This window comes from Flavobacterium sp. MFBS3-15 (assembly GCF_026107645.2).
Taxonomy (GTDB): domain Bacteria; phylum Bacteroidota; class Bacteroidia; order Flavobacteriales; family Flavobacteriaceae; genus Flavobacterium.
This window is the reverse complement of record NZ_JAPCHV010000008.1, coordinates 1-56005: the sequence shown is the minus strand read 5'-3', so window position 1 is coordinate 56005 and position 56005 is coordinate 1. Positions and strand designations below refer to the sequence as shown.

The window sequence follows — 56005 nt, the reverse complement described above, 5'->3', positions numbered from 1 at the left end:
TAGTATCTATAAGTAATTCTTGCTTTGGACAAATCATAAGGGCTCATCTCAAGTTTCACCTTGTCGCCCGGAAGCAACTTGATGTAGTGCATACGCATCTTTCCTGAAATATGAGCAATTACTATATGCCCGTTTTCTAATTCAACACGGAACATGGCATTAGACAATGCCTCTATTATTGATCCGTCCTGTTCTATTGCTGACTGTTTTGCCATAAAAATTGTTAAGCTACTGCTTTTCTATTCTTACCACTTTTCATCAAACCGTCGTAATGCCTGTTCAACAGATAAGAGTTTATTTGCTGAATGGTATCGATCGCAACCCCGACCATAATCAACAGTGATGTTCCGCCATAGAACAAAGCCCACTGCTGCTGAACCCCAAAGTTAAACACTACTGCCGGGAACACGGCAAGCAATGCTAAGAACAATGAGCCAGGGAATGTGATCAATGACATGATCCTGTCAAGGTAGTCTCCGGTCTCAACACCAGGCCTTACGCCCGGTATAAAACCACCACTCCTTTTTAGGTCATCTGCCATTTTGTTGGTAGGCACCGTTATCGCGGTGTAAAAGTAAGTAAAAATTATTATTAATAAAGCAAAAACCACATTATAGGTCAAACCGAACACATTCTGGAATTGCGAAGTCACGGTTTGAGCCGTATCCGACTTCGACAATCCTGCAAGTGCTGCCGGTATGAACATGATTGCCTGGGCAAAGATTATCGGCATAACCCCGGAAGCATTAAGCTTCAAAGGAATCCATTGCCTGTTGCCACCCGCCATATCCTGTTCAAAATCACCCGAGGTTGTACGCCTTGCATATTGTACAGGAATCTTTCTTACTGCCATGATCATAAGGATACATGCAATAATTACAAGAAGCCATACCACAATTTCAAGAACAAGCATCAAAGGGCCGCCGTTGTTTTCCGTTATCACAGAAGTAAACTCCTGGATGAAGGCCTGAGGCATCCTCGCAATGATACCTACAAGGATCAATAGCGAAATACCGTTACCAATACCTTTATCAGTTATCTTTTCACCAAGCCACATTGCAAAAATGGTACCGGTTGTAAGGATAACCACCGATGAGAACAGGAACGGGAACGAATCCGAAGGCAAAAGGAATGCCTGGGCCGGAAGTGTCCTGTACAGGTTATAGATATAACCCGGTCCCTGAACCAGCGTAATAAGTATTGTAAGCCAACGGGTAATCTGGTTTAGCTTTTTCCTGCCGCTTTCGCCTTCCTTCTGCAATTTTTGCAGGTAAGGTACTGCGATGCCCATAAGCTGCACCACGATCGAGGCAGAAATATAAGGCATGATACCCAATGCAAATACAGATGCCTGCGAGAACGCACCACCTGTAAATACATCGATTAGCCAGCCAATACCTCCCTTAGTCTGATCTGTCAAGCTGTTTAGCTGTGTAGCATCAATACCCGGCAGGGTTACGTGTGCACCAAAACGGTACACAAGCAACAATCCCAGAGTAACAAGAATCCTGTTCTTTAGTTCCTCTATTTTCCAGACATTGGCAAACGCTTCGAAAAATTTCTTCATAATGAAATTAAAGATTATAAAGTTACCGCTTCGCCACCGGCAGCCTCGATAGCCGCTTTAGCAGTTGCAGTAAATTTGTGAGCAGTTACTTTTAGTTTTGCCTTAAGCTCTCCTCTTCCTAAAATCTTTACCATTTCATTTTTTGTAGCAAGGCGGTTTTCAACCAGTACTGTAAAATCTACAGTATCAGTAGCAAATCCGTTGTCTACAAGAGCCTGAAGCGTGTCAAGGTTGACACCTGCATATTCCTTACGGTTGATGTTCTTGAAACCGAATTTAGGAACACGGCGCTGTAGCGGCATCTGGCCACCTTCAAAACCTACCTTCTTAGAGTAGCCCGAACGTGACTTGGCACCTTTGTGGCCACGTGCGGCAGTACCGCCTTTGCCCGAACCTTCGCCACGGCCTACCCTTTTATTCTGATTATGAACCGAACCTTCCGCAGGTTGTAAGTTACTTAAATCCATGAGTACTTATTTTGTTAGTTGATTTCCTCTACAGAAACCAAATGTTTAACTTTGTTTACCATTCCAAGGATAGCAGGAGTTGCATCGTGCTCAACAACCTGTCCAAGTTTACGAAGGCCTAATGACTCAAGCGTAAGCTTTTGTGTTTGCGGACAGTTGATTTTACTCTTAACTTGTTTTACTTTTATTTTTCCCATGATTTCCCTGAATTAACCTTTGAATACTTTTTCAAGTGAAACGCCCCTTTGTTTTGCAACGGTAGCAGCGCTCCTCATCTGAAGCAAAGCATCAAAAGTAGCTTTTACAACATTGTGAGGGTTAGATGAACCCTGTGATTTAGACAATACATCGTGAATACCTACTGATTCAAGTACTGAACGTACTGCACCACCGGCAATTACACCTGTACCGTGAGAAGCAGGCATCAATAGTACGCGTGCACCACCGAATTTGCCTTTTTGCTCATGTGGCACAGACTGGCCAGAAAGTGGAATCTTCACAAGGTTTTTCTTGGCATCCTCAACAGCTTTGGCGATAGCCTCAGACACGTCTTTAGATTTACCAAGGCCATGGCCTACTACACCGTTCTCATCACCTACCACTACGATAGCAGAGAAACCGAAAGCACGTCCACCCTTTGTAACTTTAGTAACACGGTTAACAGCTACCAAACGATCCTTTAGTTCAAGGCCGCTTGGTTTTACTAGCTCTACGTTTTTATAATTATGATACATAATTTCTTAGAATTTAAGTCCGGCTTCCCTTGCGCCTTCTGCTAATGATTTTACACGTCCGTGGTAAAGATATCCACCCCTGTCAAAAGTGATAGTATCGATACCGGCTTTAAGAGCCAGTTCTGCAATTGCTTTTCCAACAGCTGCAGCAGTCTCTATGTTAGTACCTTTTGCAATGCCTTTGTCCCTTGAAGACGCAGCTGCCAAAGTTACACCGTTTACATCATCTATGATTTGCGCATAGATCTCTTTATTGCTCCTGAATACAGAAAGCCTTGGCTGAGCAGCAGTTCCGCTAACAATCTTTCTGATCCTGAACTTAATCCTCTGTCTTCTTTCAGATTTATTTAATGACATAGTCTTTAATTTTTAAGATTATTAAGCTGATTTACCTGCTTTTCTCCTTAGTACTTCTCCAACGAACTTAACTCCTTTTCCTTTGTAAGGCTCCGGCTTGCGGAAAGAACGGATCTTGGCCGCTACCTGCCCTAAAAGTTGCTTATCGTATGAAGCTAGTTTGATAATAGGGTTCTTACCTTTTTCAGATACCGTTTCTACAGTTACTTCCGGCACAACTTCAAGAACGATGTTGTGTGAAAAGCCCAGAGCGATATCCAGCTTTTGTCCCTGGTTCGAAGCCCTGTAACCAACGCCTACCAGTTCAAGCTCTTTAGTAAACCCTTCAGACACACCAACAATCATATTGTTGATAAGCGCCCTGTACAATCCGTGCTTAGATCTTTCGTCCTTATGGTCCGAAGATCTTTCCACTATTACCTGGCCTTCTTCGATTTTAACAGACACGTCTGAAAAATCTTGTGTAAGCTGGCCTTTTTTTCCTTTTACCGTAACAACATTGCCGTTAACCTCTACAGTTACACCGGCAGGTATTGTAATTGGATTTTTACCTATTCTTGACATCGATAAATCTTTTTATTAGTATACGTAACAGATTACCTCACCACCAACATTAAGTTGTTTTGCCTGCTTTCCAGTCATAAGTCCTTTTGACGTAGAAACGATAGCAATACCCAATCCGTTAAGGATCCTTGGAAGGTTTGATGCACCTGCATACTTACGTAAACCCGGTTTACTAATCCTCTGGATATCTTTAATTACCGACTCTTTAGTCTCTTTATCGTACTTAAGAGCGATTTTGATAGTACCTTGTACGGCATTATCTTCAAATTTGTAACTAAGGATATATCCCTGGTCGAATAAAATTTTTGTGATTTCTTTCTTCATGTTAGAAGCAGGAACTTCAACCACTTTGTGGTTAGCCCTCACTGCATTTCTAACCCTTGTCAAAAAATCGGCAATTGGATCTGTGTACATATTTATTAATTTGCGGAAACGGTTTTCGGCCTGTTAAGGCCGAACCTGTATCCAATTTATAATTCTTTAATTACCAGCTGGCTTTTTTAACACCCGGGATCAATCCGTTGTTAGCCATTTCGCGGAAAGTAACACGCGAAATACCAAACTGGCGCATATAGCCCCTTGGCCTTCCTGTAAGCTTGCAACGATTGTGCTGGCGAACAGGTGAAGCGTTTTTTGGAAGCTTTTGCAGGCCTTCATAATCTCCGGCTTCAAGTAGAGCCTTCCTTTTTTCAGCATACTTTGCTACCAGTTTCGCCCTTTTTACCTCACGGGCTTTCATTGATTCTTTAGCCATAACTTAATTCTTTTTAAAAGGTAAACCTAGTTCTGTTAATAACGACTTCGCTTCCTTATCGGTTTCGGCCGAAGTTACAAAGGTAATATCTAATCCTGATATTTTGTTCACTTTGTCAATATCAATTTCAGGGAAAATGATTTGCTCAGTGATACCCAGGTTATAGTTACCCCTTCCGTCGAATCCTGTAGCCTTGATTCCGTTAAAGTCCCTTACGCGTGGAAGTGACGAAGTCACAAGCCTGTCAAGGAATTCATACATCCTTTCGCCACGCAGCGTTACTTTAGCACCAATTGGCATACCTTTCCTTAGTTTAAACGACGCAACGTCTTTCTTAGAAATGGTAGAAACAGCTTTCTGGCCTGTAATCTTTGTTAGTTCTTCCACTGCATAGTCGATAAGTTTTTTATCAGATACAGCGGCGCCAACACCACGGCTAAGAACGATTTTCTGAAGTTTTGGAACCATCATTACGTTCTTGTAACCGAACTCTTCTTTAAGTGCAGGGACAACCCTGTCCTTATATTCTTGTTTTAATCTTGGTATATAAGCCATCACTATAGTACTTGATTAGATTTTTTTGAAAATCTCACGTTCTTATCTCCTTCTTTCCTTACACCTGTTTTTGTAGCAACACCTTTAGCGTCTACAAGAACAAGGTTAGAAATGTGGATAGGAGCTTCTTTCTTAACGATGCCGCCCTGAGGGTTTTTAGCGCTTGGCTTAGTGTGCTTAGACACCATGTTCACGCCTTCAACGATCGCTTTGTTCTTGTCAACAAGTACACGAAGTACTTTGCCTTCAGATCCTTTGTGGTCACCGGCAATTACCCTTACGGTATCTCCTGATTTTATCTTTAGCTTTATCATTTTGTATAAATATTAAAGCACTTCAGGTGCCAATGATACAATTTTCATGAATTGCTTTTCACGAAGTTCCCTTGCTACAGGACCAAAAACACGTGTACCCCTCATCTCACCGGCAGCATTCAACAATACGCAAGCGTTATCGTCAAACCTGATGTATGAGCCGTCAGCACGACGCACTTCTTTTTTGGTACGTACAACAACTGCTGTAGAAACAGCACCTTTCTTAACGTTTCCGGTAGGCGTAGCATCTTTAATAGAAACTACGATCTTATCACCTACAGAAGCATAACGCCTCTTGGTGCCACCTAGAACACGGATTGTCAAAACTTCCTTTGCTCCCGTGTTATCTGCTACTTTTAGTCTGGATTCCTGTTGTACCATAATTACTTCGCTCTTTCAATTATTTCTACTAGCCTCCAACATTTGGTTTTACTCAAAGGACGTGTTTCCATGATCCTTACTGTATCACCAATGTTACAGTCGTTCTTTTCGTCGTGTGCAACAAATTTCTTTGTTTTCAATACGAACTTACCGTATAGAGGGTGCTTTACCCTTGTTGTTTGAGATACAACTATGGATTTTGCCATTTTGTTGCTGGTTACTACACCAATTCTCTCTTTTCTTAAGTTTCTTTTTTCCATCTTTTGGCAGAATACAATTATTGTAACTCTCTTTTAGTTAGCTCAGTGGCTACCCTTGCGATAGACCTTCTTACGGTCCTGATCTGTAGCGGGTTCTCGATTGGAGAAATAGCGTGAGCTGATTTTAGGTCGGCATATGTTTTCTGTAACTCACCAAGTTTGCTTTGCAACTCAGCAGCAGATAGATCTTTTATCTCTGATTGTTTCATAATAATATCGGATTATGCTTCAAAATCTCTGGCGATGATAAACTTGGTTTTCACAGGCAGCTTTTGGGCAGCAAGGCGAAGAGCCTCTTTTGCTACGGCCAATGGCACGCCTCCTACTTCAAACATTATCTTACCTGGTTTAACAACGGCTACCCAGTACTCAACAGCACCTTTACCTTTACCCATACGTACCTCTAGAGGCTTCTTTGTGATAGGCTTATCCGGGAAAATTTTTATCCACAATTGACCTTCCCTTTTCATGAAACGGGTTGCAGCGATACGTGCAGCCTCGATCTGGCGGGAAGTAATGAAAACTGAATCTAAAGATTTGATACCAAACATACCATTAGAAAGCTCATGACCCCTTTGGGAAATGCCCTTCATCTTACCTTTCTGTACCTTGCGGTATTTTGTTCTTTTAGGCTGTAACATTTTTCTTTAGTTTTTTAATTACTTTCTTTTGCGTTGGCCTGATTTATCACCACCCGGACGACCGCCTGGCCTTCCGCCTTGTGGCCTGTCCTGAGATCCTGAAGACTTAGACTGTTTTTTGTCCATGCCTACTAACGGAGAAAGATCTCTTTTGCCATAAACCTCACCTTTCATGATCCACACTTTGATTCCCATCCTACCGTAAGTAGTGTGGGCCTCAGCAAGTGAGTAATCGATGTCCGCCCTGAAAGTTGATAGAGGAATCCTACCTTCTTTGAACATTTCCGAACGTGCCATTTCAGCACCGTTCAAACGGCCTGAAATCATCACTTTTACACCTTCTGCGTTCATACGCATAGCAGCAGCGATAGCCATTTTGATAGCCCTCCTGTAAGAGATACGGCTTTCAATCTGACGGGCAATGCTTGTACCTACAAGGTAAGCATCAAGCTCCGGCCTTTTAATTTCAAAGATGTTGATCTGAACCTCTTTGTCAGTAATTTTCTTAAGTTCTTCTTTCAGCTTGTCTACTTCCTGACCGCCTTTCCCGATGATGATACCAGGACGGGCAGTAGTAATAGTAACGGTTACAAGCTTAAGGGTCCTCTCGATGATTACCTTAGACACACTGGCTTTAGATAAACGGGCATGGATGTATTTCCTGATTTTGTGATCTTCAGCAAGCTTGTCGCCGTAGTCATTTCCACCATACCAGTTAGAATCCCAACCCCTGATGATACCAAGGCGATTTCCTATTGGATTTGTCTTTTGTCCCATTTCTCTTAGTTGCTTTGTGTGTTATTATTCTTAGCTCCAAGCACGATGGTTACGTGGTTAGAACGTTTCCTTATCCTGTGGGCACGGCCCTGCGGTGCAGGACGAAGCCTTTTCAGCATCATTCCGCCGTCAACCCTGATTTCTTTTACGAAAAGGCCGGCGTCTTCAAGGCTTTCCTCAGCATTCTTTTGCTGCCAGTTGTTGATAGCTGATAGCAACAGTTTTTCAAGCTTGCGTGAAGCCTCTTTTGAACTGAACCTTAATATATTTAGCGCTGATTCTACCTTCTGGCCCCTTACAAGATCCGCAACAAGGCGCATTTTGCGTGGCGAAGTAGGGCAGTTATTCAGCTTAGCGAAAGCGATAGACTTGTTAGCCTCTTTCCTTGCTTCTGCGGTTTCTCTTTTACGAACTCCCATTGCTATTATTTTTTACCTTTATTTTTAGCACCGGCATGGCCCCTGAATGAGCGTGTCGGCGAAAATTCTCCTAATTTATGACCTACCATATTCTCTGTAACGTAAACCGGTACGAATTGACGACCGTTGTGTACTGCGATAGTCTGCCCAACAAAATCCGGGGTGATCATCGAAGCGCGAGACCATGTCTTCACAACTCCTTTGTTGCCCTTTTCGATATTTTCCTGAACTTTCTTTTCTAATTTATAGTGAACGAAAGGTCCTTTCTTTAATGAACGTGCCATATCTTACTTATTATTTCTTTCTACGTTCTACGATATACTTATTACTTGGGTTAACTTTAGAACGAGTCCTGTAACCTTTAGCCGGAAGACCTTTCCTAGAGCGTGGGTGACCTCCTGAAGAGCGTCCTTCACCACCACCCATCGGGTGATCTACAGGGTTCATCGCTACCGGCCTTGTCCTTGGCCTCCTGCCCAACCAACGAGTCCTACCCGCTTTACCGGATACGATCAGCTGGTGGTCAGAGTTGGAAACCGCTCCAATTGTAGCCATACAGGTAAGAAGGATCAACCTTGTCTCACCAGAAGGCATTTTGATGGTAGCATATTTTCCGTCCCTTGCCATAAGCTGCGCAAAAGTACCGGCGCTGCGTGCGATAACCGCACCCTGCCCAGGACGTAGCTCAATACAAGATATAACAGTTCCAAGAGGAATTTTGCTAAGAGGTAAAGCGTTGCCTATTTCCGGCTGAGCATCTGCTCCCGAAGTTACAACCTGGCCTACCTGAAGCCCGTTTTGTGCAATGATGTATGTTTTCTCACCATCAGCATAGAACAATAGAGATATAAATGCTGAACGGTTCGGATCGTACTCGATTGTCTTAACTGTAGCAGGGATACCCGCTTTAGTCCTTTTGAAATCGATCATACGATACCTTTGCTTGTGACCACCGCCTGTATAACGCATGGTCATTTTTCCTTGACTATTTCTACCGCCTGAGTTTTTTTTCGGTGCGATCAATGAACGCTCCGGCTTATCAGTTGTAATAGTGTCAAAGCTATTTACAACTCTAAAACGCTGACCCGGGGTAATAGGTTTTAATTTTCTAACTGACATTGTTATTAGATATTATTATAAAAATCTATTGTTTCGCCTTCCTGTACTTGTACGATAGCTTTTTTGTAAGCATTCGTCTTTCCTGAGATCAAGCCACTCTTAGTGTACTTAACCGATCTATCAGCCCTGTAGTTCATTGTGTTCACTTCAACAACACCAACTCCGTAAGCAGCCTCAACTGCATTCTTGATCTGGATTTTGTTCGCTTTTTTGTCAACAATGAAACCAAAACGGTTGAAAACTTCGCCGTCTTTGGTAATTTTTTCAGTGATGATAGGTTTAATTATGATACCCATGACCTTATTATTTGCTTAAATTTTCTTCAATTCCTTCCAAAGCACCCTCTAAAAGAACAAGCTTATTAGCGTTAAGTATCGCGTAAGTACTTAATTCTGAAGACGTTACAACACTTGAAGCCTTTAAATTGCGTGACGACAAATATACATTTTTATTTGTATCACCCAACACGATAAGGGATTTTTTGTTATCTAACCCTAAAGCTTTCAAAAAGTTAATGAAATTTTTAGTGCTTGGAGCGTCAAATTCGAAGTTCTCTACTACAGTCAGGTTCGACTCCTGAGCCTTCATTGTGAAAGCTGATTTCCTTGCAAGACGCTTAAGAGCTTTGTTCAGTTTGAAAGAGTAGCTCCTCGGCCTTGGGCCAAATACTGTACCCCCACCTTTGAACAATGGGTTCTTAACAGAGCCTGCACGGGCTGTACCTGTTCCTTTTTGCTTCTTGATTTTACGCGTACTACCGGTTACCTCAGCCCTTTCTTTGGCTTTGTGGGTACCCTGCCTCTGGTTAGCAAGATATTGCTTAACATCAAGGTATACGGCGTGCTTATTAGGCTCAATTGCGAATACTGAATCAGAAAGAGTAATCGTCCTGCCAGTTTCTTTTCCGTTGATATCTAATACTTTTACTTCCATTACTTCTGAATGATTACATAAGAGTTTTTGTGTCCCGGAATCGCACCTTTAATAACAAGAAGGTTCTTGTCCGCAACTACTTTTAAAACCTTAAGGTTTTGTACTGTTACATTTTCCCCGCCAGTCCTTCCGGCCATGCGCATACCCTTGAACACACGTGAAGGGTAAGACGATGCACCTACTGAACCCGGAGCCCTAAGACGGTTGTGCTGACCGTGAGTAGCCTGTCCAACACCACCAAAGCCGTGACGCTTAACAACACCCTGGAAACCTTTACCTTTTGATACACCCTGTACATCTACGAATTCACCTTCAGTGAAAACATCTACAGTTAAAACATCACCAAGTTTGTACTCAGTTTCGAAATGCTTGAATTCAACGACTTTCTTCTTAGCAACAGTACCCGCTTTCTTGAAATGGCCAAGATCCGCTTTTGTAGCATGCTTTTCTGTTTTGTCATCGAAACCAAGTTGTAACGCTTCATACCCGTCAACCTCATTGGTTCTGACTTGGGTAACTACGCATGGGCCAGCTTCGATAACGGTACAAGGGATGTTTTTCCCGTTCTCGTCGAAAATACTGGTCATGCCGATTTTTTTGCCAATTAACCCAGACATATTAAACTTTTATAAATTATTAATTCTGAGAACAGTACACACTGCTCCCTTTTGAGGGCGCAAAGTTAATCATCTTTTTCGTTTATGCAACACTAAACAAATAGTTTTTTCTAACTTTTTTGCACGTAACTCAAAGAAATTAAATTTATTAGGCCGAATAAGGGTTTCAACAGGCAAATACCGCCACCCACACGCATTTTCACACATGAAATCAATCTACATAAGCCAGTATGCAAATAAAAAGCCCTTCAGGAAGTATCCCATCACCACATTGGCCAACGCAGGGTCGTACGCCGCGGCGGATCTAACTATCCTGCGCCAGGGATGCCGCTCCCATTTCTCACGCAGAGCGCACCCCTGCTAGAGATATGCAGCCCAACCTGCAATGTTTGAAAACCTGACAGGATTACAAACAAAAAGCCCCGGCATTATGCCAGGGCTGTTTTATATCTCGTATGAATTATCACACTTTGATCTCTACTTCAACACCGCTAGGAAGCTCCAGTTTCATAAGAGCATCGATAGTTTTTGAAGATGAGCTGTAAATATCAAGAAGCCTTTTGTACGAGCTAACCTCGAACTGCTCCCTTGATTTCTTATTCACGTGCGGTGAACGTAGTACAGTGAAGATTTTCTTGTGTGTAGGAAGCGGAATAGGACCCGTTACCACAGCACCTGTACTTTTTACAGTCTTAACGATCTTCTCGGCAGATTTGTCTACCAGGCTGTGATCGTATGATTTTAGTTTTATTCTGATTTTCTGACTCATTTTCTTTCTAATTAAGCGTTACCTTTTGCTTTTTTAATAACCTCGTCCGCAATGTTGTTTGGCGTCTCAGCATAGTGAGAGAACTCCATTGTAGAAGTAGCACGTCCTGAAGATAGCGTCCTAAGTGTAGTTACGTAACCGAACATCTCAGAAAGAGGTACGCTTGCTTTCACTACTTTAGAACCTGCCCTGTCGTCCATGTTATTGATCTGTCCGCGACGACGGTTAAGGTCACCCACGATATCACCCATGTTCTCCTCCGGTGTAAGCACCTCAAGTTTCATGATCGGCTCAAGGATAACAGCTCCGGCAGCTTTAGCAGCCTCTTTGTAACCCATTTTGGCTGCAAGTTCAAACGAAAGCGCATCCGAGTCAACAGGGTGGAATGAACCGTCAAGAAGCGTTACTTTCATGCTGTCCATTTCATAACCCGCAAGAGGGCCCTGCTTCATAGCTTCTTTGAAACCTTTCTCAATAGCCGGGATGAATTCCTTAGGGATGTTACCACCTTTAACCTCGTTAACGAACTGAAGTCCCATTGGCACTTTTCCGTCAACTTCGTCTGCTGGCCCAAGGCGGAATACGATATCACCGAATTTACCACGACCACCGGATTGCTTTTTGTAAGTCTCCCTGTGCTGTGCTTCACGTGTGATAGCTTCTTTATACTCTACCTGAGGCTCACCTTGGTTAACCTCTACCTTAAACTCACGCTTAAGACGGTCTACAAGGATGTCAAGGTGAAGCTCACCCATACCTGAGATGATAGTTTGTCCTGAAGCATGGTCAGTCCTTACAGTAAACGTTGGATCTTCTTCGGCAAGTTTAGCCAAAGCCATACCCATCTTATCAACGTCAGCCTTAGTTTTAGGCTCAACAGCGATACCGATTACCGGATCAGGGAAGTTCATACTTTCAAGAACGATTGGGTTTTTCTCATCAGAAAGGGTATCACCTGTCTTAATGTCCTTAAAACCTACAGCTGCACCAATGTCACCTGCCTCGATATATTCGATTGGGTTTTGCTTGTTAGCGTGCATCTGGTAGATACGGGAGATACGCTCCTTATTGCCTGAACGGTTGTTAAGAACGTAAGAACCTGCATCAAGACGGCCTGAATAAGCCCTGAAGAACGCAAGACGCCCAACATAAGGGTCTGTAGCAATTTTGAACGCAAGCGCTGCAAACGGCTCAGTAACTGATGGCTTACGAAGGATCGGCTCGTCAGTATCAGGGTTTGTACCTTCGATAGCCTCTTTGTCAAGCGGAGAAGGAAGGAATTTACAAACCGCATCAAGCATGAACTGTACACCTTTATTTTTGAATGAAGAACCGCAAAGCATTGGGATGATAGCCATATCGATGGTTGCTTTCCTAAGTGCTTCGTTGATCTCATCTTCAGTGATCGAGTTTTCGTCTTCCATGAATTTCTCAAGAAGGTTCTCATCATAAGCAGCAACTTCTTCAATAAGCTGTGCCCTGTATTGATGAGCCTCATCTTTCATGTCAGCCGGGATATCTACGATGTCAAAAGTAGCACCCTGAGTTTCATCATGCCATACGATAGCCTGGTTCTTGATAAGGTCTACCACGCCCCTGAAGTCAGCCTCGTCACCGATCGGAAGCACGATTGGCACTGCGTTCGACTTAAGCATGTCTTTCACCTGCTGGCAAACAGCAAGGAAGTTAGATCCCTGGCGGTCCATTTTGTTCACAAAGCCCATACGCGGCACTTTGTAGTTATCAGCCAGCCTCCAGTTGGTTTCAGACTGTGGCTCAACACCGTCTACGGCGCTGAAAAGGAACACAAGTCCGTCAAGTACCCTTAGGGAACGGTTTACCTCAACGGTAAAGTCAACGTGCCCGGGAGTATCGATGATGTTGAAATGGTAATCTTTTGAGTCTCCGGTAAGCTTACCCTGCTCTGTCGGGAAGTTCCATGTACATGTAGTAGCAGCCGAAGTAATGGTAATACCCCTCTCCTGCTCCTGAGCCATCCAGTCCATGGTAGCAGCACCGTCGTGTACCTCACCTATCTTGTGGGATTTACCCGTGTAGAAAAGGATACGCTCGGTAGTTGTAGTCTTACCCGCATCAATGTGGGCAGCAATACCAATATTTCTCGTGTATTTTAAATCTCTTGCCATTATTTATAAGATGTGATGTTTCTTTTTCTTTATGAATTAAAACCTAAAGTGAGAGAATGCCTTGTTAGCTTCTGCCATCTTGTGAGTATCCATCCTCTTTTTAACAGCAGCTCCTTCTTCTTTGGCAGCAGCCAAGATTTCAGAAGCAAGCCTTTGAGCCATAGATTTCTCGTTTCTTCTCCTTGCATAAAGTATCATCCATTTCATCGCCATAGAGATCTTCCTGTCCGGACGGATCTGCATTGGTATCTGGAAGGTAGCTCCACCAACCCTGCGGCTACGTACTTCTACGTGCGGCATAACATTGTTGATAGCATCTTTCCATGTTTCAAGTGCTGATTTTTCAGCATCCTGCTTTTTCGTTTCCACGATTTCAATAGCATCATAGAACACTTTGAAAGCAGTTGATTTTTTACCGTCCCACATTAGGTTGTTCACAAAACGTGTAACAAGTTGGTCATTAAACTTTGGATCCGGTAAAAGAGGTCTTTTCTTGGCCTGTCTTTTTCTCATGTCTTTTCTTTAAAGCGTTCTTAAATTACTTTTTCTTTCCGGTTGCAGCTGGCGCCTGTCCTGGTTTTGGACGTTTTGCTCCATACTTCGACCTGCGTTGTGTCCTTCCGGCCACACCAGCGGTATCAAGCGCACCACGAACGATGTGGTACCTTACACCCGGCAAGTCTTTTACCCTTCCGCCTCTAACTAATACTATCGAGTGCTCTTGTAGGTTGTGTCCTTCTCCGGGAATGTACGCGTTCACCTCATTACCATTTGTCAAACGCACCCTCGCAACTTTACGCATTGCAGAGTTTGGTTTCTTTGGTGTAGTGGTGTACACACGTGTACAAACGCCCCTTCTTTGAGGACAGGAATCTAAAGCAGCCGATTTACTCTTCTTAGTTATCTGGGCTCTCCCTGTTCTTACTAATTGTTGAATTGTTGGCATAATTAAATCTAAAAATTTCTTATGTTTAAAAAACCCGCTTTTTACGGGGTTGCAAATGTAGGAATTAAAATTTACAAAACAAATTGTAATTCATTAATTTTCAAACAGGTCCTGCAACAAAACACCGGCACATATTTTTTCGTTTATTTTTGCGTTATTTTACACTAACAGACTACGGGTTGAAAAAACTGCTCCTTATATATATAACATGCTTTGGCTTTTTTTCGGTAAAAGCGCAAAACCTCCATCTCCGGATCGAGGGGCGCGATGCAATGGAAACAAAAGTGATCGACTCCATACCTTACAGTAAAACACATCAAAACGCAAAGTCGGTTTCCGATGAAGCAACGCTGCTCTCTGCTACCCTGCTAAAAAGAGGCTATCTGGAAAACCGCGAGATGGCCCGGATCAAAACTAACGACTCCACTTTTGTATATACTTTTTCAGTAGGCGAAAAAACACGACACCTATTTATATATACCGGCAAACTCTCGCCCGAAGAAAAAGAATTGCTAAATATCAGCACAGACACCCTGATGATGCAAGTGGAAGAAGTTGAATCCTTCATGGCAGGCAGCATAGCACTGCTGGAACGCAAAGGCTATTCATTAAGCACATTACAATTAAAGGACTATGAAAAAAAAGGCAGCACACTCACTGCGCGGCTGGAACTGAAAACAGAAAAACAGCGCACCTTCGACGACATTGTAATCGAGGGATACCCGAAATTTCCCGAAGGTATCCGCAGGAACATTGCACGGCAGTACAAAAAGAAAACCTTTAACCAGGAAAACCTTCAACGAATTTACAACGACTTTAACGCACTTCGATTTGTAACACAGGCGCGATACCCCGAGATACTTTTCAAAAAAGACTCTACCAAGGTATATGTATACCTGCAAAAGGCAAAACCCAACAGCTTCGACGGATTTATTGGCTTTTCCAACGACGACGAAAGCAAAATGATATTCAATGGTTACCTCGACCTCAACCTGAACAACATACTAAACTCAGGCGAAAAGTTCACACTTTTCTGGAAAAGCGACGGCAATAAGCAAACCACCTTCAATGTCGCTACTGAATTACCCTATATGTTCCGCAGCCCGTTAGGAATTAAAGCCGGCCTGCGCATCTTCAAGCAGGACAGCACGTTCCAAAACACCGTGACCGATGTAAACCTGGGCTACTATTTCAGTTACAACTCAAAAGCCTTTTTAGGATACCAACGCACACAGTCGGTCGACATACAAAACAGTAATACCGCTACACTCAGCGATTACAACAACCGGTTTTACACCGCGAGCTACGAGTACACAGGATTCAATATAGACGATTTCATTTTCCCGGAAAAAACGATACTGCTTTTAAAAGGAGGTACAGGAAAACGCGAAGGCAGTACGGGAAACAGCAGCCAGTATTTTATACAGGCCAACGCGGCTCACAATTTTTACCTAAACAAAAAAAACATCATCAGCCTGAAGAGCCATTCCTATTACTTAAAAAGCGACACTTACATAATAAATGAACTGTACCGCTTCGGAGGCATAAATTCCATACGGGGATTTAATGAGAACAGCCTGCAAGCCAATCTCTACACGGCCCTCATGGCCGAATATCGCTACATCCTTTCCCCCGGCCTTTATGCACACTCCATAACTGATTATGGCTATTTCAGGGATGAAGCCAATGACACTGATGACTACCTCACCGGACTTGGTTTTGGAATTGGTTTGTTTACCAAAAACGGATTATTCAACATTGTATACGCCAACGGAACAGCTAAAGGACAGCAAATCAGGCTGTCTAACTCTATCGTACATATTAGCTTTAAAGCAACGTTTTAACATTTATACTTACAATAAATCTTAAAAACTTATTAAAATTCAGAAATGTTTCTTAAATATTTTGCTTTTTAAATTACTTCGTCAGAAATTTGGGACACTAACTCAAATCTATTTCAATGAAGACAAAGCTGCATGTTTTGTTAACGCTGTTATTCGCGTTAACGATGCAAATTTCATTTGCACAGGAGAGGACAGTATCAGGTACTGTCACAGACGAGGCCGGAATGCCTATCCCGGGGGTAAGTATTTTAATTAAGGGCACGACAACCGGCACACAAACCGATTTTGACGGTAAATTCCAGATTCAGGCAACGCCTGAGCAAACACTGGTATTTAGCTACATCGGGATGGGCACCCGCGAAATGCCCGCCTCAGCAACCACTATCAATGTTACTCTCGAAGATCAGGCTACAGAGCTTGAAGGCGTAGTGGTAACCGCGGTAGGTATCCGCAGGGAAAAATCATCCATTGGTGCCGCAACCACCACACTCAAGTCGGATGAGATCCTTGAAGGCCAGCAGACCAACATTTCAGACGCTATTAAAGGTAAGGTCGCTGGTGTGGTTATCTCGAACAGTTCTACCGACCCGGGCGCGTCTTCAAGCGTTATGATCAGGGGTATCAAATCGCTCACCAAGAGTAACCAGCCTTTATATGTTGTAGATGGGGTTCCATTGTTTGAGAGATCCAATTCTTCCTCAAGCCTGAACAATGGCTACGATTTTGGTAATGCGGCATCGGACATTAACCCACAGGACATTGAATCCATGACCATCCTTAAAGGCGCTTCGGCCACAGTACTATATGGATCGAGGGCAGCCGGAGGGGTAATTCTGATTACAACCAAAAAGGGAAAAGAAGGCAGGCTAAATGTTGAATATACCAACGCTACATCGTTTACCCAAATTAACAGGACACCAAAATATCAATCAACTTTCGGACAGGGATGGGATGGTGTACATTACCTTGGCGAGAACGGCTCCTGGGGTCCGCGATTTGACGGATTGCCACGTGTTTGGGGTAATATAGTTAACAATAGCCAGCTACTAAAGCCTTACTCTTTCCAGAAAGACCAACTGGAGAACTTTTTTACCACAGGTACATCACGGGTCAATTCGGTATCAGTATCCGGCGGGCATGGCGAAAGTACTGTACGCCTTTCGTACACCAATACGCAGCAGGACGGTATTTACCCTACCGATGCCGACTCGTTTGAAAGAAATGTACTGAATCTTGCCGCGACCTCTAAGTTTAAAAATCTTAGCATAAGCGGATCGATGAGCTATGTCAGCAATTCCAATAGAAGCGTAGGTACGGGGCAGGGCGCTACAGCATACAACAACCTAATGCAAATTCCTACTGACATTCCTATTACGGAATTCGCAGACTACAACAATCCGTTTCACAATGTGAGCAATTATTACACTCCCTATGGTGTTACCAACCCGTACTTCTCTCTTAATGAGAATGGAGCACAAAACAGGCGTGAGCGCGTATACGGATCGTTTGAAGCGACATATACGGTAAACGACTGGTTCAACGCTACGTATCGCTTTGGTATGGACTTTTCGACAGATAGGGGCAAAATATGGACCTCAAGGATTGATGCTGCCCCGGGAAGCCCGAATGATGGTTCTTCTACAGAAAATCCGGGAAGTTATGCAGAAGTATATTCTCATGCCAAGATGCTGAATCATGACATAATTACAAACTTTGATTTCGAACTGACCGAAAAATTGAAACTTCAGACATCAGCAGGTTTCAACATACAATCCCAGCATTTTAATAGCCTTAGTGCATCGGTAGCAAGCCAGGACATCCCTAATTTCTTTAATTTGGCAAACAGCTCAGAAATACCTGCCGTTGGCACCAATATGTCACAGGATAAAATATACGGTTTGTACAATACTACTACGTTGTCCTATGACGATCAGTTATTCCTTACCGGAAACGTCAGAAACGACTGGTTCTCTACACTTCCTGAAGACAACAGGTCGCAACTGTATGCCGGTGGTAACTTAAGCTGGGTATTTAGCCGTACTTTCTCAGGAATTGACAAAGTATTAAACTATGGTAAATTGCGTGTAGGTTACGGATCGACCGGTACCGGTACTGACCCTTATCAGGTTTTTGCCGTAAATACCCCTACAAACGTCCTTATGGGCTTTGGAAATCTGACATTCCCAATTAACGGGATCAATGCTTACGGCATTGGCAACAGGATGGCAAACCTTGACCTGAGGCCGGAAATTAAAACAGAATTTGAGGTAGGTACAGAACTCTCCTTCTTCAATAACCTGGTAACAATTGACGCAACCTATTTTGATGCTAAGGTAAAAGACCAGATACTCGACCTGCCTTTGGCACCAAGTACAGGGTATACATCGCAACGTACTAATGTAGGTACACTTCGCACAAAAGGTTTTGAAGGCTTGATTAACATCAATTGGGTAAGGAACACAGACGGCTTCAGCTGGAGCTCCAGCCTTAACTACACCAAGGCAGAAACCATACTTGAAGAACTCGACCCACGTATCCAGAACGTAGAGCTTGGAGGCCTTACCACTATGCAATATCTTGCTGAAGAAGGAAAACCTGTAGGACTTATTAAAGGATATGTTCCGGAAAGGGATAACAACGGAAACATAGTAGTAGACGTAAACGGTGTACCTGTGGCCTCTCCAAACCAGGAAGTATATGGCGATACGCAATATGATTACACGATGGGCATCAGCAACACATTAAGCTGGAAAGGATTGTCACTTGACTTTACCTTTGATGTAAGGCAGGGTGGCCTTATGTTCTCAAGGACAGCTGACATTACAAGATTTACCGGTAACTCTATAACTACGATGTATAATGACAGGAATCCCTTCATCGTGCCGAACTCGGTAGTGAAAAATGTAGCCGGCGACGGTTCTGTAACTTACACACCTAATACTACCCCGGTAGATGTGGAACACATGGATGATTACTACCGTGCGGATGCCAATGCCCGCCAAACTGTTATAGACAAATCATTTGTAAAACTGCGCGAAGTTGTATTGAGCTATAAGTTCCCATCTAAATTACTGGAAAAAACACAGATCCAATCCCTTACATTCTCTGTAATCGGACGCAACCTGTTTCTTTGGACACCAAGCAGCAACCAGTACATTGACCCTGAAGCCTCAACATTTGGCAATGATCTTGCGGGCCAGTTTGGTGAATTTAGTGCGAATCCGTCAACAAGGAGTCTTGGCTTCAGCTTAAAAGCAACATTCTAATAAAATATCTATGAAAAATATAAATAAATTTCTGATAGTCTTCCTCACCGGGATGTTTGTAGTGTCATGTGATGAAAATCTCGACATCAATACCGATCCCAATTTCCCTGAAGAGATAAATGCCGGCCTTGCCTTAACTTCCGCAGAAGGTGCATTGGCATCTGTAGTGGGAGGGGAATTAATGAACCTTGGCGGATTTTACGCACAATACCATACGCAGTCACCAAGTGCGGGCCAATATGAAAATATCGACTCGTATAACCTCAATACCACGTATGCGAATACGCCATGGACAATACTTTATGCAGGCGTATTAAATGACCTTAAATATGTAACGGAGGAATCTACCGCTGATGGCGACACCGCTACATTACTTATGGCAGAGGTTCTTAGAGGATATACATTCCACTACCTTGTAGACCTTTTTGGAGATGTACCTTATACGGAAGCATTACAGGAAGGAAACATCACACCTGTAGTAACACCCGGAGAAGAGGTCTATGCTGACATCATTGCCAAAATCGACGCCGCTGTTTCTGCTTACGAAGCTAACCCTACCGAAGCACAGGTAGGTAATCAGGATGTAATCTTTGATAGTGATATGGATAAATGGATACAGTTTGCCAATACGCTAAAGCTAAGGATGTATTTGAGGATGGCTTATACGCCTCAGGCAAATCCTACAGCGGTAACTGCCCTGATTGCTGAAGGTAATTTCATAACAGAGGATGTGAGGTTTGACCTTTTTACCGCATCGGCTAACAAAAGAAATCCTTTTTATGAAGTATTTTTATCCCAAACAGGACTCGGCGACATTAACCATATAGCAAGCAATTCTATAACCGGGTTTTATAACCAAAATGGTGACCCAAGGCTGGAAGCCGCGTTCCGCCCCGGAACCGGGGGTATTTTTGCATCTATCGAACAAGGCACTGGAAATGACTTCAATAATACAGCGGTTGCTTATGCCCGTCCGAATATTGGCCCAACCACGCCCGTGTTTCTGATGACGGTATCCGAAAGTAATTTCCTCCAGGCAGAAGCCCTAATCCGTTATTCCGGTGGAGCGGGTGCAAAAGCTAAATATGACGCGGGTGTAACGGCTTCGTTTGCCACCTACTCTCAATATTTTGGCCTTACAGGCGAATCGGCGGACGATTATATAGGTGCCGGCGATGTATATGAATACCAACCGGGTGGAGCTGTAGAAGAAACGGTAAGGCAGGTGATCATCCAGAAATGGGCAGCACTGGCCTATGTAAATAACATCGAAGCGTATATTGAAGCCACAAGGACAAAGTTCCCTGAGGTTGTGACAACAGGTACAGAAGATTATGCTGAAGGCAACCGTATCCCTTCTGCAATATCAATACTGCCGGGTACTACAATACCGAGCATACTGTTTTATCCTGATGATGAAGTAACCAGAAACCCGAACATTACACAGCACTCAACACTGACAGAGAATGTGTGGTGGGATCAAAAACCAGAATAATCTTGGCAATCATGAAAAAAATATTAAGATATACAACCGCTGTTGCGCTCAGTACGATTGCAATAGCCATAACATCCTGCTCTCATGAAGAGCCTATCAGTTCATCGGTAACCTATTATGCCGTATTGGAAATGGCAGGTGACCGCATAACGGTACTTAACGAAGGAGAGACATTTAACGATCCGGGTGTAACAGGAACGATTGATGGTGAACAGGTAGAAGTTACCGTTGACGGCACAGTAGATACAAGTACTCCAGGAGTATATGACATCTATTATTCGTCGATTAACGAAGATGGCTTCCCTGCTGAAGTACGTAGAATCGTAATTGTACTGGAATCTGACCCAAGCAGCTTCAATCTTGAAGGCACTTTCTACAGGAATGGCAACCCAAATACGGTAACGAGGCTTGCCGACAGGGTGTATCAGGCAAGCAATGCCGGAGGGCTGGCATTAAGTGACGACAAGAATTTGCTCAATGTGACTTTCTACAATATCGATGACGAAACTCTTTACATACCTTACCAGGAAAATGTTTCACAAAGCGGTATTGACGTAGAAAGTATTTCGGGAGAAATAGTAAGCCAGGATAATTTTAAATGGGTGCTTTCGGCATCATCTTATTATGGAACTGCTGTTAGGAATTTTACCAGATAAAAAATTAAAATCATGATGAAATTAAAAAATAAAGTAGCTTTTATAGCCTTGACATTTGCCTTGCTAACCGCTGTTGCGGCATGCGAAGAAGACGGCTATGCTGATTATGATGCAGGCGGCACTGAAACCCAGACCATGAATGGTGAATGGTATATTACCATTATCGATGAGACATCGGGCGAGGTGCAGGTGGAAAATGCGCTGCATAAAACTTACGACAACAACGGACGTCTCTTTATTACAGACAGGCTGGGTACCGGTTTTACCGGCTGGTGGCTTGAAAGTGCCCTTGATGCGGATCTTTCTAACCTCACCTTTACAGCCACTGACGAAATGAACTTTGCCGATGAATCTTCTGTGACCATTACCGAAGGAAAAATCATCAAAAATGGCGGCCATTCTACTTCGGGTGTTGTTGTAGACAGCATCTATTTTAAAGCTGTGTTCGATTATGAGCCAACCCAGACCTTGATCTATGCCGGGCATAAGCGTACCGGTTTTGAAGAAGATGAGCATTAATAATTAATATTGCATTTTGAACCACCCCACCGGGGGTGGTTTTTTTATACCTTTACCGCATGGAAAAAGAACACCAGATATTCGGAATACGGGCTATTATTGAAGCCATAAACTCAGGCAAGGAAATTGACAAGGTTTTTGTCCAGAAGGATGCACAGGGCGACCTGATGCGCGATCTTATGAAAACGCTGAAAAAGCATAACATTAATTTCTCCTATGTCCCTGTAGAGAAGCTGAACCGCCTAACGCACAATAACCACCAGGGTGCCGTAGCCAGCATTGCGCCCATTGCGTTCCACAACCTGGAGGTATTGGTAGAAACTGTAATGGAGAGCGGCAGGACACCTTTGTTCCTTATATTGGATCAACTATCGGACGCGCGCAACTTTGGCGCCATCATCCGCACTGCGGAATGCACCGGGGTAGACGGCATCATCATACAGAAGCAGGGCTCGGCGCCTGTAAACGGCGATACGGTAAAAACATCGGCGGGGGCAGTGTTCAATGTACCTATCTGTAAGGTAGAGCACATCAAGGATGCCATTTTCCACCTTCAGGGTTCAGGCATCAGGACTGTTGCCGCTACTGAAAAGACCGAAGACAATATTTATGATATAAAACTCAACCAACCTATAGCCATCATCATGGGGTCGGAAGACAGGGGCATCAACCCTTCAGTACTTAAAATCGTTGACGAAAAGGCCAGACTGCCCATGTTCGGGTCTATCGGATCGCTTAACGTATCTGTAGCGTGTGGGGCTTTTTTGTATGAAGCGGTAAGGCAGAGGGGATAAATTCCAGATTGAGCTTTACGCATCATGCAAGGTCCTTAATCTATATCGTTCAATTTTAAATAAAAAACAGGGGCGGCCAATGGCCGCCCCTGTTGAATTACAACTACTAACTTAACCTATACTAGTTAACTATGATCTTAACTGTATATACTTTATTGGAATGTACCTTCAGGATATAGGTTCCTGTGGGCAGGCTTTGATTGATCAGTGAGAAATTATAATCCTCTACGTTTTTGGAGGTGTAGAACAGGTTGCCCGTCATGTCAAACATATCAATCTGGTCGATACGGTATTTCGATTTGATGAAGGTACGCTCTCCTGCTTTTGCCGGGTTAGGATACACGATCAGTGCGTCCTGCCCCTGCCACTCCTCATTACCGGCTGTATTATCCACCTGGAAACTGATCCTGTTGGAAACTTCATTATACGAATCGTCTGTAAAAATTACGATAAAGTATCCTCCCGGCTCCGTTGGAAGCTTGTCCTCCGGCAATGCCATCGTACCTTCCGGCTGCCCATCAAAATACGTATAGCTTACCAGCGGGTCAACATTAGGCTCATCGCCTTCGTGATAAATACCAATCCAGTCCTTAATAATGCCCGGTGCATCCGTCCATGTGGCGATGATATTCTCGTTCAGGTTATACACCGTTTTGTTGATGGCCAGTTGCGTGATCATTGTCCCTATCTGGAAAAAGGCCTTTTCGCCAACCGCATTGTAGCCGTCCTGCAGTAGGTACTGTGCATAGTAGTAGCCGTCTGCCAGACCGCTGTAGGTAAAGCTTCCCTGAGCAGAAGTAACATAATCCCAATCGGTTGAATTGACCTGTCCGGGCACATGCCCAACTTTATAAATCCCAATCCAGTCCTGCGCAAGGTGCGGTGCATCGATAAAGTTTACCGTAACTGTTTCCCCCGTTTGGTATGCCGGCTGGCTAGTAGTAAGTACTACATTCGGGCCGACATAAAAATAAATCCTGTCAGCAATCTCAGTGTAGCCGTCGTTTTCAAAAAGGGCGGCATAATACCATCCGGGCTGCGTAAGGCCGTTCGTAAAGGTATGGGTGCCGCTTACCTGTCCACCTGTGTACGCCCATAGCTGTGAAGGACTTGCTGATCCCGGAGTCTGGTCGTTGCGGTACAGGCCTATCCAATCGGTGCTGTTGCCCGGAGTATCTGAAAATGAAACGATAATCGGCGTATTAGGAAGATAAGCCAGCGTATCCAGCTGTATCAATGTATTAGCAAACGTACTGTTTATAATGTTGAATGATTTCACCTCGCTCCATTCGCTCCAGTTCAGGTTGCGGTCGCGGTGGCGTGCCTTTACAAAATACTGGCCGTTCGGCATATCGCCGGAAGCGAGCGTAAGTTTGGTAATATCCACATTCAGGTTGATGTTGGCCGTACTGTCCACCTGCGTCCCAACAGGGCCAAAAAGGTCTTCATAGTCACGGTACACGTCCTTTTCAATGATACTGAAATCCTGCGTCTTTCCAATCATGAATTGTGTAGAGTTCAGTTCCTGGCCGCTTTCAGTAGCGTAGGTCGTTGTCTCGAGGGTAAGCGGCAGCTCCACATCGTTACCGTTAAGCTGATTTGTTATCTGCGGCTGCGCAGGCGCTTCCAGGCCAAGGTATCTGTGGAATTCGTCCATCAGCTGGTTGTTCTTCCACTGGTACACACTACCTATAGAGTAGGCTTCCACATCAAACGTGCCGTTGTTCACATCAATATCGATGATTTGGTAAATCCAGTTGGAAATGGTTTTTTGCACATCGTCAAAATTCTGCTCTACGGCCATGCCCCAGTACTGGTCCCATGCCACACCACCGGAAATGATCTGGTAGGTTGGCGTATTCTTCAGCTGCCCCCTGTGGTACAGGTGGTGGTGAGCGCCTATGTGCAATATGTGTTTGGATGAAGCGGTAAGCAACGGCATGGCATTGTTGCGCACCCATGGTGAAATGTCACCCACATACTGCTCTGCCTGGTACGGCCTGTGGCCAAGAGAAATGATCCAGTCTACCGTGGCATCATTGTCTGCGGCTTCTACCACCTGGGCTACCCAGGCCAGTTGTGCCGCACTGGTATGCTCAGTGTCCATGGCGATGAACAGGGTGTTGCCCACCTGGTTGGCGTAGTAATTCTCGGTACCCGAAGATATGCCCTGATACGACATACCGTCGAGGATGTAGTGGTCGTAATAGGCCTGCATGGCAAGCGTACCATACGTCTCGTGGTTGCCCACCAATGTCTGTATCGGCAGGTAGCCCGAAAGCCCTTTGTTCTTTTTAAAGTGTACATTCTCATAATGGTCGAGCGTACCCACGTCTACCTGGTCGCCCACCATTACCGTAAGGGCAATGTTATCGGCGGGATCATTTTCTGAACCCCATTTTTCGGCAATTTTCCTTTTGGCAGCCGAAACCAGCGAGTCGAACCTCGGCTCGTTGCGCATTTGGTTGTCGCCGAGTACAAGGAAACGCAGGTGCCCATCGGCAGTAGCCGCCTGGCCCGGCAAAGGAAGTGTCTTGAAGCTGTAAACAGCCGAAGTGTCATTACCCGTCCTGATGCGATAATAGTACTTAGTGTTGGCAGTAAGCCCCGTTACCTGCACGGTGTGGTAAAAATAGTTGGCTGGATAGCCGGTGTCCGACATAACGGTGTTGGTACCGTTTACGATGTTAGTCAATGCATCTGCCGAAGTGCCATATTCTACAATCGATTCGGGGTTGGACGATGTCTTCCAATTGACATAAATAGAAGTTTGCGACGGTGCCTGCAGGTAAGGGAATAAAGTTTGGGCCTTTACACCTATACCACAAAGCACCATCAGGAATAAGTAGAACTTTTTCATGGATGTTGTGTGTTTTATTAATGGCACAAAAGTATCCCGAATGAAAAAGAAGACGATTAAGAAGTATTTATGTTTACTAACCGTTAATGCTAATAAAAAGCGCCCTGTGTTAAATTTTATTCATTTAACATCGGGGCACTTTCACGGCTCATAAAAAATTTTTAACAGGCATTTTCCCCGTTTTTACCAGGAACAATAACATAGTTGTAAATCACCGGCGGAAGCTGCGGCGGCCTCACTATCTCATAATCCACCACTTCAATATCTTCAGGTTTTGGCGGATTGACAAAATTGCCATTCTCATCGAAGCGCTTCATGAAAGCATCTTGTTTAGGGTCAAAATCAGGCCGCTGCCAGTCGTAAAGGATTGGGGTTTTAAATTCGGGGGTTTTATAAATCCTCGCAAAAAACAGCCCGGTTACAAACCCGCCCAGGTGGCCTTCCCACGAAATACCTTGCTCAACATCGGGAAATATATACCATATCATCCCGCCGTAAAGTACCACTACCATCAACGAAAGCGCTACAAGCCGGTAATACCCTGTCTGGATACCTTTAAAAAAGATGAAGCTCACTAAAACATAGATGAGCCCGCTTGCCCCAATATGGTAGGACTCCCTCCCTATCAGCCAGGTAAAGAAACCCGAAAGCAGTATCCCATAACCAATTACCTGCAACGCCTGCCGCCTGTAGAAATAGCGCATAGCTGCAATGAGTACCAGCAAAGCGACAGAGTTATTATAAAGATGCTCCAGGCCGCCGTGCAGGAAAGGACTAAACACGATGCCCCTAAGTCCAATAAGTGTACGCGGATAAATCCCAAAATCGTTCAGGTAAATATTGAAACGCACTTCCACCCAATATACAAACCATAGTATAAGCACAAAATAGAGGGGCCATGCCACTACCGAAGGCGAAAATATCAAATGGTCGTCCCTGTTGTCTTTCATGCTCTTGGCAAGTCAAAAACATAACCAAAAATATTTTCCTGTTAAAATGGCAGTGATAATTTTAACCGCCTGCAACCCTTCCGGTATTAGAAAATAAACTAATAATCCGTAATTTTACAACATGGAAGCACCTTTAGCAGAACGCATACGCCCACAGCATTTATCAGAATACATCAGCCAGCAGCACCTTGTGGGGCCAACCGGCTCACTCACCCACCAAATAGCAAGGGGCATTATCCCCTCTTTGATTTTGTGGGGGCCTCCCGGGACAGGAAAAACTACCCTGGCACAAATCATGGCACAGGAAAGCAACCGCCCTTTCTACGTCCTGAGCGCCATCAATGCCGGCGTAAAGGATGTACGGGAGGTGATTGATAAAGCGAAGCAGAGCGGTGGTATGTTCACCGCTAAAAACCCTATTTTATTCATCGACGAGATCCACCGTTTCAGCAAGTCGCAGCAGGATTCGCTACTGGCAGCAGTAGAGAAAGGCTGGGTAACGTTGATAGGTGCTACTACCGAAAACCCAAGCTTTGAAGTTATCCCGGCTTTATTGTCAAGATGTCAGGTATATGTGCTTAATGCCTTTACCAAAGAAGACCTGGAAGCGCTGCTGCACCGCGCTATGGAAACAGACAGTTACCTGAAGCAAAAGAACATTAACCTGATAGAAACTGAAGCATTGCTGCGCCTTTCAGGTGGTGATGGCAGGAAACTGCTGAACATTTTTGAGTTGGTGATCAATGCCAGCGAAGGGGATGATATAACGATTACTAACGAACGGGTAATGCAGCTTGCACAGAAAAATACGGTGCTGTACGATAAAACGGGCGAACAGCATTACGACATTATTTCGGCATTCATCAAATCGATGCGGGGCAGCGACCCTAATGGCGCAGTGTATTGGCTGGCGAGAATGATAGAAGGCGGTGAGGACCTGAAATTCATTGCACGCAGGATGCTCATATTGGCTTCCGAAGACATAGGCAATGCCAACCCTACGGCACTTATCATGGCAAACAATACCTTTCAGGCGGTATCAACCATCGGTTATCCGGAATCAAGGATAATCCTGAGCCAGTGCGCAGTATATTTGGCTACATCGCCCAAGAGCAATGCTACCTACATGGCCATTGGCAAAGCCCAAAGCATTGTAAAACAAACAGGCGACCTGCCGGTGCCGCTGCACCTGCGCAATGCGCCTACTAAACTGATGAAGGAACTGGGCTATGGCGACGAATACAAGTATGCCCACGATTACGATAACAATTTTGCCGAACAGGAATTCCTGCCCGATGAAATTAAAAATACCGCGTTTTACGAACCCGGAAACAGCAGCCGCGAAAATGCCGACCGCGAATTTCTCCGCAGGAGATGGAAGGGAAAGTATGGGTATTAGGAAAGTCATAAAGTCTAAAAGTTTATAAAGTCATAACGCCGCGAGCACCAACTTTACGCCTTTCGACTTTATGACTTTATGACTTTATGACTTTAAAACTTAATATTCAGTTTTTCTGAGACCAGCTTGTCATCTTTATAATACTCAAAAAACCATTCATTGCCTTTTTTGAATACCACACCGTTTTTACCTTCGCCCTGCGCAGTAAAATTATCCGGCTGCGAGGTCTTGTACATTTTCAGTACCACTTTGGGTGTCATGTCTACCAGTTGGTAACCATTGGCGATAGGCTGCGCGAAAAGCTGGTTGTCATTCACTACCGGAGTAACGGTCGCGGGTGTAGTTGTAGCGGCAGCATCCGGCAATGGCTTGAATTTTACTTCTTCAACAACCATAGCTTTTGTGCTTACGGAGCCGGTACCATTATACTTATAGTTCAAAGATGCCATTGATGCCGATGCCTCCCTGAGGGCCTCATAATAGGCCTTTTTATAATCCTTTATCTTGCTATTTCCTTTTTCCGATTTGTATACTACCTGCCCGCTACAGTCTTTTAATAAAATATAAACGTTGGTTGCAAGCAGGCCGGAATCGTTGTCGAGGTCGCCATATAGTGCCTTACACCTGTCAAGCGCCAGTTCGTCTGGCAGTTTCTCGTCAGCAAAAAACACTGTAAATCCGTATTTTTCGAAAACCATTTTGGTGAGCTCGTTCAGGTTATACTTGTTCGGCTCTTTAAAAAATTCAAATTTTCTGGGAACGATTACGTATTTGTAATTGTTTACCGGGTTTTCCTGGGCAAATGCTGTACCCGCAATCATAAGGGCGAGCAGTAAAAATATCTTTCTCATAGTTAAAGCAGGTTCTTGAGTTCCAGCAGGTGGTGTACCTGGGTTACGGAAGGATGCGCGTCCTTCCTGAATTCGTTAAAATATATGGCATCAATGCCGCAATCCAGGGCACCCTGCACATCGGCTTCAATGCAATCGCCTATCATGATGCTGTGGCATTTTTCCGCGTTGGCTGCCTTTAGCGCAAATTCAAATATACCGGCATGGGGCTTTTTGCAGCCCGCCATGTCGCTGTTGGTTACGGTTTCAAAATAATGCTCTATGTTGGAATTGCGCAGCTTTCCTGCCTGTACCTCATGGAACCCATTGGTAATGATGTGCAGGCTGTACTTTGGCTTAAGGTAGTCTAGAATCTCGATAGCGCCTTCAAAAAGGTGGTTGCTCTCGGGCAGGTGCCTGATGTATTCTGCCGCAAGTGTATGGAGCAATTCGTCGCTTACCTCATACCCCACCTGGCGGAACGCCTCACTAAGCCTGCCGTACCGCAATTCGTGCTGCGTTATGAGGCCATCGCGAAAAAGCTTCCAGTAATTTTCATTAATGGGAACATATAGCTCAATGAACCGTTCGTGGTCCAGGTCCAGCCCGTGCTTATCGAAAATGGTGCGGAAAGTTATGGCCGAGTTTTTCTCGAAATCCCACAATGTATGGTCGAGATCAAAAAAAACGGCTTTTTTATCGGTTATCCTCATTAGTTACCTTTCGTGATGACAGCATTCTCTACGTGGTAAATCCAGTCGTCCACATCAGAGTCGTTATAGCGGAAGGTACCGGTAAGCGTTACGTACTGGTCGGTCTTCAGCTTCATGTTGGGGTTCTTGAACTTGATACCCATGATGGTTTCCGGGCCCGCCTGGCCGCAGAAGAAGCATGACGCAAATACGTTCTTGCTCAGCGCGTAGTTCTTATTATCAATCGGGATAATGAACCCGCTCATGGTAATCTGTTTTTTGTTCTTGGCCTTCAGGGTGCTGTTTACCACAGGAAACATTACCCCTTCAGGATAATCTGCACTTGGTTTCTTTACATACTTTATCTGGCCCAGCAGCTTCCAGGTCAGCGTATCCGAAGCAACGGTTGTTGCGGTTTCTTTAGTTGATATTATTTGAGACGGCGAACCTACCGATGCCAGGAAAAACCCGGAAAGGAGAAGTGCCGCAATGAAAAATGTCTTACGCATTTGCAAGTGTTTTTGAAATATTTAATCCGTATGCCTTTACAGCCGGTATAACCGCCGCCAAAATGCCTACAAAGATAGTGAGCAGGAACAAATATCCCTCTTTTTCCCAAACAAACTCAAGGGGGTTGAACGACATTTTAAATTCCGTTTCCGACGAGCCGGATATCAGGCTTAATGCAATCCTTCCAACAATCGTTCCAAAGATGAATCCCGTAACGCATAAAAGAAGGCTTTCTATAAGCACCAGCGACAGCAGCTGAAGGCGGCTGGCACCATTGACACGCAGCAGGGCAAATTCAAATTTACGTTCCTTCAATGTATTGAATAGCGCGATGAATATACTGATGCCGCTGATGAGCATGATACCGTAGGCCAGGTATTGCAATGCATCCAACCCGATGCCGAACAGCGTGAACAGCCTGTTGATCTCTATAGCCGGGGATGCTGCCTGCATTTTGGTGTTTTGCGCCACCATCCTTGGCCACATCGCAACACCGACAGGGCCTTTGAATTTGATCAGCACAGAAGTTATCTGCTTGCCCTCTTCACTTATTTGGACTTCTTCATGGTCATGGGCGTGATCTTCGTGGTCGTGATCGTGCGCCTCTGCAGCATGGTCGTGGTCGTGGTCGTGCCCGTCTTCATGGTGATGTTCCGCGCCTTCTTCGGCAGCATGGTCATGTTCGTCATGGCTGTGCGTTTCGCCTGCGGCATCGTGGTCATGATCGTGCTCATCCCCTTCCCCGCCTTCGGCTTCGCCGTGGTCGTGCATCGCCCAAACGCTCGGTATGTTGGAAAGCACCAGGTTGTCGATCACTTTTCCTGTAGGCGAAGCGATTCCCGTTACAATATACGACTGGTGGTCGTGCACATCGCCTTCCTCGGCATCGCCATGGGAACCGAAGAATTTGTCACCGACCTTAATATCGAGCTTTTGCGCAATTTCGCTGCCTATAACAACTTCAAAGTTTTTAGCAAATACTTTTCCGGTTGCCACCTTGGCACCAAAATGATCAAGGTATTCCGGTGTAGTACCAACAATCCTGTAGCCCCTGTAATTATCGCCGAAAGCAAGCGGAATGGCGGTTTTTACGATAGGCTTGCGCATCCAGGTCTTTGCCTCGGCGTAGTCAATGTTTCCCGTAGGGGCATCTACCTGGTATACCGATGAGAGTATTAGCTGTAATGGGCTGCCCTGTGCGCCAAGCACAAGGTCAATACCCTCGATATTATCGTTGAATTTCTTTTCGAACTGTTCCTCAAGCAGTATGAGCAACGTGATGATGGCCACACTTGCTGTAAGCAGAATGATGCTTAACAATGTGTTGAGCGGCTTGAACCAAATGTTTTTCCAGGCTATTCTTGTAATCATGACAGGGCTATTTGGTTACGGAAACGGTCTTTGAGTCGCTGGTCGTGCGTTACGATAACCAGTGCAGTACCATATTGCTTTGCCAGGGAATCGAGCATATCGGCTACTGTAAATGCATTTTCATCATCGAGGCTCGAGGTAGGCTCATCAGCCAATAGGAGCTTTGGGCCGTTGATGAGCGCACGGGCGATGGACACCCTTTGCTGCTGCCCGATACTGAGTTGCGATGGCAGTTTGTGCAAATGATCGCTCAGTCCCAATTGCTCCAAAAGTTCTTTTGCCTTTTGCGTAGCCTGCCTGCCGGTTGCCAGCCACGAGGCCAGCACTACATTTTCGAGCACATTGAGCGATGCCACAAAATAATTCTGCTGCAGCACAAGGCCGATATTTTTGCCCCGGAAATGGTCGAGCTTCTTTTCTGAGAGTGCGGCGATATTGGTATCTTCTATGATTATTTCGCCCTGCTGCGGCCTTTGCAGTCCGCCCAGAAGGTGCAATAGCGTAGTTTTCCCCTTGCCTGAGCCACCTGTAATAAGCAGGCTTTCCCCCCGCAGGGTGGCGATGTCCGGAAAATTAAAATCAGTGCCTTTCCCGTAAGAAAAGCGTATGTTTTTTGTGCTGATCATGCCAATGGTTATATGCCCTGCAAGTTAGGGAATATAAAGGCAAAATCAAAAAGCAGGAATGTTAATGCTGTACTTGTATGTTACGAAAAAGCATCAGGCCGTCTCGCTATAGCTGTCCTTCCTTTCAAAAACAATAAGGCTTTGGAGCAAACCCAGGTCAGGGTCATCGTTTTCATGGGCACGGATAAGGGATAACTCTCCGTCACGCATGGCCTGAAGGCAGCGGGCATAAATAGCATCGCGCGATTTCATGTCAGCGCGGCTCATATCAAGACGTATTTCCAGGACCGAACGGTGCAGGGCCGGGTCTTTGATGTAGGTATCTATGATGTGGCGGTCGTAATTTTCGGAGAGATTAAAATCTACCAATTGGAAATATCCCTGTTCCATCTTCTCTAAAACCATACGCGGAAGTTCGCTGTCGCGGACATCGGGGGCATCCGGCAGGTCGAAGTCGCCGTCATATACAAAGGTCATGGTGTAATTATACATAGCAGTGCAATTTTATATAAAGTTACTCCAATAAAAATGCCGCATCATGGAGATTAACAAATTGCTAATAGTGAATTATGAATTATTTGTATATTTACCGCATCACAATGGCTTTATAAAATACCCGCGACCGCAAAGCACTGCTTTGCATCTCCGTAGATTTTTACGGAGCAAATAAGTATTTAATTTTATAAAGCAACTCATGAAAACAGATATAAAGATTGCCGTAATAGGCGGCACCGGAAAATCCGGGCAATATGTTGTACGCCAACTTATAAAGTTTGGGTACAGGTTCAATATGCTGGTAAGGAATCCCGAACACCTTACCCTGGATAACCCTTTGGCCAACGTGGTTGTAGGCAATGTGGCCGACCCCGCTTCTATAGACCGCTTATTTGAAGGATGCAATGCTGCAATAAGCACTTTGGGACTGGGCATCCCGCCCAGTGCACAGGATATTTTCATTACGGCTGCTCACAATGTCATTGCTGCCATGAAAAAGCACGGAATAAACAGGTATGTAGTGACGACCGGCCTTAACGTGAATGCGCCGGGCGACAAAAAAAGCCCTGAAACCCAAATGGCGACCGATTGGATGTATGCCAATTATCCCGAATCGACGAAAGCCAAGCAGCAGGAATTCGAAGTGCTGCTGCAGAGCAATCTGGACTGGACAATGGTACGGCTTCCTCTCATTGCACTGACGGATGATCAGCCGGAAATTCGCATTGCACTGCACGACTGCCCCGGCGATGGCATAAGCGCCACAAGCCTTGCCCACTTCCTTGTCGGGCAGCTGGACGACAGGCAATACCTGAAGGCAGCACCTTTTATCGCTGATAAATAATTGAATGGGACGGGCTTTTAAGGCCCGTCTTTTTTATATAACCGCAATCCGGATACAACCTCAGGTGATGTGGATACATTACAGATGCTAATAATCGTGACATTTGCCAATAATTCAGCCTAAAAATATAACGATATGATACCAGCTAAAGGATATGCCGCGCAAAATGCAGAAAGTGACCTTGCCCCATGGGAATTTGAACGCCGCGATGTGGGCGCACATGATGTACAAATAGAAATACTCTACTGCGGCGTTTGCCATACCGACTACCACCTGACCAAAAACGAATGGTTTCCCGGCCTTTTCCCCATGGTGCCCGGACATGAAATTGTTGGTCGGGTTGTTGCCGTGGGCGGCCATGTGCAAAAATTTACAACCGGTGATGCAGCGGGTGTTGGCGTAATGGTAGATTCGTGCCGCCACTGCGAAAACTGCGACAACGGACAGGAACAGTTTTGTCTCGATGGCGGCGTGCTTACCTACAATAACCCTGACCGCGAAGGGAAACCTGCATATGGCGGATATAGCAATACTATAGTAGTACACGAGCGCTATGTGCATGTTATTTCAGAAAAGCTCGATCTTGCCGCTGTTGCGCCATTGCTTTGTGCAGGCATCACTACCTATTCGCCACTGCGCAAGTGGAACGTAGGTAAAGGGCATAAACTCGCGATAGTAGGATTGGGAGGGCTTGGCCATTTAGGCGTAAAGTTCGGCCTGGCGTTTGGGGCAGAAGTAACGGTGCTGAGCACATCGGAATCCAAGCGTAAGGATGCGAAAGCCCTGGGCGCTCATAACTTTGTGGTGACCCGTATCCCTGAAGAAGCCGCTACCGTAACTGCCGCTTTCGATTTTATTCTGGATACAGTAGCTGCCGACCATGATATCGCGCCTTACCTGGCCATGCTGAGGACAAACGGTACATACATCAATGTAGGAATGCCTGCCAAGCCGCTGGATGTTTCAGCGTTTACACTCGCATCAGGCAATAAGACAGTTGCCGGATCCGGCGCCGGCGGAATGCCCGAGACCCAGGAAATGCTGGATTTCTGCGCAAACCACAACATTGTTTCTGACATTGAGCTCATTAATATAAAAGACATCAATACCGCTTTTGAGCGCATGCTGAAGGGCGATGTCCGGTACCGTTTTGTAATTGATATGAAAACGCTGTAAATAAACTTACCTTTACACTAAACATTATTACTCAAAAATGAAATTGAGCCAACCGCCTGTACATGTCAATTCGGTATCCGAGATGCACCGCTACCTCAACCTTCCGGGCCCTGAACATCCGCTTATCAGCATGATCAGCTTTAAGGATGTTGAACCTTCAGCGGCCAACTGGGATCGCGGGATGGTCATCAATATGTATATTATAGCCATCAAGAAAGAATTTCTGGGTAAAATTCACTACGACCAGGGCTATTATGATTTTGATGAAGGGATGATGTCTTTCATCGCGCCGGGACAGATATGCTACCAAAGCGGCCCCGGCGACAATCCGCGTGGCGGCCAAATGCTCCTGATACATCCGGATTTCATCCAAAATTCACCTTTGGCAAAAACGATGAAGAACCAGGCCTTCTTTTCGTATAGTGTGAACGAGGCACTATACCTGTCAAAAAAGGAAGAATTAATAATTGAAGGCATTATGGCCAACATTGCGCAAGAGTATCATTCCGCCATCGACAGCTTTAGCCAGGATCTTATCCTTTCTTACATCGAATTGCTTCTAAATTATTCCAACCGTTTTTATGCACGGCAGTTCATGACCCGAAAAACGGCACACAACGACCTGCTTGTAAAGGTGGAAAACATATTTGAAAGCCATTTTGAAAACACCCAAAACAAGCTGCCCACAGTTCGTGATATTGCCGAAAAGCTAAACGTATCACCCGGCTACCTGAGCGATATGCTGCGTACTTACACAGGTCAGAGCGCCCAACAGCACATCCACAATAAATTAATTGATAAGGCTAAGGAAATCCTGACTACTACCCCCTTATCCGTTAGCGAGATTGCTTATCGATTGGGCTTTGAGTACCCGCAATCATTTAACAAGCTGTTTAAAAACAAGACGAATATATCACCATTAGAATACAGGAAGCAGTTTAATTAATGCTATAAAATCCCCGTATCGGCAAAGCTCAGATAGCCGGTTTCGGTCACAATGACATGATCCAGGACATTAATGTTAAGGGTCCGGCCTGCAGCTTTGAGCTCGCGGGTGATCTGCTTGTCGGGTTCGCTGGCCTGCAGCACGCCGGAAGGGTGGTTGTGGCTGAGGATGATGCCTACTGCGCCATGCTCCAACGCTGTTTTGAACACGATGCGCACATCTACCACAGTGCCCGTTATGCCGCCCTTGCTTAATTGTGACTTATAAATGACCTTATTGGAATTATTAAGGTACAATATCCAAAATTCCTCATGAGGCAACTCGCCTATAATGGGCTGCATGATTTCGAACACTGCCCGGCTGGACGTGATTTTTTTCAGGTCGACAACGTCCTCTTCCCTCCTTCTCCTGCCCAGCTCCATGGCGGCGGCAATGGTAATGGCCTTGGCCTCGCCAATACCCTTAAAATTCATGAGCTGCTGCAGCGACTGCTTGCCTAGCATATTGAGGTTATTATCTACACTGGCGAGGATGCGCTTGCTTAGCTCTACGGCACTTTCATTCCTGCTTCCCGATCCGATCAGGATGGCTATCAGCTCGGCATCGCTTAATGCAGCCTTGCCTTTGAGCATGAGCTTTTCGCGGGGCTGGTCATCCTCGGCCCAGTATTTTATTGAAAAGGTACCTTGTGTTTCTTCCATGGTTAAAGGAGTTTACACGAATTTAAGTAAATTATTAACTGTTAGCACACTAATGTAAAATATTCTGCCGTTTGCCTTTAAAACCAAAACCATGAAACACCTTGTCCTTTTATTCCTTATCGGGCTGGCCGTCACGCCGGTTGAAAAAACCTTTTATGAAAAGCTGTCCGACGCTGCCCTGCTCCTTACAAAAGATAAAGTACGCTACGATGGTGCCTACCGCAATATCCCCTATCCTAACGGCGACGTACCCAAAAACATTGGCGTATGTACTGATGTGGTGATCCGCGCTTACCGAAAGCTGGGCATCGACCTCCAAAAAGAAGTGCATGAGGATATGAAGGCCAACTTCTCCAAATATCCTAAGACCTGGGGGCTCAAAAGTACAGATACCAATATCGACCACCGCCGTGTGCCCAACCTCCAGACATTTTTCACCCGCAAAGGAAAATCGTTGCCGGTAACCGATAAGGCTTCCGACTATAAACCGGGCGACCTGGTAACGTGGATGCTCGCGGGCAGCCTGCCGCACATTGGCATTGTGGTGGATAAGAAATCAGCTAAAAACAGTGGCGGTTACATGGTAGTGCACAACATTGGCGGAGGCCAAAATCTTGAGGACTGCCTTTTTGATTATAAGGTAACCGGGCATTACAGGTATGCTCCTGCATATTAAAAAGCTACACGAAGAAAGAACGATTTGTTTCTTAATAAAAACATAGAAATTTTGCCGCCTGCATCCTTTTGAGTAACTTGGGATATTAATTTTTTGATGCATGGCAAAATTCCGCACGATCTTCAACCTTAGTGAGGGGGAAGACGATAAAGCGAAAACCCTTGAAACCATATCCCGGAACATATCTTTTAAAGGGGCAAATCTTTGGATATTGGCATGTGCGATATTGGTTGCCTCTGTTGGCCTGAACGTAAATTCTACAGCGGTAATCATAGGCGCGATGCTCATTTCGCCACTTATGGGACCGATAGTGGGAGCCGGTTTCGCTTTGGGTATTTTCGATTTCGACCTGCTGAAAAAATCGCTATTAAACCTGCTTATCGCAACGGTGGTAAGCCTTAGCGTGTCTACGCTGTACTTCCTTATCAGCCCATTTAAGGATGTCCAGTCGGAGCTGCTTGCCCGCACCGCCCCGAACATATATGACATACTGATTGCTTTTTTTGGCGGTATTGTAGGCGTCATTGCCGTTACACGGGTCGAAAAAGGAAATCCTATTCCAGGCGTGGCCATTGCCACAGCGTTGATGCCCCCGCTTTGTACGGCGGGCTACGGCCTTGCTACCGCCCAATGGACCTACTTTTTGGGCGCCTTTTATTTATACAGCATCAACTGCGTGTTTATAGGCATTGCCACATTCCTTATCATCAAATACCTTAAATATCCTCCTAAAAAACAGGTAAACGAAAAGCAACAGCGCCAGGTACGTATCATTATAACCATACTTATCACTGTAATGCTGGTGCCCAGCAGCTACCTCGCATGGTCACTGTACCGCGGACAGCAGTTCAAAAAGAATTCGGATCAGTTTGTGGAAAAGGAATTTACTGACAAAGGATATACGGTAGTGTATAAAAAAAGCGACTTCAATGCCGGGAAAAAAAAACTGGAGTTAGCCTTTCTGCAAAAAAGGTTCAGCAAGACCGAAATGGATACGCTCAGGAAAAAGCTGGACGCCTACGAATACCTCAAGGGGACGCAGCTCATCATCCGGCAGGATACAACAGACCGTTTTTCTGCACTTAAAGGCGACATCCTCAACGAAATAAAAAGCAGCGAAAATGAAATAAATGTTCGTGATGCTAAAATTGTCCAGCTTGAAAAAGCACTTACCCAAAACACATTTGACAACAAGCAATTGCTAAAGGAATCGAAAGCCCTTTTTCCCCAGATTGTTTCCGTTTCCATTATAAAAACCGAAATGGCGACTGCCAAAGACAGCACGTATGCCATTACCGCGGTAATTTATGAAGCGCCTAAAAGCCTCAGCAGGCAGGAAACAGAGAAACTTGGCAACTGGCTGAACCAGCGGCTTGCACTTAAAAATACAGTAATCTTCAGGAAAGAGTAATTTATTTTGAGAGCCTTTTGGCCACCTTGCCTATAGTGAGCCCCTGCACAAGGATGCTAAACACAACGCAGGCATAGGTAGCCACCATGAGGATGAGCTTATTTTCGCCTTCTGGCAGGGAAAGCACCAGCGCTATGGACAAGCCGCCCCGCAGGCCGCCCCATATTATGACTCCTGCCTCATTATTGGATAAATTGACCCATCGGGGAACAAGTATTTTTGGGAGGTATACAATGATGATGCGTGACAGCAGCACTATAAGCACCGACAACAGCCCAACAATAATGTAAGACGAATCGAAATCGATGACAACCAGAACAAAAGCAATGCTTATGAACAATATCGCATTGAGGATTACGTCGACCAGCTCCCAGAATTTGTGGACATACTCCTGCGTTTTATCGCTCATGGAAAGCTCCCTCTTGTAGTTCCCTACCAAAAGCCCCATCACCACCATGGCCAACGCACCCGAAAGGTGCATCATGGCGCTTATGCTGTAGCCTGCCATGACAAATGCCACTGTGAGCAGCACTTCTGTCTCGTAATTATCTATAGATTTGAGCAGCTTGTGCAAAGCGATGCCCAGCAGCAAGCCAAAAAGGATACCGCCAACGGCTTCCTGCAAAAAAAGCATGCCGAAGTCGCCAAAGTCAACCTCGCCCCCGCCTTTCCTGATGGTTTCGAGCAAGGCAATAAATATCACTACGCCCACACCATCGTTAAAAAGCGACTCCCCAACAATGGTCGATTCGATTTTTTTGGAAACATTAGCCTTTGTAAGTATCCCCAGCACTGCAATGGGATCGGTGGGCGATATCAGGGCCCCAAATATCAGGCAGTACATAAAGTCGACCTGAACACCAAAAAATCCGCTTATCCAGGAAAGCATGAATGCTATCAATATCGTAGAGATGACTACCCCACCGACGGCAAACAGCGATATGGGCCTGATCTGTTTTTTTATATCCGCCCAGTGTGTATGGAGAGAGCCTGCAAAGAGCAGGAACCCCAGCATGATATCAAGAATGAATTCATTTAGGTTGACCTTGGCAAGTACACCGCGTATTTCTTCATAATGCGGTAAATCCCACCACCTGGCGCTAAGGACAAAGAGTGAAAGAACAGAGGAAAGAAAAAACAGGCCTATTACAAAAGGCATTTTTATATAACGATGGTTGATATAAGCAAAGCCTGCTGAAAGGCTTATGAGAATAACCAACAAATGATATCCGTTCATGTTATTTGTGTTTGTACTGCGCTATCAGCGCAACTGTGTAATTGCAATTAAAGAAGCGTCTTTACCTCATCAAAATTTAAACCTCCGTAATTGCCCGAACTCATCAGCAATAATGCGATACCTCCGGTATCATATTTCAGCTGGAACAGGTACTCCTTAAAAGCGGCAGGATTGGTATAGATGATAAGGTCTTCGCGGTTGAAGGCTTTTGCAATCTGCTCATAGGTCACTTCCTCGAGCTGCTTGATCTTAACGGCATCGGGGCTGTAGAACACCACGGCAACATCGGCAGCATCGAGCGCGCCTTCATATTCCTTTAAAAATTCCGCGTTAAGGCTGCTGTAGGTATGCAGCTCCAGGCAGGCGATAAGGGTACGCTCAGGGTACTGTTCTTTCACGGCCCTGGTGGTTGCTGCAACCTTACTCGGCGAATGCGCAAAATCCTTATATGCCACGTTACGGCCATTTTCGGCAATCTTCTCAAGGCGCTTGCTGGCCCCTTTAAAGGTGGCAATGGCTTCGTAAAACTCGGCTTCGTCAACGCCCATGTTCTGGCATATCCATTTGGCGCCGGCCAGGTTGTTCAGGTTGTGCGCCCCGAAAACCTCTATCGGCATTGGGCCTTCGGGCGTTTCGAGGTAGGTCACGCCATTCTGCACGGAATATTCAGGGGTGTGGTACGGCAGCTTGCGGATGGGGTTGGTCGCGGCTTCGGCCACACGCTTTACCTCGGGGTCATTCTCGTTATAAACAAGAATACCGCCGTTAGTTATCTTTTCAATGAAGATCTCAAACTGCTCCACATAGTTCTCATAGGTCGGGAACACGTTGATATGGTCCCACGCAATGCCGCTTATCAGGGCAATGTTCGGTTGGTACAGGTGGAACTTCGGCCTGCGGTCCATGGGCGACGACAGGTACTCATCGCCCTCCAGCACGATAAAGTCATTATCCTCCGTAAGGTGTACCATATTATCGAAGCCTTCCAGTTGCGCACCCACCATGTAGTCTACCTCAATGTTGTGGTACTTCATTACATGCAGTATCATGCTGGTAATGGTTGTCTTGCCGTGCGAACCGCCAATGACCACGCGGGTCTTGTTCTTCGACTGCTCATATAGGAATTCCGGGTACGAATAAATAGTAAGCCCCAACTCCTGCGCCTTCAGCAGTTCAGGGTTATCGGCCTTGGCATGCATCCCCAGGATAACGGCTTCAATATCCGGAGTGATCCTTTCGGGGAACCAACCCAATTCGGAAGGCAGGAGGCCTTTCTTTTCGAGGCGCGTACGCGAGGGCTCAAATATGGCATCGTCGCTGCCGGTTACTTTGTATCCTTTATCGTGAAGGGCTAGCGCCAGGTTGTGCATGGCCGCGCCGCCTATGGCTATGAAGTGTGTTCGCATGGAATTTTGAATAAGGCTCAAAAATAGCGAAAATCAGCTTACAATTATGATGCATTTATTATAACTATATTTATGATAAATTATAACAACTATGTATAACTTTTCAACGATTGTTAATTTAGGAAATTTGAAATCAGTTCAATTTAATGGCTTTGAGGCTTTAATTCCAAATCACTTTGACAAAGAACTAATAAATAAAATTAATGCCGCTATAATGTCACATACATTTGAATATTCTTCAATTGATTCGGTTTACAAAAAATATTTCAAAAATAATGAAGCAGTTAATACTCCTGACACCGATCTTCTTTACGAGATAACTAATGGTATAAAGAAAGCTTTGAATAATATTTATAAAAAACATGAGGAGATACTTTACAAAGAAGAGAAAATCGTAATTTTTGGTGCACACATCGCTTTAAAAAGATTACAAATTAGCTACGACACTTGTATGATGCTTATAAATTTAGGATGTTTTGTCGAAGCAGACTGCATTATAAGAATGATATTTGAACAGCTTAGCTATTGTGTGAACATTTGCGATCTAAGCAATGCAGAATTTCAAGAGAAAACACAATCTAAAAGAGATAAAATTTTCGATTCAACTAATATATCTAAAATTAAAAAAATTATACAACTTTTAGATTTAGGCAGACTATATAGTAATTTATCCAAAAAAGCCCACATTGATCTCGATGTAATATATAAATTCTTCATGTATGATCATTCCATAAATGACACAAAAATTGTATTTCGATCTAAAGATGAAACTATTATATGCGCAACTTTATTATATATAATATGCTACATTCATGAAGTTGTTCTTGAATATGTCTTTAAGGAATATATAAATAAATTTGAATTTTTGAAATTTGAAAATGAAACGTATTTGTCTCTTCCACACGAAAACTATATGAAAGTACTATCTGTTTATAATAAAATGTATTCATAAAAAAAACCGCCCCTCATCAGGGCGGTCTCTTATCTATTCGTCTATTATCTAAACGTCTTACTTCACGATTGTCATCTCATCCACAATGTGCTTCGCACCTGAGAATTTGTCGATGATCCACAGTACGTAGCGGATATCCACGTTGATGGTCCTTTGCAGGTCCTTGTCGAAGATCACGTCGCCGGCCATTGCCTCGATGTTACCGTCGAACGCCAGGCCGATAAGCTCGCCCTTGCCGTTAAGCACCGGTGAACCTGAGTTACCGCCTGTGATGTCGTTATCCGTAAGGAAGTTTACCGGCATGTAGCCTTTTTTGTCGGCATAACGGCCAAAGTCTTTCTTCTCATACATGTCAAGCAGCTTTTTAGGAAGGTCGAATTCCTCGTCGTTCGGCTTGTATTTTTTTACCTCACCTTTCATTGTAGTGTAGTAGTTCTTTTTGGCATCGTTCCTCTTGTCCTTAGGAAGCGAGCGCACTTTACCGTAAGTAAGGCGCAGCGTGCTGTTGGCATCAGGGTAGTATTTCACATCCGGGTTAGCCAGCCTTAAACCTTCAACCAAAAGGCGGAATGATTTAGAGAAATCAGCATCCAGCTTAGCCTGCTCATCCGATTTTGCCCTGTACTTGCCCAAAAGGTCTGAAGATAGTTTGTACAGCTCGTCTTTTTTCAACACCTCAGCATTCGGGTTTTGCAGGAAGCCCAAAAGCTTTTCTTTGGAACCAAAAATACTTGAGTTGAATGCATCATTTACATAAGCCGTAAAGTTGTTGCCGTTCTTTTTGCCCAGTTCTGCCACATAAGGGGCAATGTCATAGCCGGTCGATTTTGTAGCATAAAGGCCAAGCTGTGCAGCCAGCACATCCTTTTCAAGCGGCATGTACAGTATGGCATATGATTCTTCAATGCCTGCCCTGAGCTCTTCGGCCATTTGCGCCCTTGCTGCCTCGTTGGCATTCGCATACGCCTCAAGGCCGCGGCCAAGGCTGTAAGGAAGCGCGGCAAAAGTAGCCGTCCTTAGCATACCCACAAGGTAGTTGTCGTGACGGGCTTTCTCGTTGGTCTTCGAGTAGTAGTTATTCAGCGTGGCAATTACATTGCCATACTTGTCTTTATTTTCAGGCTTGTTGGCCCACGTGTTGAACTCAGCTTCGGCCTTTGCTTTTGTAGCGGCGGTCTTGTGCTTGGTAAGCGCATCAATCATGCCCTGGCGGTTTTTCCAGTAGTTGGCCACACTGGCATATTGCGATGCATAGTGCAGGTTCACGTCCTCACTTTTGTCCATGTGCACTTTCATTTTGTCCATGCCCAGTTTAGACGATTCCACCCATGCAGGGTAGGCATATTTCACGTTTTGCTCAATGCCTCCCGCAGGCATCCAGCGGTTGGTACGGCCAGGGTAGCCAAGGATCATGGCAAAATCATTCTCCTGAACGCCTTTAAGGCTCACAGGCAGGTGGTGCTTCGGCTTCAGCGGAACGTTATTTACCGAATATTCCGCAGGGCTGCCATCGGCGTTCGCATAAATACGGAACATCGAGAAGTCTCCCGTGTGGCGCGGCCATTCCCAGTTGTCGGTATCGCCCCCAAATTTACCGATGCTCTCCGGTGGCGTACCTACCAAACGAACATCCTTATAATCCTGGTATACAAAATAGTAGTACTCATTCCCCTGGAAGAAAGGACGCACCGATACAGTATATTTACCCCCTTCGTTATTTTCTTTTTCGATAAGGGCTATTTCCTGCTGTATCGCTTTTTCCCTTTCGGCCTCGGTCATTTTATCATTAACCTTACTCAATATCCTTTTAGAAACGTCATCCATCCTTACAAAGAAACGTACGTAAAGGTCTTTCGGTTTCAGCTCGCCGGCACGGTTGGCTGCCCAAAAACCATTCTTAAGGTAGTTGGCTTCAGGAGTAGAAAGCTCGGCAATCGCATCGTACCCGCAGTGGTGGTTGGTAAGCACAAGGCCGTCTTTAGAGATAAGCTCGGCAGTACACCCGCCGTTAAACTGCACGATGGCATCCTTCAGGCTGTGGTTGTTGATGCTGTAAATCTCTTCAGCGGTAAGCTGAAGCCCCATTTTTTGCATATCCCTGTGGTTAAGGCGCTCAATGAACATCAGGAACCACATTCCCTCGTCGGCCCTTACAGGCAGCACCATGAGTGAAATGGTAAGGAATAAAATCAGTTTTTTCATATAATTAAAATAAGGTTAATAGTTGTGCTGATAAGTCGGCCTGATGTCGAAAACGTTACAGAAAAATTATCAGACTTTTCATTTTAAGGTGCGAAGATAACTGTTTTTTGAGAATTCCGTAAAACTACGGTAATGGAAATACAAGTGGTGTCACGTTTTTTTTCAGGTAAAAAACACCGGTTTCGGCAAAAATAAATCTGTAAATTGGCCGAAATTTATTTGTAAATGAATGCTGTAAAAAGGTTTTCATTACATTGCACACTGAAATATATAATGATAATGAAAGTAGTTTTTATCCTGTTTTTATTTTACAGTGCGGCCTATTCCCAGGACAGCTTATCAGTTTATAAGCAAAAAGCAGATTCTTATCTTGGTGAACAACTGTATAGCGAAGCAGCCAATTATTATACTAAAGCTTTGAGTTTTGGAAATCCTGATGACAGGAAAGCCATTCTCGAAAAACGAGGGCTTGCCTACTACTTAGACAAAAACTACCAACTCGCAATCAAAGATTTTAGCTATGTAATCGACAGCTATAAAAAAGAGAAATCAATATCAAATATATTTTTTTTAAGGGCAGCCTGCAGAGCAAGCAGTGGAGATAATCCAGGCGCTTGTGAAGATTTGAAGTCTGCGAAAGATTTGGGGCATGACCACACGCAAGTGGAAGAATTGGAAGGTTTCCTTTGCCAATAGGCTTTTAAAAACCCGACCCTGAAAAGGCCGGGCAGTTATTGGTTGATATTCGGTCTGTTTTGTATAAATAGACTCTACTGCGGCAAAAGCTCCAATACATACTCCAAAGCATCCGTGCCCTCGGGCAGCAGGATATCGGGCTGTATGCTGTCATTGTCCAATTTCCCGCTGGGGCGCACGTTGAGGCTTGTGGACACCTGGAACGTGATGCGGCTGTTCGGCAGCATGTACCACATCAGCGGGTCGGCATAAAAGCTGGAAAGGTTGCCGGTGGGCTGACCGACAAGAGTACCAAGATTATAATCCTTTACCATTGCGGCAAACATCGAACCTGCTGAAAACGTATCATTATCTATTAATAAAAATACCTTTTTGGGGTGCTTCAGTGCCGACCTGCGGGGTTTGCGCTCCTTATGCTCCGCAACTGCGACCTGCCCGTCTGCCGTTTTCCAGATGGCATCGGTATGCTCGTTAATCCCATACAGGAATTTTGCCCAGCGCATAACGCCCGGAATGTAGAGCTGCGCAAAATTTGCCTTAAACTCCGGAGTTACCTTCCACAGCGTGCGTGATGCTATCCGGAAAGGCTTGTCGGCAAACCATGCAGCGAAGTCTTCGGCATAGCGGCTGTCTCCCCCGTCATTTCCCCGAAGGTCAAGCACCAGGTTCTTGATCCCCCTCCTGTCAATTTCACGGAACGCCTTCCTGCAAAACTTCCTGTAGTAGCCGCGCGGCATCGTTTCAAAATCGGCAACCTTGATAAGTGCAGTAGTGCTATTGGGGAACGACAGGCTGCATACTTCCTTCTTTTGCGAAAGCGGATCGCCTTTTTCAAGTTGGGCTGCCGTAACACCCTGCACTGTGACAGTTGCATTGCTTCCTGAATAAACAATAGTGTACGGCGGCTCCCAACCGTATACTTTCCAGACATAGTAGGGAAACGATCCGCAAATGGCTTTTTCATCCAAAAAATCCAGTTCCTTCCCGCACTGTTTTTTCATGCCGGCATAAATCGTATCCATTGGCATGCCATTGATGCTTACGATACTGTGCAGTGTGTCTATTCCGGAAATGTCCCCATAAATTTCAGATGCATAATAGCCGTCCTCTTTTTTCTGAACCGTAAAGGGGAAAAACAGCCCGCCACGATCGGTATATTCTTTATAGAAAGCCGAAGGATAGCTACGGGTGTGCGCGTCGTTCATGAACACCAGCAGCTGCTCGGCCTTACGCCAAAAACCGAACCGTGAAAGGCTGTCGGGCAGGCCGGACTTCATTTCTTTCAGGAACACATCCCATTCCTCTTTGCTCCTGTAATGATAAGCATTGACATGCGAATAAACGATCCGGCCTACCATTCCGTCAAGGTCCTGTTCCATTTGCTTCCGCGACAGCATATCCTGCGAAAAAGCCTCCTGTACAGCACCTGCAACAAGTAAAATTACAGCAAAAACAACCCGCATCATTTCAATACGTCTTTAAGTTCCACGATCTCGAATGTGTCATCCAATTTGATGAATTCCCGCAACAGTGCCGTATGCCCTGCACCCATGATGAGCATTACCCTATCGTCTTCGGCCCCGGTAAGCTTTTGCATCAGGGAATAAATATAAAGGTTGCGGCGGTACCATTCGGACACGAGGTGAGCCCCGGTAAAATCATCCGTTTTGCCCGCCCTGTTGGCAATGGTAAGGTACCACCCGATGTTCTCCTTATCCTCCTGTGGCGTGTTGTGCTCCAACAATAATTGCGTTAGGGTATAGCCCGCTATCTTTTTGTTCTCGGCTGCCTCATAGGCTTTCATGATATCGTCATTCTTTTGCAGCAGCTCTTTCTGCCCCGCAGCTTCCATCGATTGCAGCAAATTATTGTAGGCAAAGAGCGTTTCCTTATAGTCTACCGCATACAGCTTTGTGTGCTTCATTTTTTTAGCGGTGCGCAATGCCACCTGTACCCTTTCGTCGGGATTAGCTTTGAGAAGGCTGTCGGTGTTCCTGCTGTATAGTTTGTCGAGTGCCGCCTGGTCTTTGTACGACCATTCCATAAAAACCTTATCGGGGCCGAATGCCTTGATCTTATTGGTAATGTGTTCCAGTTCCGCCTGGCTTTTGGCCGACATTACGTCGAAGGTGTTTACCTGTGCCACATCAAGGCCCGGGTTGGCAAAATGGAATGTACCAATTATCAGGATTTGTTTCTTTTTGGCCTGCCCGTACGATAAAACGGCTGTGGCGATCATGACGAGTGTGAATAGTTTTTTCATGGTTTCTTGTTTTAATCTGAGCCAAAATTACAGGCCGCGGCAAGTCCCTCATAAAACTTTTGACGGACAGGCACTTTGTAATGACCAACCGGGATTTGCATCAATTTAAAAATCCACCCTCTTGTTTCTGCCCTTTCGTGTACGGAAAATGGCGGTTGGTGTAAATTATTGGATTACCTTTATCGCTATCGGTACTTTTGGGTTAAAATCCAATAATGATGAAACTGAAGATCCCTTTTTATTACCACGTGGCGCTTTTTGTGTTGCTGTTCCTCTTCTTCACCGGATGGGAAATGGGCGCCAAACCCGACCAGATTACCCTTGTGCTCGGCTTTTACAGCCTGTTGTTCAGCACTACTTATATCGTATCGGTTTTTGCCATTTACCTGCTTAACTATTATATAGTGTGCCCGTCATTGCTCAACCGCAGGCGCATTGTGTTCTACGTGCTTTCCATTCCTGTATCGCTGCTGCTGTTTACGGCGCTCCGCTATCTGTTGGAAGAGGTATTCGTTTACCATACTACCGGTTTCCACAACTATGCCCCCGGCTCGCTCGAACCCGGCTATTACATCCGCGACAACTTCTTTTTCGGGTTTCCGTCGGTGCTGCTTCCCATGCTGGTTTACATCTCCTGGCAATCGCACGTGTACCGCATGAAAAACCAACTGCTGGAGCTCGAAAACCGCAAGGCACATTTCGCGCTGCTCAAGTCGCAGGTAAGCCCGCATTTTCTTTTCAACACCCTCAATTCCTTTTACAGCGAATGGGTAGAAAAGGATGAGCAAACCGCGGCCGACCTGCTCGTGCTCTCCGGCCTGCTGCGCTACATCATTACCGAAAGCGACAAGGAACGCGTACCGCTCACTAAAGAATTAGCGTTCATCGACAACTACATCAGCCTTCATAAAAAACGGTTTGAGAACCAGATGTACCTTAACTATACCATTGAAGGGCGGCCGGGGGACCAAATAATATTGCCCGCCGTACTCATCCATTTTGTGGAGAATGTTTTTAAGCACGGTATCATTAATGATACTGCTAAAGAAGCTTCCGTCAGTTTAGCCATTTCCGATGGAACCCTCGAAATGCATACCCGCAACCACATACAGCGCGGGGAGAACTATTCTTCTACCGGTATTGGCTATAAAAATCTCTCCGACCGTCTCCGATATGCCTATGGTGATGATTTTATACTGGAAAAGACTGTCAAAAATGATATTTTTACAACCCGTTTAAAACTGCCGCTCAACCGCCCATGAAACTCACCTGCCTCATAGTCGACGACGAACCGCCTGCCATCCGCCTGCTGGAAAAGTATGTGGAGCGCATCCCCTCATTGGAAAAGCTGGCCGTTTTCAGCGATTCGCTAAAGGCGTTGGAATTCCTTAACGCGAATACTGTTGATGTTATCTTCCTTGACATCCAGATGCCGCAGCTCACAGGGTTGCAGTTATCAAAGATCATTGGCGACAATGTGAAAGTGATTTTTACGACGGCCTATCCTGATTTTGCCCTGGAAGGCTTCGACCTCAACGCCACCGACTACCTCCTGAAGCCCATTGCCTTTGAGCGGTTCTACAAGGCCGTTTCAAAACTTACCGATGGCAGCAAAACGGTCCAGGCACAATATACCCCGACAAACGAATACATCTTCATCAAAACCGATGGGAAGAACAAGTTCGCCAAAATATTCCTGGATGATATCCTCTACGTTGAAGCCTTGCAGAATTACGTGAGCATCTATACCACAAATGGCGCCATCATTACCCATAGCTCCCTGAAGAACATCCTCGACCTGCTGCCGGGCAACGGGTTCATCCAGATACACCGTTCCTACGCCGTCGCCATAAAGCACATCGACACCACCGACAGTTTTTCCGTTTTCATAAAAGAAAAAGAACTGCCCTTGGGAAGCACTTACAAAGAGGCATTTTTTAAGAGGATTGGGGAGGTGTGATTTTTTAAAACTTTACAGACCTCACCCCCAGCCCCTTCAGGACTATTGTGTGACACATCATAACAAATTAATTCCCTAACGGGAAATAAATCGCCTGTTTATCCCGGAGGGATTAAATTTCGGCAGGATGGTAACCCGCATGATTGGCTTTTCACGCTGGGGAATTAATTTCGGTTCACTTCCGCAAAGTCTACCGACTTTGCGGAAGTGACATAAGGTCTTTGACCTTGAACCTGCATATCAGAGATATGCCAACGCTTCCACAAAGTCGGGAGACTTTGCGGAGCACGGATCGGTTCCGTTTAATTAAGAATCCTTTTGCAATAACGCACAAACCTTTCCTAAATTAAGGCATTTGGCTTTTATATACTACATAGCTTTAGTAATTTTAAGCATAATCAGAAACTAAAACTATGGGAACATTATCCTTTAAAAATGATGCCGGGCAGCAGGTATTTGGCGCGGCAGCACAAAATGAGCACATGAAAGCAGATGAGCTGCTTGCTTTCATCAAAAAGCTTGGGTTAACGTATAAAAATATTAAAATCACTGCTACCGGCGGGAAGGTAATCCTGGAAGGTGACGTAGACAAACAGTCGGATGCAGAAAAAATCAACCTCGCCGTAGGGAATATTAAGGGTGTTGAATCTGTAGACAACAAAATGCGTGTGGCCGTTCCCGAACCTGAGTCGCAATACTATACTGTTGTTTCCGGTGATTCATTGTCTAAGATTGCAGGGAAATATTATGGGGATGTGCAGAAATATAATATTATTTTTGAAGCCAACAAGCCCATGCTTTCCGACCCCGATAAAATTTATCCCGGCCAGGTACTAAGGATTCCTGCACAGAAATAAGCGCAGTATACAACCAATAATAAAATGGAGTATATTCGTCTCAAAATCAATTTATGGGACAATTATACTCCAAATGTTTTTTATGCATATTTGCCTGCATAACATTTAACATATCGGCCCAGGAACTGCCATTACCAAAAGGCTTTACATCCGCAGAGCGCAACGTGGTATCAGGCTTTGCCTTCCGCAATGCCATGATGACCCCGCCGCCGCCATCGGCTGTGCGCACTGCTGCCGAATGGGAGGAAGTGGAATACCTAGTGGTAACCTGGGATCCGTGGTACCCCAACATACTGCGCCAGATCGTGCAGGCAGCCGTAGCCGAATGCAAGGTCATCATCACCACCGAAGATGAGGCTTCGGTATCGGCCTACCTTACTACCAATGGAGTCGACCTGACCAACGTGATCTTCATGAATGCGCCGTGGGACAGCATCTGGACACGCGATTACAGCGGCAACACCGTATATATGAATGATGTGGGCGAACGCGCCCTGGTCGACTGGATCTACAACCGCCCGCGCCCCAATGACAATGTGATGCCTTCGGCGCATGCCGCACTGACCGGCATACCCATATATGTTACCGACTCCGGCCTGAACGACCTTGTGAATACCGGCGGCAACTGGATGAGCGACGGGTTGGGCAATGCCTTTGCCTCCGAGCTGATAATCGAAGAGAACGACGAGGGTAATCCCTATGGCGTTTCGGTAAAGAATGAGGAACAAATAGACGGCATCATGGCGAGCTACATGGGCATTACCAATTATATCAAGATGCCAACTTTGCCCTACGACGGCATCCACCACATTGACATGCACATGAAACTGCTGGATGAGGAAACCCTGCTCGTGAGCCGCTACCCTCCCGGTGTTGCCGACGGCCCGCAGATAGAGGCCAACATTGAGTACGTGCTTGCCAACCACGTGTCGCATTTCGGCACGCCCTACAAAGTAGAATGGATCGACGCGCCGCCAAGCACTTCGGGCGCTTTCCCCGATACCAACGGCTATTACCGCACCTACAGCAACGCGACCATAGTCAACAAAACGGTGCTGATACCGCTCTACCGCCCGCAGACCGATGGCGCCGCCATTGCCAGATACCAGGAACTCATGCCCGGTTATACCATTGTAGGCATCGATGTGGATAATGCCGATGAAGCACTGATCGCCTCATCGGGTGCGATACACTGCATCACTCATACCATCGGGGTACACGAACCGCTGCTCATAGTACACCAGCCAATAAAGGAAGCAGCCACCAACACCTCCGTTGCTATCCATGCGATGATAAAGCACGAGTCGGGCATAGCATCCGCCAAAGTATTCTGGAGGAATGAAGGGACAGCCGAATGGAACGAAGCTACCATGGCTTTGGTCGAAGGCGACAACTGGTCGGCCAACATACCTACCGGCAATGACGGCACCGATGTGGAATATTACATCGCTGCCCAGGCCAACTCCGGCAAGAGCCTTGCACGCCCGCTGGTAGCCCCGGCAGGTTTCTGGACGATAAATGTAGAAGTGCTGTCCACGGAAGAATGGGCGGTAAAGGGAATTTCTGCGGCCTACCCCAACCCGGCGCAGGGTTCGGTGAGCTTTGACCTCAACCAGGTCGGTGGGCCAATGAGCGTTAAGATCACCAATATTTTAGGCCAGCAGCTGTACAGCAATACCATTGCCGACGGCAACGGGACCATCACATTACAGCTGGCCGACCATTGGAGCGGAACCTTGTTCGTGACGTTTGAGGGACGGTTTGGGAAAGTGGTGAGGAAGATTTTGAAAGGATAAATTTTGTAACGCGGATGACACCGATTGAGCGGATTGCCACGGATTTTTTCGCATACCGTCATTGCGAGCGGAGAAACGGAGCGCGGCAATCTTTACTGCAATCCGCTACTATGAAAGATTGCTTCGTGCCTCGCAATGACCTTATCTAAACAAAAAAAGCGCCTTCCGGCGCTTTACTATCTTAACTGTTGAGCATCTGCCACAACTTGTCTTTCAGTTCTGTGAGCCCCTGTTGGGCTACTGAGGAGATAAACATATACGGTATGCCCTTAAACTCTTTATCCAAAACCGCTTTCATTTCGGCTTTTAATTCATCATCAAGCATGTCGGATTTGGAGATGACTACCAGCCTGTCCTTGTCGAGCATTTCGGGGTTGTAGCGGCGCAGTTCGTCCAGCAGTATCTCGTATTGCTCCTTAATATCATCGGCATCGGCCGGGATAAGGAACAGCAGGGTTGAGTTCCTCTCAATATGGCGCAGGAAGTAATGCCCAAGGCCCTTGCCTTCCGCCGCACCCTCTATGATTCCCGGTATGTCGGCCATTACGAACGACTGGTAATCCCTGTAGGCAACAATGCCCAGATTGGGCTTCAGGGTCGTGAACGGGTAATCGGCAATCTTGGGCTTCGCTGAAGTCAGTACCGAAAGCAGGGTCGACTTGCCCGCATTCGGGAAGCCCACAAGGCCCACATCGGCCAGTACTTTGAGCTCCAGCAGCACGTCTTTTTCTTCGGCGGGCATGCCCGGCTGCGAGTACCTTGGCGTCTGGTTGGTCGAGCTGCGGAAGTGCCAGTTGCCCAGTCCGCCCTTGCCTCCTTTTACCAATATCTGCTTTTCGCCGTCTTCGGTTATTTCAAACAGCACCTCCCCGGTCTCCTGGTCTTTCACCACGGTACCCAGCGGCACTTCTATGTATTTGTCCTCGCCGTCGGCACCGGTGCTTCGTGCGCTTCCGCCATCGCCGCCGTGTGTCGCCTTGATGTGGCGCGCAAACTTCAGGTGGAACAGCGTCCACAGGCTTTTGTTGCCAATCAGGTACACGTGGCCGCCACGGCCGCCGTCGCCACCGTCCGGGCCTCCTTTTTCAATGAATTTCTCCCTGTGCAGGTGTGTAGATCCCTTACCCCCTTTTCCGGAGGACACATATATCTTTACATAATCTACAAAATTTCCTTCTGTCATTTTTTTAGTTTAAAGTTTAAAGTCTAAAGTTTAAAGTTGCCAATCAGCACCCTTTAACTGCTCTAAACCGTTTATTATTTACAGCGTTGCGATGAGCCGACTCTGAACTCTGAACCCGGAACTCTGAACTATTCTTTGAGCGATCTAACCCTCACCTTATCAATCTTCACGCCGTCCATCGAGAGCACTTCCAGCTCGTATAAATGCCAGGCCAGCTTTTCGCCCTCCTTGGGTATGTATGACAGCTCGGTCATGATGAGGCCGTTTACCGTAGTCACCTCATAATCGCTGATCAGGTCGTCCAGGTCAAAATAGGTCAGGAAGTCGTGCAGCGGGTACAGCCCGTCTACCGTCCAGGTACCGTCCTCATTGGCTACAAGGCTGAATTCATCCTCATAAAAATCGGCGGCATCGCCCACAAGGGCTTCCAATATGTCGTTCAGGGTGATGATACCCTGGAAAATACCATATTCATCGGTTACCAGCGCATAGTGCACCTTGGTTTTCTTAAAGCTCTCCAACGCCTTGTAGGCAGAGGTATGCTCAATCAGGTACACCGGTTCCCTTACAATCTCCTTCAGCCTGAAATCGGGCTTGTCATAATTGGCAAAAATATCCTTCAGCAGCACCACGCCTATCACATCGTCCAGGCTCGACCCTTCGCAAACGGGATATACCGAATGCAGCTCTTCAAGCATTATTTCCCTGATACCGGCCTTATCGGATTCGGTAGACAGGTAGGCCACAGATTTCCTGTGGGTCATCAGCGAGTTGACCTTCCTGTCGCCAATATGGAAGACGCGTTCCATGATGTCGTGCTCTATCTCCTGCACCTCGCCGCCTTCGGTACCTTCCTTAATGATGGCCTTTATCTCTTCCTCGGTCACTTTTCCGTCAGCCGTCGGGCGGATGCTGAACACCTTCAGCAGGAAATCGGTAGTGGTTGTCAATAACCAGATGAATGGCGCCGTGACGATCGAAATGTATTTCATCGGGAGGGCCATAGCTTTTGCAATGCCTTCAGGGTAGTTCAGCCCTATCCTTTTCGGCAAAAGCTCGCCCAGTACCAGCGAGAAGAATGTCAGTATCACTACCACAATACCTACCGAAATGTTCTCGGCATACGGCCTGAGCGCATCAAACTGCAGCACAAAAGCCTCCACATCGTCCGTTACCTTATCGCCGGAATAGATACCGGTTAGGATACCGATGAGCGTGATGCCTATCTGTACCGTGCTAAGGAACTTATTGGGCGAGTTGGCCAGGTCGAGCGCCGCCTGTGCACTGGCATTGCCTTTTTTGGCAGCCATTTCGAGGCGGTTCTTACGGGCCGATATAAGGGCGATCTCCGACATGGAGAAGACCCCGTTAAGGACAATAAGCAATAATATTATGGCTATCTCCAATGGTGGGATTTTTAGTTAAGCGTATCGATTACCGAACTTAATCGATTTGTTATTTCGGCTATTTCGCCAATGCCGTCAACCGCGTGGAATTTACCCTGTTTGTTGTAATATTCCATCAGCGGGGCGGTTTTTTCGTTGTACTCCTGGTAGCGGTTGCGAATCAGGTTTTCGTCCTGGTCGTCGGCACGTCCGCTGGTCTTGCCCCTTTCCAGCAGGCGCTGCACCAGTATCTCGTCGTCGGCCTCAAGCCCTACGGTAGCATCTACCTGCCAGCCTTTCGAAACCAGGAAGGCATCCAGCGCTTCGGCCTGGGCAATGGTACGCGGAAAACCGTCAAAAAGGAAACCTGCCGTATCGGGATTTTTCTCCACTTCGTCCTGCAGCATCTTTATGGTAAGCGCATCCGGAACGAGCTCACCCCGGTCCATGTAGCCACGGGCCTCTTCGCCCAGCGGCGTATTGTTCTTAAGGTTATAGCGGAAAACATCCCCTGTCGAAATGTGGGTCAGGTTGTATTTTGTTTTTAAAAACTCTGCCTGTGTCCCCTTGCCTGCTCCCGGCTTTCCGAAAAGTACGATATTGATCATTTTGTTGTAAAGGTTGTGTTATGATTGTAGTTGATATATTTCAGGTAAGTTGCGGCCCAGCCCGTCGTAATCGAGGCCATAGCCCACGATGAACTTGTTGGGTATCTCGAAGCCGATGTAATCCAATGCGATGTCCTTGGTATAGGCCTCCGGCTTAAAGAACAGCGTTGCAATCTTCAGCTGCTTCACGTTTTGGCTTTCAAACATTTTTTTGAGTTCTACAATGGTGTTGCCGGTATCTACAATGTCTTCGATGATGACCACCGTACGGCCTTCCAGGTTCTGGCCAAGGCCGATGAGCTGCTTTATGTCGCCAGTGGTTTTGGTGCCTTCATACGAAGCCATCTTTACGAAGCTTACCTCGCAGTTGCCCTTGTAGTGTTTTACAAAATCGGACACTACCATGAACGCGCCGTTGAGCACGCCAATAAATACGGGGGTTTCATCTTTCAGGTCGGCTTCCACCTGCGCTGCCATGCGTTTTATTACAGCGTCGATGTCTCCGGCGGTAATAAAAGGCACAAAATGTTTATCGTGAAGCTGTATCACTCTTAATTTGATGATTTGGGATAATTTGCAAATATACTAATTCGCAGGTAGCTGTTAAATTATAAGGATGTAATTTGTAATATTTTTAGCATGGGCGCGTCCTGAAACTAAAAACATGGATTGAATCGCCTTTAATAGCCGCTTAAAATCTATTCAACCACATAGATACATAGTATCCATAGTTTTGAAAATCAGGAAAAGCATATCCGCACATAGGTGAAACATCGCTTCATTCATCAGAATTGTTCCCTCATATAGTCGCGGCTCTTAGCCGAAAATCTTCATTATATCCGTAGGGGCTGTCTCAAAAGTGAGGCAGCTCTAATTTTTTAAACAAATAAGGGAGCCCGAGGGCTCCCTATATTCTGCAAGTTTGTTAACTTGCGGTGTGTATAATAAATCAAAAGTAGTCTTTAAAGATTACAATCCCAAGCAAAATTTTCTACTTCCTCCAAGTTTAGAGGAGCTGATAGAAGAGAACCATCCTGTAAGAACCGTCTCCGATGTGATTGACGGTCTTGACCTGCAA

62 protein-coding genes (1 of these 62 cut by a window edge) are annotated in these 56005 nt (G+C 45.6%); 18 read left to right on the top strand and 44 right to left on the bottom strand.

What is annotated here, in order from left to right; genetic code table 11:
- From infA to rpsL, 26 genes are all read right to left on the bottom strand, one after another.
- A protein-coding gene (infA, locus tag OGH69_RS08545) for a translation initiation factor IF-1 (RefSeq protein ID WP_007136545.1) crosses the window boundary here: on the bottom strand, positions 1-215 show its 5' portion. Its footprint begins 1 nt before the window's first position; 215 of the gene's 216 nt are visible here — the first part of the coding sequence; it begins with the start codon at positions 213-215; the stop codon is cut by the window's left edge — 2 of its three bases fall inside, at positions 1-2.
- Positions 216-223: 8 nt separating this feature from the next.
- Positions 224-1567 (bottom strand): preprotein translocase subunit SecY, encoded by a 1344-nt coding sequence (gene secY, locus OGH69_RS08540; RefSeq protein ID WP_265174040.1) that lies wholly within the window; start codon positions 1565-1567, stop codon positions 224-226.
- Between the two features lie 14 nt (positions 1568-1581).
- Positions 1582-2034, bottom strand: coding sequence for a 50S ribosomal protein L15 (gene rplO / locus OGH69_RS08535; RefSeq protein WP_265174039.1), 453 nt, complete (start codon positions 2032-2034; stop codon positions 1582-1584).
- A gap of 14 nt (positions 2035-2048) precedes the next feature.
- Positions 2049-2231 (bottom strand): 50S ribosomal protein L30, encoded by a 183-nt coding sequence (gene rpmD, locus OGH69_RS08530; RefSeq protein WP_099084894.1) that lies wholly within the window; start codon positions 2229-2231, stop codon positions 2049-2051.
- A gap of 12 nt (positions 2232-2243) precedes the next feature.
- Positions 2244-2768, bottom strand: a complete 525-nt coding sequence (gene rpsE, locus OGH69_RS08525) for a 30S ribosomal protein S5 (protein WP_108776513.1) — start codon at positions 2766-2768, stop codon at positions 2244-2246.
- Between the two features lie 6 nt (positions 2769-2774).
- Positions 2775-3125 carry a 50S ribosomal protein L18 gene (gene rplR, locus OGH69_RS08520; protein ID WP_265174038.1) on the bottom strand — a complete coding sequence of 117 codons (351 nt, stop codon included), beginning with the start codon at positions 3123-3125 and terminating at the stop codon, positions 2775-2777.
- A gap of 21 nt (positions 3126-3146) precedes the next feature.
- Positions 3147-3689: a 50S ribosomal protein L6 gene (rplF, locus tag OGH69_RS08515; protein WP_265174037.1), complete on the bottom strand. Its 543-nt coding sequence runs from the start codon at positions 3687-3689 to the stop codon at positions 3147-3149.
- Positions 3690-3704: 15 nt separating this feature from the next.
- Positions 3705-4103 carry a 30S ribosomal protein S8 gene (rpsH, locus tag OGH69_RS08510; RefSeq protein WP_265174036.1) on the bottom strand — a complete coding sequence of 133 codons (399 nt, stop codon included), beginning with the start codon at positions 4101-4103 and terminating at the stop codon, positions 3705-3707.
- A 70-nt stretch (positions 4104-4173) separates the two neighbouring features.
- The gene (gene rpsN / locus OGH69_RS08505) at positions 4174-4443 is read right to left on the bottom strand and encodes a 30S ribosomal protein S14 (protein ID WP_265174035.1); all 270 of its coding nucleotides are present in this window, start codon (positions 4441-4443) and stop codon (positions 4174-4176) included.
- A 3-nt stretch (positions 4444-4446) separates the two neighbouring features.
- Entirely contained in the window at positions 4447-4998 is a 552-nt protein-coding gene (gene rplE, locus OGH69_RS08500; RefSeq protein WP_265174034.1) for a 50S ribosomal protein L5, read from the bottom strand.
- Between the two features lie 2 nt (positions 4999-5000).
- Positions 5001-5312, bottom strand: coding sequence for a 50S ribosomal protein L24 (rplX, locus tag OGH69_RS08495; RefSeq protein ID WP_265174033.1), 312 nt, complete (start codon positions 5310-5312; stop codon positions 5001-5003).
- Positions 5313-5324: 12 nt separating this feature from the next.
- Positions 5325-5693 carry a 50S ribosomal protein L14 gene (gene rplN, locus OGH69_RS08490; protein ID WP_265174032.1) on the bottom strand — a complete coding sequence of 123 codons (369 nt, stop codon included), beginning with the start codon at positions 5691-5693 and terminating at the stop codon, positions 5325-5327.
- Positions 5694-5695: 2 nt separating this feature from the next.
- Positions 5696-5953, bottom strand: a complete 258-nt coding sequence (rpsQ, locus tag OGH69_RS08485) for a 30S ribosomal protein S17 (protein ID WP_265174031.1) — start codon at positions 5951-5953, stop codon at positions 5696-5698.
- A 17-nt stretch (positions 5954-5970) separates the two neighbouring features.
- Positions 5971-6162 carry a 50S ribosomal protein L29 gene (rpmC, locus tag OGH69_RS08480; RefSeq protein ID WP_108776521.1) on the bottom strand — a complete coding sequence of 64 codons (192 nt, stop codon included), beginning with the start codon at positions 6160-6162 and terminating at the stop codon, positions 5971-5973.
- Between the two features lie 12 nt (positions 6163-6174).
- A complete protein-coding gene (rplP, locus tag OGH69_RS08475) occupies positions 6175-6594 on the bottom strand; it encodes a 50S ribosomal protein L16 (RefSeq protein WP_108776522.1) in 420 nt (139 codons plus the stop codon).
- 18 nt (positions 6595-6612) lie between these two features.
- Positions 6613-7371, bottom strand: a complete 759-nt coding sequence (rpsC, locus tag OGH69_RS08470; protein WP_265174030.1) for a 30S ribosomal protein S3 — start codon at positions 7369-7371, stop codon at positions 6613-6615.
- Between the two features lie 5 nt (positions 7372-7376).
- Positions 7377-7790 (bottom strand): 50S ribosomal protein L22, encoded by a 414-nt coding sequence (rplV, locus tag OGH69_RS08465; protein ID WP_265174029.1) that lies wholly within the window; start codon positions 7788-7790, stop codon positions 7377-7379.
- Positions 7791-7795: 5 nt separating this feature from the next.
- On the bottom strand, positions 7796-8074 hold the full coding sequence (gene rpsS, locus OGH69_RS08460; protein WP_020213638.1) for a 30S ribosomal protein S19: 279 nt from the start codon (positions 8072-8074) through the stop codon (positions 7796-7798).
- 10 nt (positions 8075-8084) lie between these two features.
- Complete coding sequence (gene rplB, locus OGH69_RS08455; RefSeq protein WP_265174028.1) at positions 8085-8909, bottom strand: 50S ribosomal protein L2; 825 nt, start codon at positions 8907-8909, stop codon at positions 8085-8087.
- Positions 8910-8914: 5 nt separating this feature from the next.
- Positions 8915-9205 carry a 50S ribosomal protein L23 gene (gene rplW / locus OGH69_RS08450; RefSeq protein ID WP_265174027.1) on the bottom strand — a complete coding sequence of 97 codons (291 nt, stop codon included), beginning with the start codon at positions 9203-9205 and terminating at the stop codon, positions 8915-8917.
- A gap of 7 nt (positions 9206-9212) precedes the next feature.
- Positions 9213-9842: a 50S ribosomal protein L4 gene (rplD, locus tag OGH69_RS08445; RefSeq protein WP_265174026.1), complete on the bottom strand. Its 630-nt coding sequence runs from the start codon at positions 9840-9842 to the stop codon at positions 9213-9215.
- Positions 9842-10459, bottom strand: a complete 618-nt coding sequence (gene rplC, locus OGH69_RS08440) for a 50S ribosomal protein L3 (protein WP_265174025.1) — start codon at positions 10457-10459, stop codon at positions 9842-9844. Before rplC ends, rplD begins: the two co-directional genes overlap by 1 nt.
- Before the next feature lie 463 nt (positions 10460-10922).
- Positions 10923-11228, bottom strand: coding sequence for a 30S ribosomal protein S10 (rpsJ, locus tag OGH69_RS08435; RefSeq protein WP_020213633.1), 306 nt, complete (start codon positions 11226-11228; stop codon positions 10923-10925).
- 11 nt (positions 11229-11239) lie between these two features.
- On the bottom strand, positions 11240-13375 hold the full coding sequence (gene fusA, locus OGH69_RS08430; RefSeq protein ID WP_265174024.1) for an elongation factor G: 2136 nt from the start codon (positions 13373-13375) through the stop codon (positions 11240-11242).
- Between the two features lie 36 nt (positions 13376-13411).
- Complete coding sequence (gene rpsG / locus OGH69_RS08425; RefSeq protein ID WP_265174023.1) at positions 13412-13888, bottom strand: 30S ribosomal protein S7; 477 nt, start codon at positions 13886-13888, stop codon at positions 13412-13414.
- A gap of 25 nt (positions 13889-13913) precedes the next feature.
- The gene (rpsL, locus tag OGH69_RS08420; RefSeq protein ID WP_108776531.1) at positions 13914-14321 is read right to left on the bottom strand and encodes a 30S ribosomal protein S12; all 408 of its coding nucleotides are present in this window, start codon (positions 14319-14321) and stop codon (positions 13914-13916) included.
- 179 nt (positions 14322-14500) lie between these two features.
- On the opposite strand from rpsL, the gene OGH69_RS08415 reads away from it, so the two are divergent.
- From OGH69_RS08415 to rlmB, 6 genes are all read left to right on the top strand, one after another.
- The gene (locus tag OGH69_RS08415) at positions 14501-16165 is read left to right on the top strand and encodes a BamA/TamA family outer membrane protein (protein ID WP_265174022.1); all 1665 of its coding nucleotides are present in this window, start codon (positions 14501-14503) and stop codon (positions 16163-16165) included.
- Between the two features lie 116 nt (positions 16166-16281).
- On the top strand, positions 16282-19431 hold the full coding sequence (locus OGH69_RS08410) for a SusC/RagA family TonB-linked outer membrane protein (RefSeq protein WP_265174021.1): 3150 nt from the start codon (positions 16282-16284) through the stop codon (positions 19429-19431).
- A 10-nt stretch (positions 19432-19441) separates the two neighbouring features.
- Positions 19442-20926: a SusD/RagB family nutrient-binding outer membrane lipoprotein gene (locus OGH69_RS08405; protein ID WP_265174020.1), complete on the top strand. Its 1485-nt coding sequence runs from the start codon at positions 19442-19444 to the stop codon at positions 20924-20926.
- 11 nt (positions 20927-20937) lie between these two features.
- The gene (locus tag OGH69_RS08400; RefSeq protein WP_265174019.1) at positions 20938-21582 is read left to right on the top strand and encodes an immunoglobulin-like domain-containing protein; all 645 of its coding nucleotides are present in this window, start codon (positions 20938-20940) and stop codon (positions 21580-21582) included.
- A 12-nt stretch (positions 21583-21594) separates the two neighbouring features.
- Complete coding sequence (locus tag OGH69_RS08395; RefSeq protein WP_265174018.1) at positions 21595-22101, top strand: lipid-binding protein; 507 nt, start codon at positions 21595-21597, stop codon at positions 22099-22101.
- A gap of 59 nt (positions 22102-22160) precedes the next feature.
- A complete protein-coding gene (gene rlmB / locus OGH69_RS08390) occupies positions 22161-22895 on the top strand; it encodes a 23S rRNA (guanosine(2251)-2'-O)-methyltransferase RlmB (protein ID WP_265174017.1) in 735 nt (244 codons plus the stop codon).
- A 121-nt stretch (positions 22896-23016) separates the two neighbouring features.
- On the opposite strand, the gene OGH69_RS08385 is transcribed toward rlmB, so the two are convergent.
- Both OGH69_RS08385 and OGH69_RS08380 read right to left on the bottom strand, forming a co-directional pair.
- A complete protein-coding gene (locus OGH69_RS08385; RefSeq protein WP_265174016.1) occupies positions 23017-25755 on the bottom strand; it encodes a fibronectin type III domain-containing protein in 2739 nt (912 codons plus the stop codon).
- 161 nt (positions 25756-25916) lie between these two features.
- The gene (locus tag OGH69_RS08380; protein WP_265174015.1) at positions 25917-26705 is read right to left on the bottom strand and encodes a rhomboid family intramembrane serine protease; all 789 of its coding nucleotides are present in this window, start codon (positions 26703-26705) and stop codon (positions 25917-25919) included.
- A gap of 121 nt (positions 26706-26826) precedes the next feature.
- Here OGH69_RS08380 and OGH69_RS08375 point away from each other — a divergent pair, with 121 nt between their 5' ends.
- A complete protein-coding gene (locus OGH69_RS08375; protein ID WP_265174014.1) occupies positions 26827-28104 on the top strand; it encodes a replication-associated recombination protein A in 1278 nt (425 codons plus the stop codon).
- 92 nt (positions 28105-28196) lie between these two features.
- Here the strand turns inward: OGH69_RS08375 and OGH69_RS08370 are convergent, their stop codons facing one another.
- The 6 genes from OGH69_RS08370 to OGH69_RS08345 form a co-directional block, all read right to left on the bottom strand.
- The gene (locus OGH69_RS08370) at positions 28197-28955 is read right to left on the bottom strand and encodes a hypothetical protein (RefSeq protein WP_265174013.1); all 759 of its coding nucleotides are present in this window, start codon (positions 28953-28955) and stop codon (positions 28197-28199) included.
- A gap of 2 nt (positions 28956-28957) precedes the next feature.
- A complete protein-coding gene (locus tag OGH69_RS08365; protein WP_265174012.1) occupies positions 28958-29647 on the bottom strand; it encodes a YjjG family noncanonical pyrimidine nucleotidase in 690 nt (229 codons plus the stop codon).
- The gene (locus tag OGH69_RS08360) at positions 29647-30135 is read right to left on the bottom strand and encodes a hypothetical protein (RefSeq protein ID WP_265174011.1); all 489 of its coding nucleotides are present in this window, start codon (positions 30133-30135) and stop codon (positions 29647-29649) included. The genes OGH69_RS08365 and OGH69_RS08360 overlap by 1 nt, the downstream gene beginning before the upstream one ends.
- Entirely contained in the window at positions 30128-31507 is a 1380-nt protein-coding gene (locus tag OGH69_RS08355) for an ABC transporter permease (RefSeq protein ID WP_265174010.1), read from the bottom strand. Before OGH69_RS08355 ends, OGH69_RS08360 begins: the two co-directional genes overlap by 8 nt.
- On the bottom strand, positions 31504-32133 hold the full coding sequence (locus tag OGH69_RS08350; RefSeq protein ID WP_265174009.1) for an ABC transporter ATP-binding protein: 630 nt from the start codon (positions 32131-32133) through the stop codon (positions 31504-31506). Before OGH69_RS08350 ends, OGH69_RS08355 begins: the two co-directional genes overlap by 4 nt.
- Positions 32134-32226: 93 nt before the next feature.
- Complete coding sequence (locus tag OGH69_RS08345) at positions 32227-32625, bottom strand: hypothetical protein (RefSeq protein WP_265174008.1); 399 nt, start codon at positions 32623-32625, stop codon at positions 32227-32229.
- 202 nt (positions 32626-32827) lie between these two features.
- Here OGH69_RS08345 and OGH69_RS08340 point away from each other — a divergent pair, with 202 nt between their 5' ends.
- The 3 genes from OGH69_RS08340 to OGH69_RS08330 all read left to right on the top strand — a co-directional run bounded on the left by OGH69_RS08340 (position 32828) and on the right by OGH69_RS08330 (position 35594).
- Complete coding sequence (locus tag OGH69_RS08340; RefSeq protein WP_265174007.1) at positions 32828-33472, top strand: NAD(P)-dependent oxidoreductase; 645 nt, start codon at positions 32828-32830, stop codon at positions 33470-33472.
- A 135-nt stretch (positions 33473-33607) separates the two neighbouring features.
- Complete coding sequence (locus OGH69_RS08335; protein ID WP_265174006.1) at positions 33608-34648, top strand: NAD(P)-dependent alcohol dehydrogenase; 1041 nt, start codon at positions 33608-33610, stop codon at positions 34646-34648.
- A 37-nt stretch (positions 34649-34685) separates the two neighbouring features.
- Positions 34686-35594: a helix-turn-helix domain-containing protein gene (locus tag OGH69_RS08330; RefSeq protein WP_265174005.1), complete on the top strand. Its 909-nt coding sequence runs from the start codon at positions 34686-34688 to the stop codon at positions 35592-35594.
- 2 nt (positions 35595-35596) lie between these two features.
- Here OGH69_RS08330 and radC read toward each other — a convergent pair whose 3' ends face one another.
- On the bottom strand, positions 35597-36295 hold the full coding sequence (radC, locus tag OGH69_RS08325) for a RadC family protein (RefSeq protein WP_265174004.1): 699 nt from the start codon (positions 36293-36295) through the stop codon (positions 35597-35599).
- Between the two features lie 91 nt (positions 36296-36386).
- Here radC and OGH69_RS08320 point away from each other — a divergent pair, with 91 nt between their 5' ends.
- Both OGH69_RS08320 and OGH69_RS08315 read left to right on the top strand, forming a co-directional pair.
- On the top strand, positions 36387-36971 hold the full coding sequence (locus tag OGH69_RS08320) for a DUF1287 domain-containing protein (protein WP_265174003.1): 585 nt from the start codon (positions 36387-36389) through the stop codon (positions 36969-36971).
- 100 nt (positions 36972-37071) lie between these two features.
- Positions 37072-38382: a DUF389 domain-containing protein gene (locus OGH69_RS08315; protein WP_265174002.1), complete on the top strand. Its 1311-nt coding sequence runs from the start codon at positions 37072-37074 to the stop codon at positions 38380-38382.
- Position 38383: 1 nt separating this feature from the next.
- Here OGH69_RS08315 and OGH69_RS08310 read toward each other — a convergent pair whose 3' ends face one another.
- Complete coding sequence (locus tag OGH69_RS08310) at positions 38384-39619, bottom strand: cation:proton antiporter (protein ID WP_265174001.1); 1236 nt, start codon at positions 39617-39619, stop codon at positions 38384-38386.
- Positions 39620-39666: 47 nt separating this feature from the next.
- Positions 39667-41025 carry a UDP-N-acetylmuramate--L-alanine ligase gene (gene murC, locus OGH69_RS08305; protein WP_265174000.1) on the bottom strand — a complete coding sequence of 453 codons (1359 nt, stop codon included), beginning with the start codon at positions 41023-41025 and terminating at the stop codon, positions 39667-39669.
- 91 nt (positions 41026-41116) lie between these two features.
- On the opposite strand from murC, the gene OGH69_RS08300 reads away from it, so the two are divergent.
- On the top strand, positions 41117-41977 hold the full coding sequence (locus tag OGH69_RS08300) for a hypothetical protein (RefSeq protein WP_265173999.1): 861 nt from the start codon (positions 41117-41119) through the stop codon (positions 41975-41977).
- A 57-nt stretch (positions 41978-42034) separates the two neighbouring features.
- Here OGH69_RS08300 and OGH69_RS08295 read toward each other — a convergent pair whose 3' ends face one another.
- A complete protein-coding gene (locus OGH69_RS08295) occupies positions 42035-44179 on the bottom strand; it encodes a S46 family peptidase (RefSeq protein WP_265173998.1) in 2145 nt (714 codons plus the stop codon).
- A 279-nt stretch (positions 44180-44458) separates the two neighbouring features.
- On the opposite strand from OGH69_RS08295, the gene OGH69_RS08290 reads away from it, so the two are divergent.
- The gene (locus OGH69_RS08290) at positions 44459-44875 is read left to right on the top strand and encodes a tetratricopeptide repeat protein (protein ID WP_265173997.1); all 417 of its coding nucleotides are present in this window, start codon (positions 44459-44461) and stop codon (positions 44873-44875) included.
- A 74-nt stretch (positions 44876-44949) separates the two neighbouring features.
- On the opposite strand, the gene OGH69_RS08285 is transcribed toward OGH69_RS08290, so the two are convergent.
- Both OGH69_RS08285 and OGH69_RS08280 read right to left on the bottom strand, forming a co-directional pair.
- On the bottom strand, positions 44950-46341 hold the full coding sequence (locus OGH69_RS08285) for a S41 family peptidase (protein WP_265173996.1): 1392 nt from the start codon (positions 46339-46341) through the stop codon (positions 44950-44952).
- Positions 46338-47138 carry a DUF5694 domain-containing protein gene (locus tag OGH69_RS08280; RefSeq protein ID WP_265173995.1) on the bottom strand — a complete coding sequence of 267 codons (801 nt, stop codon included), beginning with the start codon at positions 47136-47138 and terminating at the stop codon, positions 46338-46340. The genes OGH69_RS08285 and OGH69_RS08280 overlap by 4 nt, the downstream gene beginning before the upstream one ends.
- A gap of 215 nt (positions 47139-47353) precedes the next feature.
- On the opposite strand from OGH69_RS08280, the gene OGH69_RS08275 reads away from it, so the two are divergent.
- The 4 genes from OGH69_RS08275 to OGH69_RS08260 all read left to right on the top strand — a co-directional run bounded on the left by OGH69_RS08275 (position 47354) and on the right by OGH69_RS08260 (position 51751).
- On the top strand, positions 47354-48400 hold the full coding sequence (locus OGH69_RS08275) for a sensor histidine kinase (protein WP_265173994.1): 1047 nt from the start codon (positions 47354-47356) through the stop codon (positions 48398-48400).
- Positions 48397-49098, top strand: coding sequence for a LytR/AlgR family response regulator transcription factor (locus tag OGH69_RS08270; protein WP_265173993.1), 702 nt, complete (start codon positions 48397-48399; stop codon positions 49096-49098). Before OGH69_RS08275 ends, OGH69_RS08270 begins: the two co-directional genes overlap by 4 nt.
- Positions 49099-49511: 413 nt before the next feature.
- On the top strand, positions 49512-49955 hold the full coding sequence (lysM, locus tag OGH69_RS08265) for a peptidoglycan-binding protein LysM (RefSeq protein ID WP_265173992.1): 444 nt from the start codon (positions 49512-49514) through the stop codon (positions 49953-49955).
- Positions 49956-50008: 53 nt separating this feature from the next.
- Positions 50009-51751, top strand: coding sequence for an agmatine deiminase family protein (locus tag OGH69_RS08260; RefSeq protein ID WP_265173991.1), 1743 nt, complete (start codon positions 50009-50011; stop codon positions 51749-51751).
- A 181-nt stretch (positions 51752-51932) separates the two neighbouring features.
- On the opposite strand, the gene obgE is transcribed toward OGH69_RS08260, so the two are convergent.
- The 4 genes from obgE to hpt form a co-directional block, all read right to left on the bottom strand.
- Entirely contained in the window at positions 51933-52934 is a 1002-nt protein-coding gene (gene obgE, locus OGH69_RS08255) for a GTPase ObgE (RefSeq protein ID WP_265173990.1), read from the bottom strand.
- 128 nt (positions 52935-53062) lie between these two features.
- Positions 53063-54340 (bottom strand): hemolysin family protein, encoded by a 1278-nt coding sequence (locus tag OGH69_RS08250; protein WP_265173989.1) that lies wholly within the window; start codon positions 54338-54340, stop codon positions 53063-53065.
- An 11-nt stretch (positions 54341-54351) separates the two neighbouring features.
- A complete protein-coding gene (locus tag OGH69_RS08245) occupies positions 54352-54927 on the bottom strand; it encodes an adenylate kinase (RefSeq protein WP_265173988.1) in 576 nt (191 codons plus the stop codon).
- Positions 54928-54945: 18 nt separating this feature from the next.
- Positions 54946-55476, bottom strand: a complete 531-nt coding sequence (hpt, locus tag OGH69_RS08240; RefSeq protein WP_265173987.1) for a hypoxanthine phosphoribosyltransferase — start codon at positions 55474-55476, stop codon at positions 54946-54948.
- Positions 55477-56005: the final 529 nt, after the last annotated feature.

Bases quoted from the DNA above. Each gene is read 5' to 3' on its own strand.
- secY (WP_265174040.1), bottom strand. From the start codon at position 1,567: ATGAAGAAATTTTTCGAAGCGTTTGCCAATGTCTGGAAAATAGAGGAA.
- rplO (WP_265174039.1), bottom strand. From the start codon at position 2,034: ATGGATTTAAGTAACTTACAACCTGCGGAAGGTTCGGTTCATAATCAG.
- rpmD (WP_099084894.1), bottom strand. From the start codon at position 2,231: ATGGGAAAAATAAAAGTAAAACAAGTTAAGAGTAAAATCAACTGTCCG.
- rpsE (WP_108776513.1), bottom strand. From the start codon at position 2,768: ATGTATCATAATTATAAAAACGTAGAGCTAGTAAAACCAAGCGGCCTT.
- rplR (WP_265174038.1), bottom strand. From the start codon at position 3,125: ATGTCATTAAATAAATCTGAAAGAAGACAGAGGATTAAGTTCAGGATC.
- rplF (WP_265174037.1), bottom strand. From the start codon at position 3,689: ATGTCAAGAATAGGTAAAAATCCAATTACAATACCTGCCGGTGTAACT.
- rpsH (WP_265174036.1), bottom strand. From the start codon at position 4,103: ATGTACACAGATCCAATTGCCGATTTTTTGACAAGGGTTAGAAATGCA.
- rpsN (WP_265174035.1), bottom strand. From the start codon at position 4,443: ATGGCTAAAGAATCAATGAAAGCCCGTGAGGTAAAAAGGGCGAAACTG.
- rplE (WP_265174034.1), bottom strand. From the start codon at position 4,998: ATGGCTTATATACCAAGATTAAAACAAGAATATAAGGACAGGGTTGTC.
- rplX (WP_265174033.1), bottom strand. From the start codon at position 5,312: ATGATAAAGCTAAAGATAAAATCAGGAGATACCGTAAGGGTAATTGCC.
- rplN (WP_265174032.1), bottom strand. From the start codon at position 5,693: ATGGTACAACAGGAATCCAGACTAAAAGTAGCAGATAACACGGGAGCA.
- rpsQ (WP_265174031.1), bottom strand. From the start codon at position 5,953: ATGGAAAAAAGAAACTTAAGAAAAGAGAGAATTGGTGTAGTAACCAGC.
- rpmC (WP_108776521.1), bottom strand. From the start codon at position 6,162: ATGAAACAATCAGAGATAAAAGATCTATCTGCTGCTGAGTTGCAAAGC.
- rplP (WP_108776522.1), bottom strand. From the start codon at position 6,594: ATGTTACAGCCTAAAAGAACAAAATACCGCAAGGTACAGAAAGGTAAG.
- rpsC (WP_265174030.1), bottom strand. From the start codon at position 7,371: ATGGGACAAAAGACAAATCCAATAGGAAATCGCCTTGGTATCATCAGG.
- rplV (WP_265174029.1), bottom strand. From the start codon at position 7,790: ATGGGAGTTCGTAAAAGAGAAACCGCAGAAGCAAGGAAAGAGGCTAAC.
- rpsS (WP_020213638.1), bottom strand. From the start codon at position 8,074: ATGGCACGTTCATTAAAGAAAGGACCTTTCGTTCACTATAAATTAGAA.
- rplB (WP_265174028.1), bottom strand. From the start codon at position 8,909: ATGTCAGTTAGAAAATTAAAACCTATTACCCCGGGTCAGCGTTTTAGA.
- rplW (WP_265174027.1), bottom strand. From the start codon at position 9,205: ATGGGTATCATAATTAAACCTATCATCACTGAAAAAATTACCAAAGAC.
- rplD (WP_265174026.1), bottom strand. From the start codon at position 9,842: ATGGAAGTAAAAGTATTAGATATCAACGGAAAAGAAACTGGCAGGACG.
- rplC (WP_265174025.1), bottom strand. From the start codon at position 10,459: ATGTCTGGGTTAATTGGCAAAAAAATCGGCATGACCAGTATTTTCGAC.
- rpsJ (WP_020213633.1), bottom strand. From the start codon at position 11,228: ATGAGTCAGAAAATCAGAATAAAACTAAAATCATACGATCACAGCCTG.
- fusA (WP_265174024.1), bottom strand. From the start codon at position 13,375: ATGGCAAGAGATTTAAAATACACGAGAAATATTGGTATTGCTGCCCAC.
- rpsG (WP_265174023.1), bottom strand. From the start codon at position 13,888: ATGAGAAAAAGACAGGCCAAGAAAAGACCTCTTTTACCGGATCCAAAG.
- rpsL (WP_108776531.1), bottom strand. From the start codon at position 14,321: ATGCCAACAATTCAACAATTAGTAAGAACAGGGAGAGCCCAGATAACT.
- OGH69_RS08410 (WP_265174021.1), top strand. From the start codon at position 16,282: ATGAAGACAAAGCTGCATGTTTTGTTAACGCTGTTATTCGCGTTAACG.
- OGH69_RS08405 (WP_265174020.1), top strand. From the start codon at position 19,442: ATGAAAAATATAAATAAATTTCTGATAGTCTTCCTCACCGGGATGTTT.
- OGH69_RS08400 (WP_265174019.1), top strand. From the start codon at position 20,938: ATGAAAAAAATATTAAGATATACAACCGCTGTTGCGCTCAGTACGATT.
- OGH69_RS08395 (WP_265174018.1), top strand. From the start codon at position 21,595: ATGATGAAATTAAAAAATAAAGTAGCTTTTATAGCCTTGACATTTGCC.
- rlmB (WP_265174017.1), top strand. From the start codon at position 22,161: ATGGAAAAAGAACACCAGATATTCGGAATACGGGCTATTATTGAAGCC.
- OGH69_RS08385 (WP_265174016.1), bottom strand. From the start codon at position 25,755: ATGAAAAAGTTCTACTTATTCCTGATGGTGCTTTGTGGTATAGGTGTA.
- OGH69_RS08380 (WP_265174015.1), bottom strand. From the start codon at position 26,705: ATGAAAGACAACAGGGACGACCATTTGATATTTTCGCCTTCGGTAGTG.
- OGH69_RS08375 (WP_265174014.1), top strand. From the start codon at position 26,827: ATGGAAGCACCTTTAGCAGAACGCATACGCCCACAGCATTTATCAGAA.
- OGH69_RS08370 (WP_265174013.1), bottom strand. From the start codon at position 28,955: ATGAGAAAGATATTTTTACTGCTCGCCCTTATGATTGCGGGTACAGCA.
- OGH69_RS08365 (WP_265174012.1), bottom strand. From the start codon at position 29,647: ATGAGGATAACCGATAAAAAAGCCGTTTTTTTTGATCTCGACCATACA.
- OGH69_RS08360 (WP_265174011.1), bottom strand. From the start codon at position 30,135: ATGCGTAAGACATTTTTCATTGCGGCACTTCTCCTTTCCGGGTTTTTC.
- OGH69_RS08355 (WP_265174010.1), bottom strand. From the start codon at position 31,507: ATGATTACAAGAATAGCCTGGAAAAACATTTGGTTCAAGCCGCTCAAC.
- OGH69_RS08350 (WP_265174009.1), bottom strand. From the start codon at position 32,133: ATGATCAGCACAAAAAACATACGCTTTTCTTACGGGAAAGGCACTGAT.
- OGH69_RS08345 (WP_265174008.1), bottom strand. From the start codon at position 32,625: ATGTATAATTACACCATGACCTTTGTATATGACGGCGACTTCGACCTG.
- OGH69_RS08340 (WP_265174007.1), top strand. From the start codon at position 32,828: ATGAAAACAGATATAAAGATTGCCGTAATAGGCGGCACCGGAAAATCC.
- OGH69_RS08335 (WP_265174006.1), top strand. From the start codon at position 33,608: ATGATACCAGCTAAAGGATATGCCGCGCAAAATGCAGAAAGTGACCTT.
- OGH69_RS08330 (WP_265174005.1), top strand. From the start codon at position 34,686: ATGAAATTGAGCCAACCGCCTGTACATGTCAATTCGGTATCCGAGATG.
- radC (WP_265174004.1), bottom strand. From the start codon at position 36,295: ATGGAAGAAACACAAGGTACCTTTTCAATAAAATACTGGGCCGAGGAT.
- OGH69_RS08320 (WP_265174003.1), top strand. From the start codon at position 36,387: ATGAAACACCTTGTCCTTTTATTCCTTATCGGGCTGGCCGTCACGCCG.
- OGH69_RS08315 (WP_265174002.1), top strand. From the start codon at position 37,072: ATGGCAAAATTCCGCACGATCTTCAACCTTAGTGAGGGGGAAGACGAT.
- OGH69_RS08310 (WP_265174001.1), bottom strand. From the start codon at position 39,619: ATGAACGGATATCATTTGTTGGTTATTCTCATAAGCCTTTCAGCAGGC.
- murC (WP_265174000.1), bottom strand. From the start codon at position 41,025: ATGCGAACACACTTCATAGCCATAGGCGGCGCGGCCATGCACAACCTG.
- OGH69_RS08300 (WP_265173999.1), top strand. From the start codon at position 41,117: ATGTATAACTTTTCAACGATTGTTAATTTAGGAAATTTGAAATCAGTT.
- OGH69_RS08295 (WP_265173998.1), bottom strand. From the start codon at position 44,179: ATGAAAAAACTGATTTTATTCCTTACCATTTCACTCATGGTGCTGCCT.
- OGH69_RS08290 (WP_265173997.1), top strand. From the start codon at position 44,459: ATGAAAGTAGTTTTTATCCTGTTTTTATTTTACAGTGCGGCCTATTCC.
- OGH69_RS08285 (WP_265173996.1), bottom strand. From the start codon at position 46,341: ATGATGCGGGTTGTTTTTGCTGTAATTTTACTTGTTGCAGGTGCTGTA.
- OGH69_RS08280 (WP_265173995.1), bottom strand. From the start codon at position 47,138: ATGAAAAAACTATTCACACTCGTCATGATCGCCACAGCCGTTTTATCG.
- OGH69_RS08275 (WP_265173994.1), top strand. From the start codon at position 47,354: ATGATGAAACTGAAGATCCCTTTTTATTACCACGTGGCGCTTTTTGTG.
- OGH69_RS08270 (WP_265173993.1), top strand. From the start codon at position 48,397: ATGAAACTCACCTGCCTCATAGTCGACGACGAACCGCCTGCCATCCGC.
- lysM (WP_265173992.1), top strand. From the start codon at position 49,512: ATGGGAACATTATCCTTTAAAAATGATGCCGGGCAGCAGGTATTTGGC.
- OGH69_RS08260 (WP_265173991.1), top strand. From the start codon at position 50,009: ATGGGACAATTATACTCCAAATGTTTTTTATGCATATTTGCCTGCATA.
- obgE (WP_265173990.1), bottom strand. From the start codon at position 52,934: ATGACAGAAGGAAATTTTGTAGATTATGTAAAGATATATGTGTCCTCC.
- OGH69_RS08245 (WP_265173988.1), bottom strand. From the start codon at position 54,927: ATGATCAATATCGTACTTTTCGGAAAGCCGGGAGCAGGCAAGGGGACA.